The 46,624-nt window shown below is 59.0% G+C and carries 39 protein-coding genes and 5 pseudogenes (1 of these 44 cut by a window edge); 9 read left to right on the forward strand and 35 right to left on the reverse strand.

What is annotated here, in order from left to right; genetic code table 11:
• The 9 genes from ABIA90_RS23550 to ABIA90_RS23590 all read right to left on the reverse strand — a co-directional run.
• Positions 1 to 386 carry the start of a carbamoyltransferase family protein gene (locus ABIA90_RS23550; RefSeq protein ID WP_247457877.1) on the reverse strand. 1,621 nt of this gene lie to the left of the window's left edge, so only the first 386 of its 2,007 coding nucleotides appear in the window; its start codon is at positions 384 to 386; the stop codon falls past the left edge of the window.
• A gap of 198 nt (positions 387 to 584) precedes the next feature.
• A complete protein-coding gene (locus tag ABIA90_RS23555; protein WP_247457878.1) occupies positions 585 to 1,373 on the reverse strand; it encodes an ABC transporter permease in 789 nt (262 codons plus the stop codon).
• Between the two features lie 3 nt (positions 1,374 to 1,376).
• Complete coding sequence (gene nodI / locus ABIA90_RS23560; protein ID WP_247457879.1) at positions 1,377 to 2,291, reverse strand: nodulation factor ABC transporter ATP-binding protein NodI; 915 nt, start codon at positions 2,289 to 2,291, stop codon at positions 1,377 to 1,379.
• 4 nt (positions 2,292 to 2,295) lie between these two features.
• A complete protein-coding gene (nodU, locus tag ABIA90_RS23565) occupies positions 2,296 to 4,008 on the reverse strand; it encodes a nodulation protein NodU (protein ID WP_247457880.1) in 1,713 nt (570 codons plus the stop codon).
• Positions 4,009 to 4,020: 12 nt separating this feature from the next.
• A complete protein-coding gene (gene nodS, locus ABIA90_RS23570) occupies positions 4,021 to 4,650 on the reverse strand; it encodes a nodulation methyltransferase NodS (RefSeq protein ID WP_247457881.1) in 630 nt (209 codons plus the stop codon).
• A 24-nt stretch (positions 4,651 to 4,674) separates the two neighbouring features.
• On the reverse strand, positions 4,675 to 6,033 hold the full coding sequence (gene nodC / locus ABIA90_RS23575) for a chitooligosaccharide synthase NodC (RefSeq protein WP_247457882.1): 1,359 nt from the start codon (positions 6,031 to 6,033) through the stop codon (positions 4,675 to 4,677).
• A 14-nt stretch (positions 6,034 to 6,047) separates the two neighbouring features.
• Positions 6,048 to 6,707 (reverse strand): chitooligosaccharide deacetylase NodB, encoded by a 660-nt coding sequence (nodB, locus tag ABIA90_RS23580; protein WP_354116726.1) that lies wholly within the window; start codon positions 6,705 to 6,707, stop codon positions 6,048 to 6,050.
• Positions 6,704 to 7,336 carry a NodA family N-acyltransferase gene (locus ABIA90_RS23585; RefSeq protein WP_247457883.1) on the reverse strand — a complete coding sequence of 211 codons (633 nt, stop codon included), beginning with the start codon at positions 7,334 to 7,336 and terminating at the stop codon, positions 6,704 to 6,706. The genes nodB and ABIA90_RS23585 overlap by 4 nt, the downstream gene beginning before the upstream one ends.
• Positions 7,327 to 7,749 (reverse strand): response regulator transcription factor, encoded by a 423-nt coding sequence (locus ABIA90_RS23590; protein ID WP_354116730.1) that lies wholly within the window; start codon positions 7,747 to 7,749, stop codon positions 7,327 to 7,329. Before ABIA90_RS23590 ends, ABIA90_RS23585 begins: the two co-directional genes overlap by 10 nt.
• Before the next feature lie 443 nt (positions 7,750 to 8,192).
• Here ABIA90_RS23590 and ABIA90_RS23595 point away from each other — a divergent pair, with 443 nt between their 5' ends.
• From ABIA90_RS23595 to ABIA90_RS23620, 6 genes and pseudogenes are all read left to right on the forward strand, one after another.
• Positions 8,193 to 9,137 (forward strand): LysR family transcriptional regulator, encoded by a 945-nt coding sequence (locus ABIA90_RS23595; RefSeq protein ID WP_354119249.1) that lies wholly within the window; start codon positions 8,193 to 8,195, stop codon positions 9,135 to 9,137.
• 1,772 nt (positions 9,138 to 10,909) lie between these two features.
• Complete coding sequence (locus ABIA90_RS23600) at positions 10,910 to 11,629, forward strand: MerR family transcriptional regulator (protein WP_247457885.1); 720 nt, start codon at positions 10,910 to 10,912, stop codon at positions 11,627 to 11,629.
• Positions 11,630 to 12,798: 1,169 nt separating this feature from the next.
• Positions 12,799 to 14,082 carry an IS256 family transposase gene (locus tag ABIA90_RS23605; protein ID WP_247457886.1) on the forward strand — a complete coding sequence of 428 codons (1,284 nt, stop codon included), beginning with the start codon at positions 12,799 to 12,801 and terminating at the stop codon, positions 14,080 to 14,082.
• A gap of 292 nt (positions 14,083 to 14,374) precedes the next feature.
• Positions 14,375 to 15,452 (forward strand): annotated as a pseudogene (locus ABIA90_RS23610) (pyridoxal phosphate-dependent aminotransferase).
• Between the two features lie 632 nt (positions 15,453 to 16,084).
• A complete protein-coding gene (locus ABIA90_RS23615) occupies positions 16,085 to 16,354 on the forward strand; it encodes a hypothetical protein (RefSeq protein ID WP_354119248.1) in 270 nt (89 codons plus the stop codon).
• Positions 16,355 to 17,815: 1,461 nt separating this feature from the next.
• Entirely contained in the window at positions 17,816 to 18,553 is a 738-nt protein-coding gene (locus ABIA90_RS23620; RefSeq protein ID WP_247457888.1) for an outer membrane protein, read from the forward strand.
• Positions 18,554 to 19,040: 487 nt separating this feature from the next.
• On the opposite strand, the gene ABIA90_RS23625 is transcribed toward ABIA90_RS23620, so the two are convergent.
• The 4 genes from ABIA90_RS23625 to ABIA90_RS23640 form a co-directional block, all read right to left on the reverse strand.
• The gene (locus ABIA90_RS23625) at positions 19,041 to 19,541 is read right to left on the reverse strand and encodes a helix-turn-helix transcriptional regulator (RefSeq protein WP_247457889.1); all 501 of its coding nucleotides are present in this window, start codon (positions 19,539 to 19,541) and stop codon (positions 19,041 to 19,043) included.
• A gap of 1,237 nt (positions 19,542 to 20,778) precedes the next feature.
• Positions 20,779 to 21,932 (reverse strand): IS3 family transposase gene (locus tag ABIA90_RS23630; protein ID WP_247457890.1). Its coding sequence is split into 2 segments (ribosomal slippage): positions 20,779 to 21,683 and positions 21,683 to 21,932, totalling 1,155 coding nucleotides; the frame shifts between segments, so codons are not numbered across the junction.
• A 424-nt stretch (positions 21,933 to 22,356) separates the two neighbouring features.
• Positions 22,357 to 22,440: a hypothetical protein gene (locus ABIA90_RS23635; protein WP_247458304.1), complete on the reverse strand. Its 84-nt coding sequence runs from the start codon at positions 22,438 to 22,440 to the stop codon at positions 22,357 to 22,359.
• The gene (locus tag ABIA90_RS23640) at positions 22,416 to 22,604 is read right to left on the reverse strand and encodes a hypothetical protein (protein ID WP_247457891.1); all 189 of its coding nucleotides are present in this window, start codon (positions 22,602 to 22,604) and stop codon (positions 22,416 to 22,418) included. Before ABIA90_RS23640 ends, ABIA90_RS23635 begins: the two co-directional genes overlap by 25 nt.
• 1,177 nt (positions 22,605 to 23,781) lie before the next feature.
• Between ABIA90_RS23640 and ABIA90_RS23645 the strand changes: the two genes are divergently transcribed.
• Positions 23,782 to 24,498 carry a hypothetical protein gene (locus tag ABIA90_RS23645; protein ID WP_354119247.1) on the forward strand — a complete coding sequence of 239 codons (717 nt, stop codon included), beginning with the start codon at positions 23,782 to 23,784 and terminating at the stop codon, positions 24,496 to 24,498.
• Positions 24,432 to 24,611 (forward strand): hypothetical protein, encoded by a 180-nt coding sequence (locus ABIA90_RS45615; protein WP_502916638.1) that lies wholly within the window; start codon positions 24,432 to 24,434, stop codon positions 24,609 to 24,611. The genes ABIA90_RS23645 and ABIA90_RS45615 overlap by 67 nt, the downstream gene beginning before the upstream one ends.
• Here the strand turns inward: ABIA90_RS45615 and ABIA90_RS23650 are convergent.
• From ABIA90_RS23650 to nifH, 16 genes and pseudogenes are all read right to left on the reverse strand, one after another.
• On the reverse strand, positions 24,608 to 25,051 hold the full coding sequence (locus ABIA90_RS23650; RefSeq protein ID WP_354119246.1) for an IS66 family transposase: 444 nt from the start codon (positions 25,049 to 25,051) through the stop codon (positions 24,608 to 24,610). The two genes, ABIA90_RS45615 and ABIA90_RS23650, sit on opposite strands and share 4 nt — an antisense overlap.
• 69 nt (positions 25,052 to 25,120) lie before the next feature.
• Positions 25,121 to 25,474 (reverse strand): IS66 family insertion sequence element accessory protein TnpB, encoded by a 354-nt coding sequence (gene tnpB, locus ABIA90_RS23655; RefSeq protein WP_247457893.1) that lies wholly within the window; start codon positions 25,472 to 25,474, stop codon positions 25,121 to 25,123.
• Positions 25,471 to 25,863 carry a transposase gene (locus tag ABIA90_RS23660; RefSeq protein ID WP_256470585.1) on the reverse strand — a complete coding sequence of 131 codons (393 nt, stop codon included), beginning with the start codon at positions 25,861 to 25,863 and terminating at the stop codon, positions 25,471 to 25,473. Before ABIA90_RS23660 ends, tnpB begins: the two co-directional genes overlap by 4 nt.
• Positions 25,829 to 25,941, reverse strand: a pseudogene (locus ABIA90_RS23665) (P-type conjugative transfer ATPase TrbB); the annotation flags it as partial. The pseudogene ABIA90_RS23665 and the gene ABIA90_RS23660, both read right to left, overlap by 35 nt.
• A gap of 567 nt (positions 25,942 to 26,508) precedes the next feature.
• Positions 26,509 to 27,804: a C4-dicarboxylate transporter DctA gene (gene dctA, locus ABIA90_RS23670; RefSeq protein WP_247457894.1), complete on the reverse strand. Its 1,296-nt coding sequence runs from the start codon at positions 27,802 to 27,804 to the stop codon at positions 26,509 to 26,511.
• Positions 27,805 to 28,423: 619 nt separating this feature from the next.
• A complete protein-coding gene (locus tag ABIA90_RS23675) occupies positions 28,424 to 29,539 on the reverse strand; it encodes a TlpA family protein disulfide reductase (RefSeq protein ID WP_247457895.1) in 1,116 nt (371 codons plus the stop codon).
• Between the two features lie 340 nt (positions 29,540 to 29,879).
• Complete coding sequence (locus ABIA90_RS23680) at positions 29,880 to 30,326, reverse strand: hypothetical protein (RefSeq protein ID WP_354119245.1); 447 nt, start codon at positions 30,324 to 30,326, stop codon at positions 29,880 to 29,882.
• Between the two features lie 762 nt (positions 30,327 to 31,088).
• Positions 31,089 to 31,385 carry a ferredoxin family protein gene (locus ABIA90_RS23685; RefSeq protein WP_247457897.1) on the reverse strand — a complete coding sequence of 99 codons (297 nt, stop codon included), beginning with the start codon at positions 31,383 to 31,385 and terminating at the stop codon, positions 31,089 to 31,091.
• A gap of 41 nt (positions 31,386 to 31,426) precedes the next feature.
• Positions 31,427 to 32,734 (reverse strand): FAD-binding protein, encoded by a 1,308-nt coding sequence (locus tag ABIA90_RS23690; RefSeq protein ID WP_247457898.1) that lies wholly within the window; start codon positions 32,732 to 32,734, stop codon positions 31,427 to 31,429.
• A 12-nt stretch (positions 32,735 to 32,746) separates the two neighbouring features.
• Positions 32,747 to 33,862: an electron transfer flavoprotein subunit alpha/FixB family protein gene (locus ABIA90_RS23695; protein ID WP_502916602.1), complete on the reverse strand. Its 1,116-nt coding sequence runs from the start codon at positions 33,860 to 33,862 to the stop codon at positions 32,747 to 32,749.
• A gap of 1,174 nt (positions 33,863 to 35,036) precedes the next feature.
• Positions 35,037 to 35,369, reverse strand: a complete 333-nt coding sequence (gene nifW, locus ABIA90_RS23700) for a nitrogenase stabilizing/protective protein NifW (RefSeq protein WP_247457899.1) — start codon at positions 35,367 to 35,369, stop codon at positions 35,037 to 35,039.
• A gap of 13 nt (positions 35,370 to 35,382) precedes the next feature.
• Positions 35,383 to 36,289, reverse strand: a pseudogene (locus tag ABIA90_RS23705) (hydroxymethylglutaryl-CoA lyase-like TIM-barrel protein); the annotation flags it as partial.
• A 284-nt stretch (positions 36,290 to 36,573) separates the two neighbouring features.
• On the reverse strand, positions 36,574 to 36,750 hold the full coding sequence (locus tag ABIA90_RS23710; RefSeq protein ID WP_247458361.1) for a hypothetical protein: 177 nt from the start codon (positions 36,748 to 36,750) through the stop codon (positions 36,574 to 36,576).
• Between the two features lie 88 nt (positions 36,751 to 36,838).
• Positions 36,839 to 37,132: pseudogene (locus ABIA90_RS23715) on the reverse strand (hydroxymethylglutaryl-CoA lyase-like TIM-barrel protein); the annotation flags it as partial.
• 584 nt (positions 37,133 to 37,716) lie between these two features.
• Positions 37,717 to 38,445, reverse strand: coding sequence for a nitrogen fixation protein NifQ (locus tag ABIA90_RS23720; RefSeq protein WP_247457900.1), 729 nt, complete (start codon positions 38,443 to 38,445; stop codon positions 37,717 to 37,719).
• Between the two features lie 66 nt (positions 38,446 to 38,511).
• Positions 38,512 to 39,402: a nitrogenase iron protein gene (gene nifH, locus ABIA90_RS23725; RefSeq protein ID WP_247457901.1), complete on the reverse strand. Its 891-nt coding sequence runs from the start codon at positions 39,400 to 39,402 to the stop codon at positions 38,512 to 38,514.
• 454 nt (positions 39,403 to 39,856) lie between these two features.
• Here nifH and ABIA90_RS23730 point away from each other — a divergent pair.
• Positions 39,857 to 40,358, forward strand: a pseudogene (locus tag ABIA90_RS23730) (redoxin domain-containing protein).
• Between the two features lie 1,962 nt (positions 40,359 to 42,320).
• On the opposite strand, the gene ABIA90_RS23735 reads toward ABIA90_RS23730, so the two are convergent.
• The 6 genes from ABIA90_RS23735 to nifB all read right to left on the reverse strand — a co-directional run bounded on the left by ABIA90_RS23735 (position 42,321) and on the right by nifB (position 46,155).
• On the reverse strand, positions 42,321 to 42,680 hold the full coding sequence (locus ABIA90_RS23735; protein WP_247457902.1) for a DUF3024 domain-containing protein: 360 nt from the start codon (positions 42,678 to 42,680) through the stop codon (positions 42,321 to 42,323).
• Positions 42,681 to 42,691: 11 nt separating this feature from the next.
• The gene (locus ABIA90_RS23740; RefSeq protein ID WP_247457903.1) at positions 42,692 to 42,931 is read right to left on the reverse strand and encodes a nitrogen fixation protein NifZ; all 240 of its coding nucleotides are present in this window, start codon (positions 42,929 to 42,931) and stop codon (positions 42,692 to 42,694) included.
• Positions 42,928 to 43,248 (reverse strand): nitrogen fixation protein NifZ, encoded by a 321-nt coding sequence (locus ABIA90_RS23745; protein WP_247457904.1) that lies wholly within the window; start codon positions 43,246 to 43,248, stop codon positions 42,928 to 42,930. The genes ABIA90_RS23740 and ABIA90_RS23745 overlap by 4 nt, the downstream gene beginning before the upstream one ends.
• Positions 43,249 to 43,397: 149 nt before the next feature.
• Positions 43,398 to 44,444, reverse strand: a complete 1,047-nt coding sequence (locus ABIA90_RS23750) for a 4Fe4S-binding leucine-rich repeat protein (RefSeq protein WP_354122476.1) — start codon at positions 44,442 to 44,444, stop codon at positions 43,398 to 43,400.
• Positions 44,359 to 44,583: a 4Fe-4S binding protein gene (locus tag ABIA90_RS23755; RefSeq protein ID WP_247457905.1), complete on the reverse strand. Its 225-nt coding sequence runs from the start codon at positions 44,581 to 44,583 to the stop codon at positions 44,359 to 44,361. The genes ABIA90_RS23750 and ABIA90_RS23755 overlap by 86 nt, the downstream gene beginning before the upstream one ends.
• Positions 44,584 to 44,598: 15 nt before the next feature.
• The gene (gene nifB / locus ABIA90_RS23760; protein ID WP_354119545.1) at positions 44,599 to 46,155 is read right to left on the reverse strand and encodes a nitrogenase cofactor biosynthesis protein NifB; all 1,557 of its coding nucleotides are present in this window, start codon (positions 46,153 to 46,155) and stop codon (positions 44,599 to 44,601) included.
• Positions 46,156 to 46,624: the final 469 nt, after the last annotated feature.

The following is a 46,624-nucleotide window of genomic DNA, read 5'->3' on the forward strand; positions in this document are numbered from 1 at the left end:
GACACCCGGGAAGGATCCACTTGGGTACCGAACTCCGTGGCTAGAAGGTGCCGTAGCAGCAGATTCGCGTCTAGGGGAATTGAGATTTCCGGTTGTGAGATGAACAACCGTTCGAGCATTGCATTGCAATAGGCTTCAGTAGCGTAGAACGCAATACGATCGACGTCGCGAAGCTCCACACCCGCGGCTGCAAGACAGTATTCGATCGCACTGCTCGGGAGCTTGTTTGAATGTTTGATCCGGTTGAGGCGCTCCTCTTCCACGGCAGCGATCACGCGCCCGTCCTTGACAAGTACCGCGGCGCCGTCGTGCAGAAACGTGTCCGGTAGTCCAAGGGGGTTTTCATAGACCTTGTCGAGGCCGCCACTCAATCCTAGACACAGCATCTTGTTCTCCGTTAATCCTGAGAGGCCTGTCGGCCTATTTCGTATCGCTTGCTTTGGGAGTAGGCCGCACGTCCCCGCGGGGCCGATCAGGCATCGCTAGCTGACGAGACGCATTTAAGCGTCGCACGCGATTGGAAGTTCGCTACGCCCGATATCTCCTCTCGCACACGCGATGCTTCGCTTTAGGTCTTGTTCGTCTCACCGCATCAAGCGCTGCCGAAGCAGCACGGCCGAGACGAGGAAGGGAAATGCTGCGAAGATGCAAAGTGCGCCCACATGCAATCCGACGCTCTCGACCGGCCGACCGAGCATTGCTGGACGAATGAGATCGACCGAATGAGTCAGCGGCAATAAGGCCGCGATGCGTTGAAATGAACCGGGCAACTGGCTCATTGGGAAGATCGTCCCGCTCAAATACATCATGGGCGTGAGAATGAGCGACTGGTAGAAGATGAAGTAGTCGTGGCTCGGTGCAAGTGCTGAAACGACCATTGCAAGGCTCGCGAAAGTAACGCCAGTGAGGGCGATGGCTGGTAACGCATAGGGGATGGATGACCACTCTGCGTAACCCAGCGCGACGGCGACAATCGTGATCGCCGTCCCGGCGAGCAAGGCCTTGCTCGCTGCCCATGCCACTTCACCAAGAACAATGTCGCCGAGCGTAAGGGGCGTACAGAGCATTGCCTCCCACGTGCAATTTGTCTGCATGCGAGCGTAAGCCGCATAGATCGTTTCGAAGGTTGCGGAGACCATCGCGCTTGTGGCGACCATGCCAGCCGCCAGAAACGATATGTATGAGGTCCCCTCAACGCCACCTATGATCATTCCAAGGCCAAAACCGAGACCGAACAGAGAGCTCATCGGCTCGGCCAGATTCCCAAGAACCGATGCCAGAGCGACTTTCCGCCAGACCAGAAAATTGCGGCGCCATACCGCGATCCAGTTCCATGGATTAGCAGGGAGCGCCGGCGCAAAGCGTTGCCACATCGTTCAGTCCTTTATCTCTCGCCCGGTTAGCCGCAAGAAGACATCCTCCAGATTTGGAGGACGCTGCAGAAGGCGGAGATCCGTGCGGTTGGCAAGCCGGAGGCGCACCTGCTCTGGATCCGTGACATAGCAGAAGAGCGTCTCCCCGCTCACCTCAGCGCGCTGCACTTGGGGTCTGACCAGCGGCAGCAGTTCATGCGGATTACCGCCGTAAATCTCGATCACGTGGCAGCCGATCTGCTGCTCGATCAGCGCGTGAGGCGCACCTTCGGCGATCTTGCGGCCGTGCTCAAGCACGCACAGGCGGTCGCACAATCGCTCCGCCTCTTCCATGAAGTGGGTGGTGAGAAGGATCGTTTTGCCGCGCCCTAATAGCGAGCGCAAGCGTTCCCAGATCAGGTGACGGCCGTGCGGATCGAGGCCCGTCGTCGGCTCATCAAGCACCAGGAGCTGCGGGTCGTTAATGAGGGCCCGCGCCAGCGTCAGGCGTCGCTTCATGCCGCCGGACAGTTCGGCGACGCGGGCATCCGCCTTGTTCTCCAGGCGCGCGAATTCGAGTAGGGACGGCGTGACCGCTTTCACCTCAGCCGCGCTCATGGCGAAGTAGCGCCCGAAAACGAGCAAGTTTTCGCGCACCGTAAGCTGAAGATCAAGGTTATCGAACTGTGGGACAACCCCGATCCCCCGCCGCGCCAAGCGCGCCCGTGCCGGCACTGGCTCCCCGAGCACGCATATCTTACCTGCGTCGGGCGACGCAACACCCAGGATCAAACGCGCAAGCGTGCTTTTACCCGCGCCGTTTGGTCCCAGCAGACCGAAGCACTCTCCCGGCGCGACCGTAAACGAGAGAGCGTCCACGACGAGCCTGTCGTCGTAGAACTTGCTCACCTGGAAAAGGTCGACTGCCGCGGCTGACATTTGTTTACGCCATCGCGACGGACGTTGTTCGCGCCGCTTTCTCGCTCGCGCGCTTTTTTGTCCAAAGCAGGCCGTCACACCATACGTGATCGACGCGTCCCCACTGGCACGCGGCGGCAGCATCCGGGAAAAAGCCGCGTCCATGCAGATTGGCGCTGGTATTGCAAAGCAGCGGAATGGCTGTGAGCTTCTCGTACTCGACGAGAAGCTCGGCCACTTTATGCTGAGAGGTTCTGGAAACGGTCTGTAGACGAGCAGATCCATCGAGATGCACGACGGCGGGAATTTTCTCGCGCCATTCCGGTCGGGTCTGGTGATCGAACAGCATGTACGGATCGGGTATCCCAGGGCTAAAAATCTCCGCCGCACGATCCTCCAGGCATATCGGCGCTACCGGCCTGAAATGCTCACGAAGTTTGATGTCGTTGAGATGATCTTTCATTCCTTCCCAGCTTGCAGCCGCGAGAATGCTTCTGCCACCCAAGGCTCGTGGTCCGAGCTCGGCACGCCCGGCAAGGAAGATCACGGGCTTGTCGCAAGCGAGGATTGCCGCAAGTTCGCCCATAGTGCAGGGCGCGCCCTCCCATTCGGGCGGGACTTCGCTGGGACGAAGGGCCGGTCCACTGTAGACCGACCATTCCAGAGCTCTAAAGCCTTGCTGTGCCGCCAGTGCAGAGCAAGCAGCACCAATGGCTGAGCCGCTGTCGTTCGGAAAGGGCGGCACCCACACGATATCGAACAGGCCTGTCGCACGAAATGCACTATTCCACTTAATATTCAGGCCACAGCCGCCGGCTATGCAGAGGTTACGCGCCCCCGCAAGATCCGAATGCCGCTCCACAACATCAGCAATGGTGCGAACCAGCAGACGCTCTAGGAAGACGTGAAATGACGCAAGGACGTCTTCGGCTTGCTTTCCCTTCAATCGCACTGCGCACGCATCGAAGAAGTCGTGCAGAGCTTCAAGTGGCGATTGTGAGCTGTTGATCTCTTCAGGCTCAGGACAAGCGCCCTCAGCATCCGCGGCAAAGTGCGCCTCATAAAGTTCCTGAAACGTCTTAATACTGTCCTCGTCGGGGGATCCCAGGGCGATATAGGCCATCAGCTTGCCGGCAATACCGAGATCCCAGCTGGTCCGGTCTGCCCGCCTGTAAGGTCCAAAGTGATGTCCTGCCGTCGCATAGGCGTGACCTATCATCGGAAACAGGCACTCGATGAACCGGATGCCGTGAGGCTCGACATAGTAGAGGCGTGGAAACATGCAGCCGTCCCACACCAAGCAAAAAGCAGATTGTGCGGATTTGGCAAACGAGCTGGCGCAGTATGCGGATGCTACGTGCCCGGTGACATGGGGATAGCTTTGATAGGGATATAGCTTCCCGTCAAGCATGAGGCCGATGCGATCGCGGGACGTCAGGGGGCTATCGCCTTGCCGTTCGACATACGGCGCGCCCTTGAGCTTGATCGTCGTCGTCCCACTAAGGACTTCAAACTGGGACTCGAACTCTCCATCCCAGCCATCAATGACGAACTGATCAACATCGTTCGGATCCAGCCCGTGCTCCGCCAAGGCGCTAACAACCGCATCCAGGTTTTCAATGGTTTGATAACGCGGATTGTTGTTCAGCTTCTCCTGTTCGATACAAAACACCACCCGGCCGTCCTCGATCAGAGCGACTGCCCCGTCATGCGTCAACTTGATACCGCAGATACGCATAGTGGCTCCTTTTCAAGCTCGGCCGTTGGGAGGGATCGAAGTTCGCTCCGGATTGCGAAAGCGGACCAACAAGCAGTCTTCGTCAGTCGACTGCCCCTGGCACTGCACGCGTTCGACCTCAATGAGCGCTTCAGTCAAAATCGTGATGACTGTCTCGGCGCCAGCGACATGCCCCCATCGCCTGCAGGTCGCATCACGTGCAGATCCGAAGACCAGATGCCCACGTGGAGCAAGCATCTTCACCATCTTGTCGATTGCGGTACGCATCCGTGTCATGTCTTCGAGATAGTAGAGAACTTCGGCCACCACGATCAGATCGAACAGCTCTTCGGTCGAGAACTGCAGAATATCGGTCGCCGCCCAGCTGATATGTGACCACCTCTTGGTCCGCTGGACCGCTCGACCGATCGCTCGCGGCATAACATCGATGACTGTGAGCCGTTTGCAGTGAGGAGCAAGCTTGTCTGTGAATGCACCGGCCGCGCACCCGATCTCGAGGCCGGCTGAGACGGCGCCGTTCGACAGCGATAGCCGTAGCAACTGGGTGTGACGCTCACGTTCGAACGGATTGTCGTCAAGCCGCCACGGGTCATCGTTTGCCAGCTCCCGTTCCAGCGACTGATATGTCTTGTCCACGCTCACCACTGAATCCCCCTACAAAGCTGCTCAGTCAGTCTCGGCCACAATGCCACCAGGCGCGATCAGCTGCGAGGGAGCGCGCGAAAGACCTGCCCCGCGAATTGAGCCAGGCGTTTCCGATGCCGGGTTAAGGCTTGGTCCAGTTGTCGCGTCTGCGATCGAGACCTTCGATTCATCGACGTCTGACGATTTCGCTACTTTGCGCGAGAGCCAGTCGCTGTTGCTCAAGGTACAGAGCGCATAGGCTTTCATCGGGAGCAGGAGGAAGATGTTGATCGGTGTGTGCAGCGAGAAGCCGATAAATCGAAGCTCACGGGCACGAAGGGCCGCTACGCTGCATCGAATCATGGTCATCGCGCCGATGGTCAGACCGGTCCACCAGGGCACGGTGCCGGTGAGCGCGAGCTGAGCGAGCGCGGCAATCGTTGAGATGGCGAGCAGCAGCGGCCCGAGGTTCTGTCCGAGCACGTCGAGCGTAAGGTACCAGTCCAGGCTGGGCAACAGGTGCAAACCGAGCAGCGTGTCGCGGTAAGTGCTCCGCGCCCAGCGGAGCTGTTGCCGCAGATATGGCAAGAGCCTGTCCGGGACCACCGTGGCGGCGATGGCGTCCGGAACGTACTCGGTTCGAAACCCTGCCTTGAGCATGAGGATCGTCAGATGGCGGTCCTCACCGAAGTCGCTCGGCTTTCCCCGGAAGAACTGCGTCTCGTACTGGTCGAGCAGCAAGAGCAGCGCGGAGCGGCGGTACATGGCACACGGCCCGCAGCAGCACATGACGGCGCCAAAGCGCGTCTGCGCCGCGCGCTCTTCGTTGCAAGCCAACCAGTACTCCATGTCGATCAATCGGGTCAGCCAGCTGTCGCTCCGGTTGCTGGCCGTCAATTGCCCCATGGCCGCGCCGATGGCTGGATCCTGCATCTTGCCTACGAGCTTGCTGACCACGTCACTGGCGATTTCCGTGTCGGAATCGACGTTGAGCACGAGATCGCCGAACGACCGGCGTATCGCTGCGATCTGCGCCTTGCGCTTTCCAACGTTGCTTGGCAGCAGAATGACCGTGAACCTCGGGTCATACGCGTAGCTCCCATGGACCGGGGCCACTGCACCGACATTTGCAGAGCCGTCATCGACCACATAGACTTGCAATCGGCCTGGGTAATCCTGGCTTGCGAGAGATTTCAGGCAGGCCGCCAGCGTCCCCGGATCCTCGTTGAAGCAGGGCACGATGACATCCACGCTGGGCAGAGCTTCGGTGTCGACGAGGTCGTACGGCGGCAGTGAGGCGTCGGTTCGCAGCGCATAAAGCGCCTGCGCGCTCTTATGGACGCTGGAGAGCAACGCGTAGGAGGCAACAGCAGCGGTGCTGATGGTGGCAAGCAGGCTCATGGGAATTGATCTATTCAGTGAGTTTGAGGAAGCGACCGGATTGCAAATCCAAGGTCATGCAGTGCTGGAATAAGCTGGGCGAGCGCCGTCACAGTCTGGTCGCGCCGCCCAGAGTGAGGGGAGCGTTCCAACTCGTCGGGAGGGCACCCGTCGTGCAGGAGCACGATTGCCCCCGGCCGGACTGAGGCCAGCACCGCGGCAACAATCGCCTCGCCGCCAGGACGAGACCAGTCTTGCGGGTCCACTGACCAGTGCAGGGCTGCCAGTTCGGCCTTCGCCGACGCGGCGAGGGCCTCCTTGGTCCAACTCCCATACGGCGCACGCATGTGCCGCACAGAAGCTCGGGGGCAGGCCATCCCGATGACCTTGTTCGTCGTGAGGATCTCATATTCCACCTCATCCGGCATGCATTTGGATAAATCCGGGTGCGTCATTGTGTGGTTTGCGAGTTCGTGCCCTTCTGCAATGATGCGCTGGATCAGCTCCGGCTGGCCCGCTGCATATGCACCAATCACGCAGAAAGTGGCGGGGGCCCGATGCTGCGCCAGCACATCCAGGATAGCCGGCGTGCAATGCGGGTTGGGACCATCATCAAACGTCAGATAGACACAGCGCTCTCCGCCCAAGTCGGCGCAGTCGCTCCGCGCTTCAGTCTCGTTGGCTGCGGTGGTCACAGTTCTGGCCCGTTCCGTTCAATCATCTCACCGGCCGGCCATTCGCTCATTGGCCTCGCAATCGGCAGAACGAGGCCGACCACGTCCTCCACGCGCGTCGGAGGCACAGTGAGATAGATATCCGGACGAGCTGACCGGACACGGAGCCCTGGCAGAACAGTCGCCAATCCCTGTCGCCCGAGCAGCCTGGTAATATGTTTCTGCAGGGCGGATCGGACCGTGCCAAAGCCGAACGGCACCCCAAGGTCTCGCAACACGGGATACATCACGCGGATGGAGTGGCTGATGCCGAGCCCCTCGAGATCCGGGCGTACCCCGTACAATCCGAGTTCAGCCACAAGCAGGTCGACCTCACCCACTTTTATGAAGCGGCGCAGTGCGCCGATGTGAATCGCGATGCCACGATCATCGTAGCCGATCGCCCGAATCTCAGGCCTTGCGCCGGCCCAGCTTCGATGACCTTCAAAGGGTTTTGCATTGAATGCCCCGGTCGGACCATAGGTCTTCCGGAAGAAGTCGGACAATTCAATATGGTCAGCAAGTTGAAGCTCATTCTCCCAGCACAGCCTCCAACGAACTGGAGGGCGCGCCGAAACACCTCGTGTGGATCCGGGCGCGATCATGTCCATAGAGAGTAATTCCTGTTCATTATCTGGCTCCTGACGCAGGCCAACAGTTCGCTGCGCTCGAAAGGCTTGCTCAAGAACTGGAGTCCAGCTTGGAGGGGTCGACTCATATCGTCTTCGGAGTTGTCTGTGAGCACAACGGTGGGAATCACGCCTCCGGATCCAGCCAGATGATGGAAAAGCTCACAGCCACTCATCACGCTCGACTGCATGTCCGCGATCAAGCACGACGTGATCAAACGGCGGCCCGATTTCAAGAACTCGTCTGCGCTCTCGAAGGGTTCGGGTACGTAGCCCGCGGAAAACACCACATCTGTCAGAGCTTCACGCACTGACCGATTTGCATTCACAATGGATACGACGTCGAGCGTGTGCGCAACTCGCATCAGATTCGCCAAGGACGCCTTCGCTTGCATGTTCCGCACGATTTCTCCGCAGCAACGACGCAATCGGATGCGACCAAACCTCGTTTGGTACCCGCAACCGAAGGGGTCCAACTGGAGGGAAATATACGACCAGCTTGAGCCTTGGCTCAATTCTACGGCGGTACACGGCCGGTATAGAATGGGTTGGCGAAGCCATACGAAGGTTTGCTCGTCCTAAACGCCGACGCGCATTTGCGGATCCCCCACCGTGCTAGCTCGCCGAGATATGACTTGCGCAACACGCACGAAACTGCGACCGCACGCTCCAGATGTCTTGATCGATCCCTGGCGCTGGGCTGAGACGCGCTACGATATGTAACCATTCTGATAGATCTGACATCTCGCTAAACTATCCTTTGCTATTCTCATTCGGTACAAGTGGTAAAATCGATTGTATCGATAGAACACATTCATACCGTGGATCACTCAAGATTATGCGTTTCAAGGGACTCGATCTGAATCTCCTCGTCGCGTTCGACGCCCTGGTGACGCAAGGCAATCTCACTGCGGCGGCAAGAAGCATCAACCTCAGTCAACCTGCCATGAGTGCTGCCGTCGCGCGGCTTCGCACTTACTTTCGCGATGAGCTATTCACGATGAGGGGCCGGAAGCTTGTCCCAACACCGCGGGCTCAAGCGCTCGCTGCCCCGATTCGCGAGGCTCTCGCTCACATTCAGCTCTCGATCATTTCTCCGGACGGCTTCACTCCGTCTCAATCGAATCGGCGATTCAGGATTATCCTGTCCGACTTCATGACTGTCGTGTTTCTTCGACCTATCGTGGACCGCGTCGCGCGGGAAGCTCCGACAATCAATTTCGAGTTGCTGCCGCCGGTGGAGGAACCCGATGAACTTCTCCGGCGCGGTGAGGTCGATTTTCTCATGTATCCCGAGATGTTCATGTCGAGTGCGCATCCCAAGGCGGCTCTGTTCGAGGACACTTTCGCTTGCGTGGGCTGCCCGATGAACAAGCAGCTGGCGCCGCGACTTACGCTCGAGATGTACACGTCGATCGGGCACGTGGAAGCCCAGTTCGGGCGCACCCTGAGGCCCCTCTTCCAGGAATGGCTCTTGCTCGAGCATGGTTTCAAGATACGCACCGAGGTCGCGGTGCAGGGTTTTGGTATGATTCCGCCTATGTTATTGGGCACCAACCGTATAGCGAGCATGCCCTCAAGACTGGTCAGCCATTTCGCAAACACGATGCCCCTGCGGGTCATCGAACCTCCGCTGCGACTTCTCGCATTCACCGAGGCCGTCCAATGGCCGGCCATTCATAATACTGATCCTGCAAGCATTTGGATGCGCAACATGTTCTTGCAACAGGCATCCTTGATGGTCTCTCGGACCGAGACCAACCAACGTCACGGCCTATTCTAGGATTGTTCGGCCGAACCAGATCTACGCCAACCTCGAAGCTCCAGAGCTCGCTGGTGTTCGGCCTTTCGACCTTGGCCCGCTTGAGCGTAGTTTGATCGCGTCGACGGCGCCGTGGATCCCGCGCTGCGGTGACGATCGTGCCAGGAACAACCTGGATCCACTCGCCATGAGCTCGCGACATTGTCCCGCTGCGCGCGTGCTTGGAGGATGAGTTTTTATGATGAGAGGACGGCAACTGTGCCAATGTATGGCGCACGGAAGCGCTCGCCGCTCCCATTTGCCAAGCCCTGCTCCACCTGCAGCTCTTGATCATCTCGGGCGACATGATCAATCCAGCCACATCGGATCGTGGGACATCCTTTGGGATCTGGCGACAGTCGTGTTACTTTCGAAAGTGTCGTGGCGGGTGGCGCGCGGGATGCCGCCGCCGTCAGTTCCGAGTTACGGCCCCTTACCGCTGACCCGGAAGAGCTACTTCGGTGCGATAACATGATTTGCCTATCTTACCCCGAAGCATCTATGTCCAGCGCACGCACACCAAAGCGATCCTGTTCGAGAATGAAAGTGAGTGAGCTTCCGGACGAACAAGCCATTGCCCGCGACAGCTGGACGGCGCTGCGCAACACTGATCCAGCTCACGTGTGGATATGCGAGCTATTGCTGTAGGAGCTATGACACGTCCTTGTTTTCCCAAGGCGGTGGCTGCGCGGCGCCGGCGCTCGTTGACCCGTTTTGAACGCCTCCACGTTCAACGGATACTCGAGCGTCCTTCGAGGCTCGGTCCTCAATCGCGAGTAACGTTTCGCCAGCCGCGCAAAGTGCGCTTGCGTTGAGAAACATGCCGGGAATGGTTTTGCGGCGCGCCTTATCCGACGCCTTGCGTCGCAGACTTGCCCGTTGAAGAGCAGCCATCATCTTGGCGCATTCCCAAACCCGATGTTGCCACGCGCGAACAACTCCATCGCGCCCACAAAGCCATCTCAACAGGACTAGCAGCGTGTCGAAAACGGTGTTAGGCGCCGATCGGGCGGCCACGCCACGATGTGGTGGTAGGAATACTCTGCGTGATTGACCAATCAATTTGGCTCGACGATAGATCACAGCAAGGATTGCGACTGAAAGAGGCCATCTGATCAGATCAGTACTGTGTCCGGCCGCAATTCCTTAAACTGTGTCGCAAGAGCAAGCGGGGCTGCATGTACCTGCTTTCGCTTCGCGTGGCAATCAGATAGCAGATGGCCACTGCTGCGGCAGCGTCCAGCAAAAATTGCACGGTTTCGGTTAGGCAGCGTTGGACAAAAGGGAAGCAAACGCCGTGTTGCACAGCGGCACCACACGAACGCACCTGTCACATTCTTTCGACCAAGTCGCCGCTCCGTCTACTTTTTGCCCCACCACAGCCAAACGGCTTCGTCACGTGCAGCGAAGGTGCGGCAAATCAAAGGAGCTTACTGTTGGAGAAGCCAAGCGGAGTCTACGACCCCGAGGATCTCGCGAGCTTGGGAAACCTTTTTGATCGAGCAATCGCGTCTTTACCGACATGCATGCGAACCAGCGAGAATCGCGTGGCGATCGCCAGACTTGTGATGCAACGCGCAGCGAGGGACGAATTGGCGTCGCTGGCGCACTTGATGCTTGCGCTTGTCTCGGCTGGTTGATCAACAGCTTGCGCTCAGTGCTCCTGGGGTTCGCAGCAAGAGACCATCATCTAGATCATTGAAATAACTTGATTCTCACGTGACGTCAGGTTGTAGGCTTGCAAATTGAGGACCATGACAAACGCCACACCACGACGGCGCCGATGGCGCATTGGAGAACTTGCAGAGGCGACCGGCGTAACGGTACGCACTCTGCATCACTACGAACATACCGGGTTGTTGACGGCCGCCGAACGTACCGATGGCGGTCACCGCATGTACGATCGTGAAAGCCAACAACGCGTCTCTCAGATACGGGCGCTACGTGAGCTCGGCTTCTCGCTTCCTGAGATCCGCAAAGCCATCGAGGGACGGACGTCTCTCACGGACTTAGTGCGCAACCATCTGGAGCGAATTGAAGTTCAAGTCGCGCGGGCGACATTATTACGGGATCGATTGCGCAATATGACGACGCAAGGTGAGACCGAAGTTAGTGTCGACGAGCTGCCGGCCACGTTAGATGCAATGTCGCGGATTGAGGAGCGTACCCCCTCGACCATCTGCACGTGCGCCTCTAACGCCAGCCGCGAAGATCGGTGGCGGAAGATTCGGGACGAGCTACGAAGCTGCATGGTTCGGGGCGAGCCGCCATGCAGTGAGCGACCAAATGCGGTCGCGCGTCAGGCCCGTTCGCTGCTGACTGAGATCGCAGGAGTTGACTCGACTGTCTCGATGATACTGAAGGTGCTGACGCGATTGACCGAACCACACAATCTCGCCGGCTGGGATGCGAGCCTCATGCGATACCTGGATCTCGCCCTCGCCGCGCTGGAGAACCGGCTCGGAAAGAGTTGACGCGCCGGCTGCTCGGACTCGGTTGCTCGAATGTCTGTAACTGAATGAGCTGATGCTGATCCTTGTCTGACTGAGGATCGTTGGCCCGCAGCAATTCGCCTGCGAATGTGCATCGTCGGCACTCTTTGGGGACTTTCGCTCTGCCAAGCTCGACGAGCACGCTTCGAAGTACTTGATTCGTACGTAGCGTCAAATTGTACCTTCTAAAAGCATCGACGCAGCGGCGGGGCGAGCGACAGAGCGCCGGTTAGCCCAATGGAGACTCCAATGATCTGCATCACTTTCGGAAGTTCCCGGTGAGAGCGCTGGGCGAGAACAAGTCAGTGGATGAAGTCTTTGGCCATTGCCGGTGACTCCGCAAACGGCACGCTCTTTACCTTCATGCCGGAATCGACGAAGAATGCTGCAGGGGCAGCCGCTGTCGCCAAGCTCAAGGGTGCAAGCCAATCTGCCGCAGGTTGCACGCTACGCTTATGCCGTAGTTCAAGGATGGGCAAGCTCCGTCAGACGGGCGGGCACCTTCGATGCCAGGCGGGTCGCTGCGGCCGAACCTCGGGCTCAATCGAAAGGGCTATTGCCACGGTTCGATTCGACTCAAAGGGAGACAATGCCGCTCCTGGTCCATCGTTTACCACTGGCGCGACAATACCGTCGAAGCGGTCGCCCAGACCTGACCGCACGCACTAACATCGCACGGAGCGTTGAATGATGAACCATCGGCGGCCTGGCGATTACGCGCTGGTAACGTGCGTCGCAGTCGCCGCAGTCGCGGCATTTCTCGCCCTCGCGGCAATGCTATCACGGCTGTCGTGCACGCCCGAACGGCCGCCCGAAGAGTACGTTCCCATTCGTCTGGTACCACTGGAGTGAGCATCACTTCCACAATCGTAAGGCCGACGAACATCGGCGGCTTCTTCCACTTAGTGAAACTGACGCGCACCTCGCTCTCGGGAGTGAGCTGCCACGTCTTTAGAAGGAACGTAACTTTTGGCAAGATTTCTGTCTGCGGATTACGCGAGTTCAAGCCATTAGCAGCGCTGTTCGGCCGAGTGGACGTGGCGTTCCCTCCCCGAGCTATCGCCCAAAGTTGGTGACGGCGGGAATCGGAAAGGCGGCATATCGTGGGGGTGCTTGACGCCTCCACTTCTCCACCGAAGGAGCGATATGCCGTGTCCAACGATAACGTCATCCATCTGATTCAGCCAGGAATCTTCGACGATCAACTCACAGAAGTCTTGCGCAATGGAGCGCGTGCCCTGCTGGCCCAGGCGGTCGAGGCCGAGGTTGCAGACTTTCTCGGCCAGCATGCCGATTTGAAGACCCGGGACGGCCACCAGCGCGTCGTCCGCCACGGTCACCTGCCGGAGCGCGAGGTGATGACCGGCATCGGTCCGGTCGCCGTCCGCCAGCCGCGTGTACGCGATCGCGAAGCGGACGCCGCCGATCCTGGCCGCATCCGGTTCTCGCCGTCGATCCTGCCGCCCTACATGCGCCGGTCGAAGTCGATCGAGACGCTGCTGCCGATCCTTTACCTGAAGGGTATCTCGACCGGCGACTTCTCTGAGGCGCTGGCTGCGCTGCTCGGCAAGGATGCTGCCGGGTTGTCGGCATCCGCCATCGGTCGCCTGAAGGATGGCTGGCTCGACGAGCACGCCGCGTGGCAGAGGCGCGATCTGTCGGCGAAGCGCTACGTCTACATCTGGGCCGATGGCATCCATCTCCAAGCGCGCCTCGAAGACGAAAAGCAGTGCATCCTGGTGCTGATCGGCGCGACGCCGGAAGGCCGCAAGGAACTGGTCGGCTTCACCGATGGCGCCCGCGAGAGCGCGCAGGACTGGCGCGATCTGCTGCTTGACCTGAAGCGGCGCGGGCTCGACGTGGCGCCGCGGCTCGTCATCGCCGATGGCGCACTCGGGTTCTGGAAGGCCGCCGCCGAGGTCTGGCCGAAAACGCGCGAGCAGCGCTGCTGGGTGCACAAGACCGCCAACGTGCTCGCCAAGTTGCCGAAGAGCCAGCAGCCGAAGGCCAAACGCGCGTTGCAGGAGATCTGGATGGCCGAAACCAAGGCCGCCGCCGAACTGGCGTTCGACGCCTTCATCGAGAGCTACGCGCTGAAGTACGAGAAGGCCGCCGATTGCCTGAGCAAGGATCGAGACACGCTACTGGCGTTCTACGACTTCCCGGCCGAGCACTGGAAACACTTGCGGACGACCAACCCCATCGAAAGCACCTTCGCCACCGTTCGCCACCGCACCATCCGATCGAAGGGCTGCCTGTCCAACAAGACGGCACTCGCGATGGTCTTCAAACTGCTCGAGGCCGCGCAGAGAAGCTGGCGTCGTCTCGATGGCCACAACCAGTTGCCAAAACTCGTTGTCGGTGTGACATTCAATGATGGGATCGAGGTCATCGCCAAGCCGACCGACCGTCAGCCCATAACCGCCGCCGCCTGACCGGCTCCGGCCGTCACCAAAATTTGGCGATAGCTCTCCCTCCCCTCGTGAAACAGGTATTCGCTGGGATAACGCCGTGCGCCCGCCTGATCCGCGCTGATCGCTGCCGGACTCTGATCCGGTGCGGCGCTTAGATCTGAGCCCGCCTATGGCAGCCCACCCTCACATTGATGCACGCCTTGCGCTTTCCGGCTCCGAACACAGCGAGCGCATCACGTAGGCTCGATGAAGTCCGTCAGCTGCTCTCGTCGACAAAAGGGAGAACGTCAAATTGGATGCAAAACTGAAAACTATGCTTTCCTCGCTCTCGCCGGTGGCTCGCGAATTGGATGCTCTGCCGTCCGGGCGGCCCACCCCCGACAATACTTGCGTGAAACTAAATACGAATGAGAATCCATTTCCTTTGCCCGCCATCGTGATGCGAAGCGCAATTGCAGCTCTTGAGGTGCAATATCGCTATCCGGAAGACGACAATATCAGCTTGAGACAAGCGGCCGCAGCGGCCTACGGGATTGCCACTGATCGCGTGATGGCTGGCAATGGATCGTCTGAACTCCCCAGTCTCATTTACAGAGCCTTTCTTGCCCCGGGCGACGGCATCGCGATGATGTCGCCCGGCTTCTCGTTCAATCGCAAGCTTGCCATGCTGCAAGGGGCCCGGTTCATTGAAATTCCCTGGCCTGAACCCGACTGCTTGCCGATGGACGAGCTGCTTTTCGGTCCGCCTAAACATGCTAAGTTCATTCTGCTGGCCAATCCGAACAATCCGACCGGAACCTTTGTTCCGCTCGCTGAGATCGAGCGCCTCGTTATACGGTCTGACCGATTGATCGTTTTGGACGAAGCTTATGTCGATTTCGCACCTGAGAACGGCCTACGCCTCATTGAGCGCCATTCGAATCTTCTGGTCCTGCGCACGCTTTCCAAGAGTCATTCCGCCGCTGGGATTCGCGTCAGCTTCGGTTTCGGCCATCCCGAGCTGATTGGGCGGCTTCGCAACATCCAGAATGTTTTCAACATGAATGTGGTCGCTCATGCCGTAGGCATGAGCGACCTTGCGCATCGCGACGCCTACGAGGAGAACCATCGCCACGTCAGGTTTGAGCGTCAGCGCGTAGCGGCCGCCCTCTCAGAATTTGGGTTCTCCGTAACGCCTTCCCACGCGAACTTCCTCCTCGCCCGTGTGCCGGTAGGCCAGGGTGGCAGATGGTGGCAGGCGGTGTTGCAAGACCAGAGCGTCCTCGTTGCCTTCTTTACGGATGCCGGCCTGCAAAGAGTGCATTCGCGTTAGCATCGGTACGAAACGTCAGATGGATGCGTTCCTTGCGGCTGTCGGCAGCATTCTTAAGAAGGTGGGACGCCGTGGCTAGTGATTCCCTTCCACTCAGGTCCCTGCACATGGAAATGATCTGCGCGTTAAAGTTGCCGCTCTTCCTAAGCTCAACCCGACCGGCCAATGGAGAATCAAGAGATGATCGAGGTCGACGTGGCACGACCAACACACCATCGCCGCATCGGGAGGCTCGATGTCGATGCACCCAGGCAATCACAAAACGCGTGGGCGCCCCGAGCACCTGGATATCGGATGGCCCACATTTGCATAGCCGGGATCACTCAGTCGATTTGGCCTCGTCAACAGAGCGATCCGAGTGAGAAAGCGGAAGAGAACGGACGCCTGGCAGAAGCCCAACTCCGAGGCCGCTGCATGTATTGTGGCAAATGGAAAGCGGCGCATCCCCTCCATGTCAGTTTTGCACGTGAGCCACCGCACGCCATCGCGTTACGGCTTGGAGCAGAGGATAAATGCCTTGCTCGCAAATCGCACACTTGCGAGTTCCGCTGAGCATATCTTGAACGTCCGTCTCACGCCCGCTGGGGCGTAGCAGCCGACATTTATCCCAGTCATTCGCCTGTTCGGGGTCGCCTCGCGCGCCGGCCAAATGCGCACAGGTCTAATTTCGCTGGGATAGTCCCAGATACTGGTTTGAGAAGGAGATGACCAATGATGTCACCAAGACTGATGTCAGTCCTCGGGTCGATGGTAGCGGCCGAGCGTATGTTTTGGAAATTTCGAGAATTGATCGATGGCGATAGCGCGATCGCACCTGAAATTCGAGAGACGCTTCATGTAATGTTTGATGCAAAGCTTCTTTCCGCAAAAGATAAGATTATGAGCGACGCGCGCGCTGCGATCGACGCAACTCCTGATTTGCCGCAGGCGGTCCGAGATCGAGCATACAGGTCGCTCTCCTTTGCAATGAAAATGTCATGACCAACGAACCGCGCCGCCCTCAGGATCCTTTTAACGAAGTTGGTATCTGCAGCCCTCATCCCAAGATGCCTTGATGCATGACCCGCTCAAGCGATCGGCGCCTCACTGCCGCCGTACGAGCCGGCCGACAACGGTGCTTTGCCCAGCGTGGATGTCATCGTGCCCTGCTTCAACGAGGGACCCGCGTGCACTGGCGGCTTGCCTGAGGTCTCTCGCAAGCCAGGGCTTCCAGCAGTTCTGATCCGCCGCCGCTCCGAGTTCCCGCACGCCGTGGTTCCTAATGCGGCATTCGGCCTTGCTCAAGCAAGGCAATTGCCGATCTGCCACAAGAGGGCGAACGCCGAGCGCCGTCAGTTCGTCGAGCACAGAATCGGGAGGCGACGTGGAGGGCACGCGCGTGCTCGCGTGCAGTCAGTCCCAACAGCGCGGTGCAACGTGTGACTGCTGGCCGATTTCACCCGAGACACTGACGGTGAAGACTGCGAGCCGGCCGTTCACGGATGATGATCGAATCGGCGGCCGTGTATTCGCAACCGGCCCTGGACCTTTCAACGGACATTTGTGTGATCTTAGCATGCGCGGAAGCATTGCCGGACCGAATTCTAATCAGCGCAGGTGCACACCGCGGAGAAGACATGTCTGGCACGCGAGCCAGCGCTTGAACTGAATGCGACGGCGAGCACGATTGCGACAGCATCGACAAGAGCACCTTTCACTCTCCTGCGGCAGCTACGCCGCTTCCATGCCCGTGGCGACCTGCACTGGGCCAGAAGGAAGATCCAGAGCCACCGCACCACTTCGAATTTCATCTCGCGCAGGATCAGCGCCGCATTTGACCGTGACAAATGTTTCCTGGCCGAATCCAAATCCCTGAACTGAGAGGCTTCGAAGGTTAGGCGCCCTTCTAGAACTCGATCCGCGATAGTCAGTACAGCGGATGCATCATGAAACCTGACGAGCGCGTCGCCGAGGTACTTGAGAATAGCACGTGTTTTGATGATGAGGCATGGGAGTTGTGGGCGCAGTGCCTCTCACCCACTGAGCGGCTGGCGTATATTCGGAAGCATCGCTCTCAGTTCCCGTTCGCAGATTACGATGAAGTGATAGCTGTTGTACGAGGTCGGCCGGTTGCTCATCGGAGCTCCTTCAATGGCGTCACAGGATAAGAGCAAGGACCTGGCAAAGCGCTTTGCTCTTCTCGGTTGCGGTGTGGCTGGGCGCCATATGGCTTGCGGTGCGCTTCATCCGCTGAGATCAGCCGCCCGCTTTTCGCCCAGGCCTATGCAATCTGGTTCGCACGCGAAGGTGCATTGCGAGGCGTGATTCGCAACGCCGCAACCTGACGCAGGGTTCGGTTCAAGCATTCCTTTCGGCCCAAATGTTGCGATGCAGTTACAGCTATTCGTGCGGATGTTGTTAAGACGCGCGAGGCTCGGGGGCACTCAAGACATGAGAGTAGAAATGAAGAACTTGTTGCTTGCGACTGCAAGCATTGTGGCGCTCGGCGCGGTGGCGCCCGCATTCGGCGCGGATCTTGCTGCGCAGCCCGTCCAGCCTCTCTATGCCAAAGCCCCGCAGCCTGTTGCGGCTACGATCTACGAGTGGAGCGGCTACTACGTCGGTTTGAACGGCGGCTTGGGCTCAAGCTCGAATTGCTGGGACTTCAATGGCGGCACGCCTGAGGGCTGCCATGACGCGACCGGCGGTACCGTGGGTGGCCAGATCGGCTATCGAGGGCAGATCGGCCAGATCGTGCTTGGTGTTGAAGGCCAGGGGAACTGGGCTGATTTGAGCGGGTCGAATGACAGCGTCGCGTTTGCGGATAACAACCAGACCAAGATTGATGCGTTCGGCCTGGTAACGGGGCAGATAGGTTATGCCTTCGACAACGTACTGCTTTACGCCAAAGGCGGCGCCGCAGTGACGAGCAACACGTATCAGATTAGCTCGACCCTCACCGGCGCGCAGCTTGGGAGCAGCCAGCACGTTCTTCGGGGGGGCGCTTTGGGAGCCGGCATCGATTACGGCTTCGCACCGAGCTGGTCGGTCAGCCTCGAGTACGACCACCTATTCATGCAGCCCGCAACGGTGCACTTCCCCGCGCCCGCAGGCGGAATCGATCGCATCCGCCAGGATTTCGATCTTGTGACTGCACGGCTCAACTATAAGTTCGGCGGGCCCTTTCTTCTGAAATATTGATCAGCAGTACGAACGGCGGTATCGAAAGCCCCGGCCCAAGGCCGGGGCTTGCTTTTGCAAGGGCGGGCTTGCTCGATCAAGCAATACCGTTATCGCAGGCGACTAGGTGGTCGCAATCCAGGCCCAAAAACCGCTCCGATCTTGGTCGAGCGGCGGCATCCACAACGAAGCACGCTTGCGAAGATCACTGTCATCGCGCGCGCGTCATCGATGCGCCGAATAGTCTGCCGTCATGCCCAGTCCACGTCGGATTTAGGCGATCGTGCGAACTTCTCCCGCCTCGAAAACACGACCAACCCTCGGCGGGATGCGCATCTATGCCCCCCAAGACGATCGGGATGACAGGCTTGTCAGCTATTCGCCGCAACAGCATCTTCTCCACCTTGGGCTGAACGTGTCCTCGCTGATTTTGTCATGTTGCCACGCTGATCAGATCGCTCGCTCGTGACTTCGGCATAGGTCGGTACGGGCCAGCGGCGCCGAAACGTCAGATATGACCGAGGCGAATCGCCTTGGCAAGGCGATGGGTACGGCTGTTCGTCTCTAGCTTTCGCATCGCGTTCTTCAGGTGAAAGTTCACCGTATTCTCGCTGACTCTCAGGATGACTCCGATTTCCCAGGATGATTTCCCCTCTCCCACCCAGCGGAGGCAATCCTTTTCTCGTTCGGATAGGACCACTTGCATATGGCATTTGCCCTTCGATGACGGCGCGATTTCTGTGAATGCATGATGAAACTGCCAAGCCAATGCGTTGAAACGACTGAGGCGATACTGAGGGTCAACATCGTCGAACCTGGATGCAAAGGATACGAGGGATAGCTGTCCAAATGGTCCGAACAGTGGTACGGTTACGCCGCGCTTCAGACCGGCCTCTTTGGCCTCGTTCAACACACGCTTGGAAGTGCTCGACCGAACGCGACAGTCATACTTCTCGTCATGAGCTGCAATCGATTGGCTGAGATCGGATAGCTGCTCGATAGAGAACATTGTGCATGCGCTTCTTCGGGAGGAGGCGGACCTCAAGCATCCAGCAAATGTCGTACCAGCTGGCGCGCCAGGAGCGCTGCCGCAAAGCAGGAGTGCTGGAGAACTGGCCGCACCACGTTCACTGCTAGAATTCGGACATTCGTCGCAAGAGAGACAACCTTGTTGGGGCTAGCTGAAGAATATATGCTGCATCGACAAGTACGCGAACGATCGTTTACGCGTTGGCCAGCCTCCCGCCTCTGCTCCGGGGGTCAGCCGAGCTAGCGTAGACCCGGCGCCCGCGTCATCAAGCGAACGGCGAAAGCATTTGAAAGCTGTCATCGCAGCAGGTCATTCCGAGCGCAGGCGGCGGGTGCCTCCAAAGAGCAGTTCATCCCTACCCTATCACTGCAACTCGCCATAGAGTTTCAATCGCGCCCGTGGAATTTCGAGATCTATGCTGGGCTATCCCTGCGTCCCAGCACCGAAGCCTCCGCCAAGCGGCAGACCGCACTCAGAATCAAGCAGTCAACGCTCAGCCGCTGCCTACGCAATCTCGAACACAAGCTCGGCAGCACGCTCCTCCGAGCGCACCAACGGCGGCACGCGACCGACGATCCAATGTCAGGAATTCCTCGGTGCCGCCCGACGCATCGTAGCTGATAGTGAGGCAATGGCGGCACGCCTCAAGATTAGCTCGCGTGGCGAGAGCGGCGATTGGTCATTGGCATTCACACCTCCTCTCAACGGGCTACCCTCCTCGAGCAACGGAACCGCTTCCCCGACGTCGAAAGGCATCTGGTCGACGGATCGAGCGACCATCTAACTTTGACCTCGCCAGCTCCGCCATGACCTAGCCTTCCTGGCTGGGCCGACCCCAAGATGGAGTGACAGGTCTGGACTGCCCGCTTAAGTGAGACACGTTCGAGGATGATGTGTGGCAGCACAATCGCCCCTCTGCCGGCGCTCGTACTCGCATTGCCACGCGGTCTACAGTCCTGAGACCACGGCAGGCGACAGGTTGGGACTGTTTGCCCCGCAACGCCGCCACAGCGCCTCCCGGAGTGATGCCGGCCTGGATCGTCCGCCGGGCCATGACATGCCGGACGACACGGGCGCGAACGTCTCAAGTCCTTCAGCGTGGCAAGAAATGTCTCAACTTCGATCTCAATACCGTGTGCCAGAAGCTGCTGCGCACGACACGCACCCTAACATTATGAGTTCGAACTGAGCTGCTGCCGGTTTGATGGACACCCGGTTAAGCTAATCCCACCTTACGTTCGAACTCAACTGGGCTGACGCATCCGATCGTCGAATGACGCCGGATGCGGTTGTAGAACCGCTCGATGTAGTCGAACACATCCGCTCTGGCCTCGTTCCTGGTGCGATAGGTTTTGCGCTCGATGCGCTCGGTCTTCAACGACGAGAAGAAGCTTTCCATCGCCGCATTGTCCCAAACGTTGCCGGATCGGCTCATGCTGCAGACGATGCCGCTGTCGGCCATCAGGCGCTGGAACTGTTCGCTGGCGTATTGGCTGCCGCGATCGGAGTGATGCATCAGGGCGTCCGGCTTGCCGCGTCGCCAGACGGCCATCAGCAGGGCGTCTGCAACCAACTGGGCCGTCATACTGGCGCGCATCGACCAGCCGACCACCCGGCGCGAGAACAGATCAATCACGGCGGACACGTAGAGCCAGCCTTCAGCGGTCCAGATGTAGGTGAAGTCGGCGATCCACTTCTGGTTCGGCCGCTCGGCCGCAAACTGACGGTCCAGAAGGTTCGCCGGCACGTTCGCTACCTGGCGATCGCCTTCATCCTTGGGCAGACGCCGGCGCCGTGGCCTCGCCCGCAAGGCTTGCAGGCGCATCAGCCGCTCGATCCGGTGCAAACCGCATTCGACGCCGTCTGCCAAAAGGTCTCTCCAGACCCGCCGTGCGCCGTAGGTCCGGTCGCTGGCAACAAAGCTTGCCTTCACCTGCTGGCCGACTGCCTCGTCGCTCCGGGATCTGACGCTGGGGGACCGATTCAGCCAGGCATGGAAGCCCGACCGGGATACGCCCATTGCTTCGCATAGCCATGCCACCGGCCAGATGTTCCGGTGCTTCGCGATGAAGACGAACTTCATGTCGCTTCCTTCGCGAAGTAGGCAGCGGCCTTTTTTAGGATGTCCCGCTCCGCCTTCAACTTGGTGACCTCGCGCCGCAGCCGCTCGATCTCCAATTGCTCAGGCTTCATTTGCCCGTGGCCGGGGAAGGCCTGCACAGGGTCGGAGCCGAACTCCTTCACCCATTTGCGCAGCACGTTCTCATGAACGCCCAGGTCGCGGCCTGCTTGCGCCACCCACACCCCGCGTTCCCTGACAAGCCTGACCGCTTCGATCTTAAACTCTCGACTGAACTTCCGTCTCTGCATGACCTACCTCCGGCTCGATAAAACACCCAATCTCGGTGTCCATCAAACCGGCAGCAGCTCAAACATCGTGAGAGGCATTTCGTGCAGCTCCCCTTCCTACTCCAACGTGATGCGCAACTTCGGGAGGACTCCGCGACCTTAAGCCAAGCCGATGCAGCGTATCGAGGGCGTCCAGGACGCCACCTTCTTCCCGTCGCAGCCAGCATGGATTTGTCGCGTCTACAACAATGAGCCTGTCTTGGGAGGTTGCCCACGTTCGCTGCTGTCGCATCCAGTTGGACACTGGAGATGGCTGTCTTTTCCATCCGCACGCCACACGCGTCCTTCGGCCATACCGCACCGTTAGTCGGCTCATGGAGCAAGTGCCCGCACTCCTTCACTAAGCGCACAGCGCACTCCTCAAGCCCGCCTCAATGGGTTGCGGCTAAGCGCTAACGACAAAGCCCATCATCGGGAGCGATAAGAGGAATGCCGTCCAGAGTCCTATGCGCAGCGACTGCCGTAACAAACCCAGATGATCCGCCCCAAATTCTTGTGCGATAAAGGGCGCGACGGCCGCCAGCAGAGTGACCCAAAGCCGAGGCTGAAGACATAGACTCTGCCGGCCAACTCTGCCGCGGCGATCGCCTCAATCCCGATGCGTTCAACAAAACCATGATCGGTCGTCATCATCGCGGTTGCCCAACCTGAGTCAGAACCATCGGCCACGCAAGCTTCGCGGTCTAACAAATGAGGTAGGCACATCCCACGCGGCGTCCCGGCGACATCATGATCAGTAGACAATCTCGGCCGTAAGACGAGGCTCTTCGCCTCATCAGCTGCCGCACCAACCATCGAAAACCGTACGTGAAGTTATCGGACAGATCCTCCACGCATTCGCGCACAAAGACGTTCACTCTACGGGGACTTATACTGCTCATGTAGGGCCCTCGCTGAACCACCCACCAAGCCGATCGCGCGCGAGGAGCTCACCTATTGATTTATGGCATCTAGGCCAAGCAGCATAACGCCTCATCTTCGAGCGAATGCGAAACGCGGTTCTGGGTGGCGGTCCGCATCATCTTCTTCCTCCTCGTGCGACCGATGCTCGATTCTAGAGGCTGATGGCGAAGAGCCGACACAATTTGTTGGGCCGCTCTAGGTAAATTCTAGGGCGCGCGTGGTCAAGCAAGACCTAGTCACTGTGAGCAAAATGGCACGCCTATTGCTTTGAGGTAAACGAAAGAAGTGTAGCGAAGGCAGAGGGAGCCTTTCAATCACTTGCCGACAACTGTTTGGCGAGTGATTCGGATGAATGTGCGGCTTCAGGACAACTTTTTTGACAGGCAGATCACAGCAACTGCGCGGTCCCGGCGCTTTTCTCGGCCTGACATGGGGGAGAATCGAGTTGCTTGTCTACCAACGTGAGCTAAATGTGGCAACGACTGGGGGTTTTGCGGCTGGCGCGGGGATGCCACTCGCCAAGTCAATCCGTTGCCGATGCTTACCGGAGGCAGCGTCCACTCTGGTAAAATCGGTAGGGACCGGACTCGAATTTATGCGTGATATGCCAGTATTCCACCGCAGCGCGCTAACGAGTATGGAGCTACCTGATGGTCGCGCCCTTCGAAGCTATGACACACAAACTAGATGAGGGCCGCAGACCATCGGTCGTCTTTGTTGGCAGGAATAGCCGTGGCAACTGGGTCGCCCGCGAGCAGAGCCGGTATTTTTGGAGGCCTCTTCCTCACCCGCGCCCAAGCGCTCAAATACGCCTTGGCGGAAAATAACCATCATCCAGAAGCCATTGTCGAGATTTCAATCGAAATGGATCTGGATATCCCCGGAGAGCGGACGGAGGCGGTTTCATATGCCCCCCCAATTGGTCGCGATTCGAGATTGTCTTCCCAGTAGACGGAGATCGTCAACAGGGATCACCTCACGTAAATTGCATATTGCGAACAGGCTGACAGTGTCTCGTGTCTTCACGCGCCGTCGCCCCTACCGCAAGAACGATCAGGCCTTTGTCGAGAAGAAAGATGCCGCCGTCCGTCGCCTGATGGGCTACGGCCGCTTCGATGGCGTCGAGACGGCGCGCCCGATGGGCCGCCTCTATGCGGCGGCACGGCTCTACGTCAACTTCTTCCAGCCGTCGTTCAAGCTGAAGGAGAAGCGCCGCGGTGGGGCTAAAGTGATCAAACGCTATCATCTCCCATCAGCGCCCTATGAGCGTGCAGTGGCGCATCCCAAGGTGACCGCGGCCGTGAAGAAGCGGCTGCGTGATCAGTATCGCTCGCTCGATCCAGTCGCGCTGTTGGCCGAGATTCGAGCGACCCAGGACGAACTCGGCAATGACGTCGATCATCGTGCCGGACAGGCGCGCGGCCTGCAACCCCCAGCACGAGCACCGCGCCCGCGACCGCAGCCACTTTTGCGAAGACGCTCGGCAAGACGACGACGTCCGGCGAGTCGCGTGCCACGCACCGGCGCACCCGTCGGCCCTATAAAACCAGGGTTCGCATGCCCTCCAAGCTCGACCCGCATATTGCTGCGATCGAGGGCTGGCTCGCGACGCAACCGCAGCTAACTGCACTCGCCATCGTCGGCCGGCTCAGCGAGAAACACCCCGAGGAGTTCGGGACGAAACAGCATTCGATCGTGCAGCGTCTGCTGAGGGCGCTTAGACGGAAGACGGCCTAGCAGTTGGTCGCGGAGGAGCGGCTCGGCCAGACCGCCACGATGGCGCCGCAACCGCACGGACAGAGCCTGCTCGCAGGCTCGATGATCCGTTCCACCCGAGGCAGATGGGCAGGCAAGCAGCCGCGATTGCGATGAGAACCTTGATCCGGCGCGCTCCGCGATCGGCCCTGGATCACAGCCTCGGCTCTCTCCTGCGCCGCGTCCAGGATGCCTTGCGCGATCTCCACGTCTTCCAGCGGCAACTGATACTGATTTGGCCGCAGCTTCTCGGACTTCGCGCCGAATTTCTCGCGTCGCAATTCCCCGAGAATGACCTCCAGCCGACGTCGCGCTTCCTCCGATGCCGCCAGTGCCTCCTGATGCTCGCTCAAGGCTGAGTGCGTTTGCGCCAAAATCGCCTTCAGGCGTTCGTTCTCCGCGCGCAGCGCCGCAATGCTCATGCGCCATTTCGAGCACATCACCACTGCGCGTGCCACGTTCAAAATAGCTCCCGAGTCAATCTGCCGCAGTTATCCGGCCGCCTGCGGACGCCGCGCTTCTTGCGGGCGCACCAACCTCCAATCCAGCCCTTTGAACAGGGCTGCGAACCTCGCTGGCGATATGCGCATCACGCCGTCTGCGATCGTTGGCCAAACGAACCTGCAGCCTTCGAGGCGCTTATGAACTAACACGAGGCCCGTTCGATCCCAGACCACAATCTTGATCCGGTCCGCTCGTTTCGATCGGAACACGAAGGCTGCGCCGCTGAACGGGTCGAGGCGAAGCATCTCCTGCACCTTTGCCGCAAGTCCATCGTGGCCACAGCGGAAGTCGATCGGCCGCGTCGCGATGTAAATCTTCAGATCGGCACCGGCTGCGATCATCGTGACGCTCGCATTGCGCGGATCACCCGCGGTGCGAGGCGTCGCAGCCGACATTCGCGCCGCTGGTCGTGGAAAGCGCCTTGGAGGAGGGTCACGTTCCGGCGATAGCGCTTGAGATCGCGATCGGCGATGTGGTGCTGCGGACCGACACAGCCATAGATGGCGAGCAGCTGTCCCGCCGCTCCGTGCTTGCGCGCCACCTCGGACACCTGGGCACCGGGTGGCAGACTCTCGGCGACGATCCGAGCTCTCTCAGCCTCCGAACGCACGCGGCGTCCCGACGGTCCTTCAAGGACCTCCAGCCGGCTCACCGGCCTTACCGATGAGCCGTCCAAATGGACGTCCTTTTTGCTGTCCAATCGACAGTCGGTCGATCCACAGCCGGCCATCCGGATTGAGCATCACCTCGACGATTGCCGGATCTTCTAAATACCCTGCGATGGCGGGCCCGAACGCGTACGCAGCATACGCGCTCCGCGCAAGTTCGCCTCTGAATCAGAATGGATCGCAACGATTTGCCCCAAGCTGCTGAGGCCGCTTCGGTGCCCTCATCTGAAGGCAAATAAAAGATAGATCGCGTGTCACCGCAACAGAGGGAATATGCCGTTCGTAGTGTAGCGTAGAGAAAGGAAAATGTGAAAAGAGCGCCGGCTTGACGCGCCGACCCCTCGAGGGCGAGGCGAGAAATCAGTAATGAGCAATGGTCTGGAGCTTACTATTTTTACGCCCCTCCCGGTCGCGGTGTTTACTCGGGCTCCATTGCTTCTCCTGAACCACTGTCGCTCCCTCGCGTGGGCACGATTGAGGTCCCACTTTTTGAGGAAGCTCAAACCGGGGCTAATGAACCACATCAGCCGGCGGGCTGCCGCAGGCACCAATGCCGACACTGGTCGGGTGCACTACCGTGAGCCTAGTGACCCTGCACCATTCCCCCTGGGATCAGGGGGCCCAGTACTGCACGACGATTGCCAACGCAGAATGCAGGCATTCAAAGGTGATTTCTAGTCCGCAATGGCCGAGCTAAAATCGCAGATCTACTTGAGCTGCGCGTGTAGCGAGACATGGTCGAGTTCACCTTCCCACCACGACACAAATACCGCGGCAATACCGTTCCCGATGATGTTGGTAAGCGCGCGCACCTCGCTCATGAACTTGTCGATCGAGAATACGATGGCAATGCCCGGGACGAGGTCAGGACTGACCACGGTCAAGGTTGCGGCCAGGGTGACGAACCCAGCACCGGTAACACCACTTGCGCCCTTCGAGGTGAGCATCGCCACAACGAGTATCGTGAGCTGCTGGCTGAAGTCGAGATCGACCCCGAGCGCCTGCGCGATGAACAAGGTCGCCAACGTCATGTAAATGTTGGTCCCATCCAAATTGAAAGAGTATCCTGTCGGCACCACCAGGCCCACGACCGGCTTGGAACAGCCCAGCCGTTCGAGTTTTTCCATCAACTGCGGCAGCGCGCTTTCGGATGACGACGTTCCGAGCACGATCAACAGCTCATCCTTGATGTAGATGATGAACTTTAGAATAGAAAAACCGACCAAGCGCGCGACCAGGCCGAGCCCAATGATCACGAAGAGCCCGGCTGTCACATAGAACAGCGCAACCAAGCCGATGAGTTTACCGAGCGCGGACGGTCCGAATTCGCCGATAGTGTAGGCCATGGCGCCGAACGCCCCGATTGGCGCTGCCTTCATTACGATCCTAATGACACCAAACACCGCGTGTGCAGCATCGTCGACCAGGCTGCGCATCCGCTCACCCCGCTCGCCAAGCGCCATCAGCGAGAATCCGAATAGGATGGCAAACAGCAGCACCTGAAGCACGTCGCCTTGGGCCAGAGCGCCAACTACGCTATCCGGAATAATATTGAGGAGGAAATCGACGGCCTTCTGCCCTTCCGCTCTTTTGACGTAGTTGGCTACCGCCGCGGCATCAACCCTGGGAGCGAGCCCATGGCCTACCTGAACGAGATTGCCCATCACGAGACCCAAGATCAGCGCGAAGCTTGACACGATCTCGAAGTAAAGCAGCGCCTTGACGCCGACACGGCCGACCTTTCGTGCATCCTGCACATGCGCAATTCCGGACACAACAGTGCAGAAGATGATCGGCGCGATCACCATTTTGATCAGCTTGATGAATCCGTCACCAAGCGCCTTGACCCAGCTGCTCGTCCCCACAGCAGGCCACAGCCAGCCAACGAGAACGCCAATCAGGATCGCGATGACTACCTGGATATAAAGAACATTGTACCAGCGGCCAGATGGCTGGAGCAGGGCGGCGGCTTTGACAGAGCGGCGCTGACGGTGATTGTACATCACGCTCGACCCGGCGCCGTGGTACCAAAGAGTGGTGACAATGAAGGCTCGGCCCCGCTCAGTGTGCCCTTAGCGCGGCGCGCACAGGGCACTGACCGCTTTAAACAGCCCGGTCCGTTCCCGCGGTTTGCCGCCTCTCCCGATTCGGCTTGCCACCAACGCGAAACGAAGTTCTGAATCTCGCCTGAAACCAGCGGTAAAAGCTTGAGAAAGCTTGCTTGAGAGTTGGAATGCATCAGCGTCACCATTTCTATCTTTTTACTCCAAGAACCCACCAGCACCTTATAAGGCGCCACAACTCTAGCACCGAGCACCACTCTTCACCTGAACAGGCATTCTCGGCGCTATCGCGCCGGAGCGCGACGTACCTTTAAGAAACATTCACCCTAAAGAACTTGTGGTGGTGCAGCTCGCCTGCGTTCACCCGATTACTCGTCCTATCCTCACTTCAGGTGAATGCCCCGCTATCCTTAAAGACATCGACTTGGATCGCAAAAGCACAACGGCCGAGAAGACATGACAATCAAAATTGCTCACGCTGCCCTTGGCGATCTCGGTTGCGGCTTTTCAGACGCTGTGTTTTTTCCGTTTCGAACAACACTCCTCCTGAAAGAGCTTCTTACTCCTGTAGCTCGCCAAAGCCTTGAGTGAGCAGCTGCACCAGCTTCCGCTTGGTTAGATCTGGCATAGGCGCTGCATCCAGCCATTTCAGCGCCACCTCGACCAATTCGATCGCCCGATCCCTTTTACCGGTCTCGCAATAGTACTGAGCGACCGCCCCGTACGAGAGGAACTTCGCGTTCTCACTGCCTTGGGGCGGATTCGCCGCCAGGATGTGTTCGGAGAGGTCCTTGCCCATGGCAAAGCGCTCGGCATGTGGAAAACCCGAGTAGTCTTTCGCAGGGTCGAAGAGTTGGCGGATGGCCACGCGCATCCGATGCACGCATTTCTGCTCGATCGCATCGCGAACCAATTGGCGCAATACGACCAGGCCGGCGCGCATGTCGCGTATCTTGTGAAGCAACAATTCCGCATGAAGCTCATGGAGGCCGACATGGTCCGGCATCGCGGCGAGTGCCTCTTCAACTACTGAAAGAGCTGCCGCCCAATCCTCAGTATTCAGGGCGGCCCGAAGCCTGGCAAAGATCGGCTCCATCAGCTCTCGTTCGCGCTTTTCGCGTCGAGCTCTGTTTATCCTCTCCGCATCTAGGGCTTTGGCTTCGTCGCTCACTGCCCAGGAGCTGTTCAGAATTTTCGGCAGCACGTTCTCGAGTTCCGTCGGATGGCCGATAAAGGCCAAGCGGCCCTCACGATCGACCACGAATGACGAGGGAATGCCGAAAGAAACGCTGGGATCCATCCAAAGCTTGTTCATTTCGCCGGCGTAGTCGAATGCGATCGGGAAGTTCAGATTTGGCAAGTTCTTCGTCAACCAATCGTCCAAGCTGGCTCGCGCTTCATCTGCCGACGACGCTTGTTCCTCAGCCGCGATGCCTACCACCTCAACTCCGTTACTCCTGTATTTGCGTTGCAGGGTCACCAAACCCGGCATCGAGGCGATACATGGTGGACACCACGTCGCCCAAAAGTCGATGATGTATACCTTCCCAGGTTCGAACTTTGTAACGGGCTGGCCACGTAGCCAGTCCTCAACTTTGATGGAGGGAGCCGGCGAACCGACTGTCAGCACATTCTCCTCACCGACTTGACTTGCGCTCTCAGTCAGACTGGTCATTGCTCAAACTCCCTTTACCTGGCTCTGCGGAGAACAACAGCAAGCCGCATGCCAGCCAGCACTCATTGATAATGCGCATTTTCCTATCATTCCTGTCGAACCTGCGACGCATGTTGCATATCCGACCAGCTGTTTGGAGCTTCTCAGCCAATCTGTCGGCCGCCGTGCGGACGTTCTTGACGCCTGTAGGCCGAGAGCCGGAGGTCAGGCGGAAGGCCGAGTTCACCACTCCACATCTTGAACGGTTTCCAGGATGACCATTTCGGCGCTCCGGATCACGACGTGAACTGACCTGCTTTGGCCCGTCGAGTTGCGCTTGACGGCGATCTCACTCTCCAATTCAACTCTTTGAGCCAAGGGCCAATGAACCAGACCGGGGCGACCAGCTGCAGCACAACTTGATACCGAACGCCGTCTGATGCGCGCGATTGAGGGGTAGTGTCCGTCCTTTGCCGGCCATTGCTCGAGAATTAACCCCGTCCCGTACTCGACGAGGAAAGCCGACCCGAAATGCAGAACATTGAGCACACCGTTTCTTGCGCGCGATCATTCGGGCGGAAAGTAATCTCTGATGATCGCATAGCTGAGGACGATTGGCTGATCCGACCACCGTCACAACGATCCACGGCAGCGACAGGAATGGCCGATACAATATCAGCGCGAGTCCGGCTGCAATGAACAGAGCAGCTATGATTGCGAGCAGCTTTTGCATGTTCTTGCCAAGCCGGCGCAGCGAATCGGCGAGCGCGCCGAGCAGCAATGCGGCAACGCTTAGGGCGATCGCCATGACGAGACTGCAGGGCCCACGCGACCCGCTACATGTTGAAGAGATCGGCGCAATGTCCAGAGCCGCCCATCCGCATAGACGATCTTCAGGCTGACTGTCCCTGGGGCTCTTCGCAGTTGCCTCTTGCTGTGGAACCACAACTAGATCGAAGCGCCCGGGAAGGCACTGGATGCGGCAAGCACCTGAAATAGACCGCGCGAGCCTATCCATTTAAGCAATGCCTCGGCTGGTGCGGTTGCCGTTACCGCGCCCAGTGCACCCAGCATGATCATATAGCCGTGATGAGCGCCACGCGCTCTCTCGGAAACCAGAGCACGAGGTCGCCGACGGACGAGCGACTTCGCGGACCGTGCGTGCACCCTTACTTGAAATCGAGAAAGTTACCGATCCAAAGAAGAGGCGCAGGTGCAATCTAAATGGCGCCTTCGCGCCGCCACATCGCGAAGGACCCCCGCGCACGCACCGGCCTTATTTCTGTGGGGTGATGGGCCTCATATGAGGCGCACCAGCTCGTGCGCGCGTGACCGAATACACCTGCGCCTCACCGATTTCCGGCATGCATCACCAGCGTGCGATATGACTAACAACCGTTCGCCTGCCGCGCGTTGAGCGCGGCTCGCGGCCGTTGAAACGTATCTGCTTGCCTTGTGCGACCACTCGCTTGTCGGGAGGCCTCAGGGAGACTGCCGGCCGCACTGGCAGGCGGCGTGATCCCGTTGTTTCGCGAGAACGACGCAACCTGCCAATGCCCTGCGCGAGCCTTCAACCAAATTTGAATAGCACACCGTAACCGCCGCGTGGGTAGCTCCACTCGATATCACCTCCTTCTTCGCAGATCACCCTGCACGTGCCGCACTCCATACACCCGTCGACCGTCACCTCAACATGACCTTTATCGCTGAGCTCGTAGCACCGTGCAGGGCATGCCTTCAGCATCGATAAGAGCCGCGAAGATGGTGTGCTGTGCGGCCGGACCTTGATATGGGCGCGGCCGGAATCCACGAGATAGCGGTTGTAGAATAGTTTGTCCTCGACACGTCGGGAGGGCTCGCTCGACATTCTTTCTGGCTCCGTCGTTGGTCGTAGTCTTTGGTTTGTGATCACCGCCAGGCCCGGGCAATGCGCAGGGCATCGCTGAACAGTCCACTCCACGATCGCGCCTTGATGAACGAGCTCAGTATGAGCTTCTCTTTCTCAAGCTTTGGTGTGCCGTCCACGCGCACGTAATCCTGCATCGCCTTGGAGAAGAGCTGCGGATATGTGAGAAAGAGGTTCTGCGAGTGGGTATGCATCAGTGCCGGCATATCCTTGTACTTCTTCAGGTCCTTAATCACGAAGGAATCATTCAGTAGTTTTTTGTAAAGCGAGAGATTTTTGGCCGTCATCGGATCATTTCGCGATTTGACAAGGCAGATCGCTTCCGCGGCGATACGGCCTGACGTCATCGCCAGATTGGACCCCTCCCGATGGATGGCGTTGTTGAGCTGGGCGGCGTCTCCGACAACGACCCAGCCCTCACCACAAAGCTGCGGGATGGCCTTGTATCCACCTTCGGGGATCAAATGCGCGGAATATTCCTTTACTTCCGAACCCTCGATCAACGGCGCGACGGACGGGTGACGCTTGAAGCTCTCGAGCAGGCCGTAAGGCGTCTCGCCGGTACGCTGGAAGTCGGCAACAAGACAGCCGATGCCGAGCGAGATGCATTCCTTGTTGGAATAGATGAAGCCCATACCGGTCATGCCGCGGGAAATGGTTCCGGCGGCTTCGATGACGAGCCCCTCGTCGCCTTTGAGATTGAAGCGAGCATCGATTGTCTCACGCGACAGGAAATGCATCTCCTTGACCGCGAGCGCGAGCTTGTCCGGTTTCGGCCGCCCTCTTAAGCCCGCACCCGTCCCGAGCACTCCGTTTACCCCCTCGGCCAGCACGACGACATCTGCATGGATTTCACCCCCATCTCGGTCAGTGCGCACCCCGACGACCCTCCCATGGGAATCCTGGAGGAGCTCGGTCACTGTGGTCTCGCACAGCACCGTAGCGCCGGCCTCGCGGACCTTCTGCGAGAACCATTTATCGAACTGCGCGCGGATGATGGTGTAGCGGTTCGGCTTCTCCTCGTTGAAATCATCGGAGCGATAGTGAATCCCCGTATGCGAACGCTCGTCCACGATCCAGAAGCGTTGCTCGACGAGATGCCGCTCAAGCGGCGCATCTTCTCGGAAATTTGGGATTAGCTTCTCCAGCATATCGGCATAGAGGATGGCGCCTTGCACGTTCTTCGACCCCGAATACTCGCCGCGCTCCAGCTGCAGCACTTTCAGGCCCCGCTCGGCCATGGTAAGCGCTGCCGCATTCCCGCCCATGCCTGCACCGACGACGATCGCGTCGAATCTTTCCTCGATCATGAACAAGCTCCCCTAGCCAGCGATGCGGTCGTGCGAGTGCGGCGACAGCTGCGCGCGGAATGCAGAGGTCAATGCGGGCAACAGTCGAATAGCGTCGGCGACGATGCCGATATGGGCGAAGTCGAAGATCGGAGCGTTCTTGTCCGTGTTGATCGCAACGATGAGGTCGCCCCCCTCCACGCCAACGCGATGCTGGATCGCGCCGGAAATACCTGCCGCGATATAGAGCTTTGGCCGAATGGTTTTCCCGGTCTGGCCGATTTGTCGGTCCGAGGTGACCCAGCCCTTCTGGACCAGCGGCCGCGAGCAGCCATATTCGGCGCCAAGCACGTCCGCGAGCTGCTGTACCAGTTGGAAGTTCTCAGGCGATCCCAGACCGAGCCCTCCAGCGACGACCACGTCGGCATAGGCAAGGTTGGACTTTGTAGAATCGCGGTCCGGGAGGAACGACAGCACTTTTGTGACGATATCTTCTTCTGCAAGCCCGAGCGGATGCGAGATGACACGCCAGACGGCGCCGGTCACGCGCTTCGGCATCGGCATCACGCGCGGACGGACGGTTGCCATCTGTGGACGATAGTTCAGTGTGTAGATCGTGCACAATAGTGAGCCGCCAAACGTCGGCCGGGTCGCTGCAAGCGAGCCGTCGGCATCGACATCGAGCTCGGTGCAGTCGGCAGTTAGGCCGGTGAGCAGTGTGGTGGCCACTGAGCCGGCGAGATCGCGGCCCAGTGTAGTTGCCCCTAGCAGTAGGATTTCCGGCTTGTACGTACTGACCAGCTCTGACAGGGCCTTGGTGTAGGATTCATTGCGATAATCGGCCAAGAGATCATCCGCGACGATATAGGCGACGTCGGCGCCGTAGCAGAAGGATTCGGCGATCGCCTGCTGCGTTGTCTCACCCACCGGGCCGATGACAACCGCGGCGAGGTCAACGTTGAGCTTGTCGGCGAGCCGGCGGCCGGCACCCATCAGCTCCCAGGAGACGGGGTGCACTATCCCGCGTTCCTGCTCGATGAAGACCCAGACGTGCCTATGCGCCTTGAATCGTTCGGGCAACTCCCTCTTGGTCGCCGCGCGACCACCACCCGCGGCCGGAGCGGCGCTTTTGGGCGCGGTGCTCATCATCTGTACTCCCATCCGTGTTCAGTAGCGGCTCGCCAGCGAAGGGTGCTCCGCCTGTTTGAATTCGCGCGTGAAGATTGCTTCAGTTAAGAGTTCGGCCGCGTGCCCGCCGCCATTTTTCAACACCGCCTGGCAGCAGCGCGGGGCCGAGGCACCCATTGCTGGACCTTTGTCGACGAGCCCCGAAGCACGCGCTTCGGGTTCTTGCCGGGTTCGGCATTCTGGGGCCACCATTTGGCAATGGTACTAGTGAGGCACGCAACCGCGCGGTAGTCACTCGATCCGATCGATTGGTCCCCCTCATCTTCGAGATGCAACCAAGTTGGAACAGATCGAGGACCTGCCAGGGGTGCGGCTGGTGCCATTGTCGGCTGCGAGCTTGCCGGTGAAAACGCGATCCATTACTCCGAATGCCCTCGCAATATTTCCGATTGCAGCGACACGTCCGCAACTCTTGGCGAAGGCACGAGGGTTGGCGGTGAAGCCGCCCATCAACGGCACCGTGAGACCGGCGCTGGAGAGCAAGGGCTCCCCCCCGCGAAACCTCGGCCATTGATCGGCCAATGGGAGTGATTTCGTCGACGAATCTTTGGCGCGGATCAAGCGCAGCTTTCAATTCAGCCAGGCCGGAATATGCAAACGTCACTTTGGCGTCGCGACGCATCATGATGCCGACACGCAGCGCGCGCGAAACTGCGCGGCGTCCAAAATAAACTCGATGCGGACCAAGATGTGCATTCGCTTCCCCACACTAGCTGAGCATATCTCAGCAATTGTCGTACCAATTGCGCAGACGATAAAAATTGACCGCCAATACAGACTCTTACTGAAGGAAATCGGATTGGCAGCCTCTCACGAGGATCGGAACATTCGATAGCCGCGCTGCACCCGTGTCCGGAATGCGACAGACGACATTCATCCGAATCTTGCTGCGCTTTCCTCGTCAAATATGCGCTCCCCGGCTGCCGGCGTACCATTGCAGGAGCTAGGTGCACCATGAGCACCAGCTTGAATCGATGGAAATATCAGGGCTGAGCCGTGATTACCTTCAGGAGCCGAGTGTCCAAGCTGCGGATCCGCGAGGCCGTAACTGCAACTTTCATTTGAATTCGACGCCCTGGGAGGGTGGCCGGTTCTCTGAACCTTCACGCTCCAGAGCACGAGATACAAACTCAATTCACTCGAAGGAACTGAGCTGCACCAATGCTGGCTGCTTGTTCGATTGTGGTGCGGCCGCATTTTTCAAGACTTTGAACACGCGCTGTTCGATCGGGGAGGACGTGACGAAATCGGCATAGGCGCGCTCAAGCGTGGCCTTGCAACGCGAGGCGATGTCAGGATCGGATGCACCGGTAAACTCCTCGCCGGCGAGATATTCACCCATGCGACGCAGAATATGAAGCCGCGCCACGTCGATGATTTTCGCATCGTACTCGACGCCGAGCACTGCAAAAAACTCCTCTGCCGCGGAGGCCTTGTTCAATTGCGAAAGGATCCCGTCCATCGTCATTCTCAACCTCCATCTAGATCCGCGAACAGAAACCGTCCTGGCTGAATGTTCCAACCTGATCGCGCGAAGCGCATGGCTGACCACCTGGTCGCCCTCGGTTGAAGAGCGAGCTCTCGCGAATGTCGCGCCAGATCGCCACCACCGTTTCCTGGGAAACCGGGCCTTTGTGCTCGACGGCATGCTTACGGACGCGCGCGAGAATGGTCCCGGCTTGGTCGGCAGTGACCGAAAGCTGCAATGCTCGCCGATCACAATGCGGTGGGAGCGGCCGAGCAACCCCGGGTCCAACGCTTGGTAGGCGGGCCGGTCTTTTAAGAGCCCATCGAGGTCAAGACATGCCCGCCGACGAGCGCTTGTTGAGCGGAATGGTGGGCACGCTGCGGCTGCACCGGCGGCCGCGACTTTTTCCAGTTCGGAGAGCAGCACGCCGGTATCACGGCCGTAGATCTGGCTGAGTGCGACGGCAACTTCCTCCAGCGGCCCATTGCCGGCTCGCTCTCCCAATCCAATGACCGTCAGAGGGGCGTGCGTCGCACCGGCCTTGATCGCCGCCAGCGTATCAGCCGTCGCCGGGGCAAGATCGTCTTGGCCGTGGAATTCGAACTCGAGATCGGTGCTGGCGCGCAGTGCGGCCATGAGCGTTAAGGATGCGTCAGGATTGAGCAGGCTCAGCGTATCTGAGAGACGAAAGCGCCGCGCGCTGGCCGCCTTGGCGCTTGCGATCAGCTCGATCAGGAAGTTGAGATCGGCACGCGAGGAGTCTTCGCCACCCAGCGCTACATCCAGTCCCTTGTCGCGAGCGTGGGCCACGACGCGCTTCATCCGCTCCAGTGCGGCCAAACGGCCGCCACCGAGTTTCGCGCAATCTGCACGTCGGACGAGGGAATCGATAGGATTACCATCGAAATACCGGCCACGATGATGCAAACGGCAGCATCGCGCCAAACTCAAACGTTCGCGTATGAGTGAGGCGTAGCTCCGCTTCAGCAGATTGCCAGCAGGAATAGCGCTGCGGTTTGTCGTCCAATGATGGATTGGATTGAGAGATCAGGTTTTTCGCGTAGTTGGAGGCGGTATGTGCGCGACGTGTGCACCGGGAGCCACGCGGACGAACGCGTCCGCGCCCAGGCGTCGCGTGGCTAGGCAAGGTCAGTTCGTTTGAAGAGAAAGCCTAGCGCAACGAGAGCCGCGCCATGTCCCCGCATCACAGTTGCTGCCGCGGATAGCAGCGCACGCGCTCCGGGTATGTGGCGACGTTGGTGATCCGCAGGGCTTGGGGTATGTCCTCGCTCCATAGCGGTGTGTTCATGTTGGCGCCGCCGGCGTTGTTCGGGCTTCGCGTGGCGTTGCCGGCGAGGTTCTGCGCCGTGACGCGGTTCACTTGCGAATGTCCGCCATAGTTCCGGTTCGCCGGATGACCGTCGACGCCGAGCAGGTAGCCATTGACCCGCGCCGCGGACGAGCGGTCCTATCTCCGCATCGACGTCCGCGGGTTTTATCCGGCACCAGCCGATGATCCTGGCCCCAAGGCCCGCTTCGGCGACCGCTCGGATCGCGGCAATCTCTTCCTGACCCATCGCCGGCGTGCCGGCCTCGATCTCCGTGACTCCGGCCGCGGCCAGCGCACGCGCGATCGAGACCTTGTCCGGTGCCGTGAAGGCCACGCCGGGTGTCTGTTCGCCGTCGCGCAGCGTGGTGTCATTAAGGACTATGGACCTCGACCGATCTTTGTCGGGCCCGGTGATTGCGGCAGCGAACGCCATCAGCGGCTCCGTATGTTTATTCCGTAAGCTGTTCAGCAATTGCTGTGCCAACCCGCTCGAATTCCCGAGAACCTGTGAATGACGTCGAATTTCAGATTAGTCGGGTGTGTCGCAAATCCGACAGGGTGGAAACGGCGGAGCGCCAGGTTCGGGGCGCTTGCGACCGAGCTGAAGGCAAGCGCCGAGCTTAGAAGCATGTTAGCCGGGCAACGGTTCGGGCCTGACCTCAAGCTGCAGCAGTTCGGGGAAGGCGCGTGCATTCCGGCGCTTATCGAAGAAGATTCTTGAGCCATCGGGTCGTCCAACCACAAGTCGGCGTTCGTAAAAAGTTCAGCGGGGCGCGATGGAGAGGGCGGATGTTGGCCTCGATCGCGCGTCAACATAGAACATCTTGGCGTAAATGTGACGGTCGCATCCGCCAGTTATCAAGCCCGATATCGGCGCCGCCGCGTCCTGCTTAGGCCGCCTGCGCGAAGTTGTTTAGCCGGTGTCTTTTCAAACCCTCACTCTGGTCATGTGACAGTTGGCCGAAAGCTGTCCGATACACCGGGGCTCGCGCCGAGGAGCGGGCATCCATTGTGAGCTCAGCCATGCGAACTTGGGATGGCATGGACGGGGTCATCGAGACGACGCAGATGATCCCGCCGGCGTCCGGCCATCCGGCTCTCCCCGCTCTCCTCGCCGAAGCAAAGATCAAAATCATTGCATTCCGTGCAGACCGGCGCGGTACACATCACCAGACCGTCATCTTCGCATAGCGTGCGATAGAAGAAGCGCTTCCAGCGCATGTTCTTGGTGTTGCGAGCCGCCAGCGGCCCGAAATGGCGCATCAGGAGGCGGGACAATTCGTCCCGCTCCCGCAGACCGAGATCTTCCCACAGGTGATTAGGCTCCATGGCGCGCCGCGCGATCATCGTCGCGAGCCAGCCGCCGACCTCGCCATGGGTGGAACGTTGCGCTAGCAGGAGGTCTCGCACCATAATCGTCTCGTCAGGAGCCGGTAACGCGGACTGTTCGCGCCAGGTACAACTCCTGACCGGCGTGGATGGAAAGTACTGCACCAAGAGCGCATCGAGCTCCTGGTTAGTCAAGCCAGCCCGTTCGGGCAGTTGGCCGCCATCCATAGCGGATGCGGCGAGAACGCAAGCGAGCACATGGCGATCGAAATCCTCATCGTCGCTGATGTCGACTTCTGTTGGATGGCGCCCGGTCAGAAGCCCGTAGAGCTCACTTGCATCGCGCGGCTCGCGGACGTGAGCTGCTGATACAGGAGATGACATCGTATTGGCCAATTCGCTTTGTGTGCCAATCATGAAGGTCCCCCAGCTTCTGAGTGGACGATGTCGGCCTTCCCCGGTCGAGAAGGCCGACAACATGAACTATGCCGAAGCAGCGGCGAGCTCGGCGGCGGTCTTGCCGACCAGGCTCTCGTCGACAGGCTTGATGATGCCGTGCTCCATGAGCATATCCTCGAGCTCTTCCATGCTGATTGGCGTCGGGATGGCGCCTTGTCCCGCATTATTGTGGATCTTGCTCGCGAGATTGCGATAGTGATCCGCCTGCTTGGACTCTGGCGCGTATTCCAGCACAGTCATGCGGCGCAGCTCCGCGTGCTGCACGACGTTGTCGCGTGGCACGAAGTAGATCAGCCGGCTGCCGAGCTTCTTGGCAAGAGCATCTGCCAGCTCCAGCTCCTTGTCGGTCTGGCGCTCGTTGCAGATCAGGCCGCCGAGGCGCACGCCGCCGGAATTCGCATACTTCAGAATACCCTTCGAGATGTTGTTGGCGGCATACATCGCCATCATCTCGCCGGACATCACGATGTAGATTTCCTGTGCCTTATTTTCACGGATAGGCATCGCGAAGCCGCCGCAGACGACGTCGCCCAGCACGTCGTAAGAGACGTAGTCGATGTCCTCATAGGCGCCATTCTCCTCCAGAAAGTTGATCGATGTGATCACGCCTCTTCCGGCGCACCCGACCCCCGGCTCTGGACCGCCGGACTCGACGCATCGAATGTCCTTGTAGCCGAGCTTGATGACGTCCTCGATTTCGAGGTCCTCAACGCTGCCGGCATCCGCCGCCAAGCTCAGAATGGTGTCCTGCGCTTTGGCGTGCAGGATGAGGCGGGTCGAGTCCGCTTTGGGATCACAGCCGACGATGAGAATCCTTTGGCCCAGCTCAGCAAGAGCCGCCAGCGTATTTTGCGACGTTGTCGATTTACCGATGCCACCCTTGCCATAAAACGCGATTTGTCTCAGCGAAGACATGTTGCTCTCCATCAACCGATTGCCAATTTTGCGCGCCGAACGCGCGAGGCTGTTTCTCTCTCAGAAACGTGGGCACACGGGTTTCGGGAAGGAGGCCATCGCTCGCCATCGGCGTCGGCGTGCCCTCAGCCCTCACTCCTTGTTGCTGCATCCAGGTAGCAACTGGCGTGCCATTCGTTCGCACGCGCGTTAAGCATCTGACTAGGCTTGACTAATAGCGCAGCGTCCGAGACCGGAAGCTGTGGCGGACCCGACAGAGGCAAGGGCTCTGACAGAAACCCGACAAAGCCTGGCGCGTGGATTCGTGCAGATGGGGTTCGAGGACACCGCCATCATCAAAGGCGAATGTTCCACGACCGGCATGATGGGTACTTGCCGTCAGATGGGTGGCATATCGCTTGCTTTGCCAATCGCGGAACGCTGTTTCCGTGTGACGCGATGTTGTGAGGACAATATGCCTGGAATTGGAAGTAAGTTGCCGCCGTTCGACATCACAGGCGTGAAGCCCGGCTTTCACCTGCCAGAGGAGAACGGGCAGAGCGCCTTCGAGACGCTGACTGACAGGAGTTTCCCGGAAAATGGAAAGTCATCTACTTTTTCCCGAAGGATTTCACATTCGTCTGCCCAACCGAAATCGGTGAGTTTGCTCGCCTGTCCAAGCATTTCGCCGATCGCGATGCAATCGTGCTTGGTGGCTCGACCGATAACGAGCTTTGCAAGCTCGCCTGGCGGCGTGAGCACAAGGATCTGCACCGTCTATCGATCTGGCAGTTTGCCGACACCAAGGGCGCACTGGTCGATGGCCTTGGAGTGCGATCGCGTGATGGCATCGCGCATCGCTACACGTTCATCGTCGATCCTGAGAACACGATCCAGCATGTCTATGCGACAAGCCTCATGTCGGCCGCAGCCCGACGGACACGTTACGCGTTCTGGATGCGATACAGACTGATTAGCTCTGCCCTTGCAACCGCGAAATCGGCGGCGACACGCTTAAAATTGCCTGAGGCAACATATCGAAAGTGCAGCAAGGAGCAGCTCCCGAATTCGAAGGACGTCAGATTCAATCGTTTTTGGATACAGACGATCTTACCGCAAATGCGCGCCTGCTGCTAGCGAGTACGGCACGCAATTCAATTCTCATTGCCGCCATGCCGTCTGCCGCGGCCGCCGCGCTGTCCGCGCGCGGCAGTCGCTGCGGCGAAATCGACAGTCTCGATGATGACGATGAACAAGGTTCACCACCGCTCTTGCTCACCTCATAACAAATCCCGCATACAAGAGGATGCCGGCGCGTCTCCGCATGAACATACAAAATACTTGTACGCTTCTGCGCCTACTCGACGCACATCTCCTGCCGGTTCCTTTATATTGTCGCCGTAGGCCGGACCGCGGCTATTCCCTTCTTTCTGCGCCTTGCCGGCACGTCGCAGCCCGTATTTGGGCTCGGCAGATCTATATTCAGCGATGTAAGCCGCACTATGTGACGAACGAGCCGGGCTTATCAGTCCCTGATTAAAACCATGACACTCGACGAGTTTTAGGCCAAGTGAGCCGGTCTATCAGGAAATCGGTCAGCTCGTTCATCGCGCGAGCTGACCCTCGGGCGCAGAACCTGAAACGATCGGATGGCCCGGCGGTCGTAAGCCGCCTGGCCGTCTCGATCACCACGCCGGTCAATTTCCGAACCTTGACGCGTATCTCAGCGCTGGTGACCCAAGCCAATCCCCAAGGTATGTGCTTTCTGTCTTAGAGAGCCCTCGGATCGCTTCATAAGCTTTGAAACCCTAGCTACAGGGGTGCGGGCCTTTGAGTGCGCTTTGAGCAGCTTGACGTCATCCTTACTATACTCTTTGCGCTTGGTGCTTTTTGCCACGTGTTCTCCGATTCCGCTTTGCACATTTGCCTGTAGCGTCTTGTTTTGGCGAAGACGCAACTGCTTTCCACTACCATATCAATGGTCATCGACAACTATTCAAGCGGATTTTTCTCTTGTAGATAAGAACCGGGACTACACGCGAATTTGTCCGCTGTCCTCTCGATCTATATCCGCGTGACAAACCTGATTCTCGACGTGCACGTCAGCGCCTTCAACATGGAAGCAAGCCATAGAGAAGGGACACTCGATGCGTCTTCGTAAAACAATCCCTTCTTGCTTGAACGCGCCGACTTCACTCACCAGTTTCGTAGTATGATATTTCCAAGCCCCAATACTATTGATGGAGTAGAGCGGATTGGCCGGGACAGTCGCACTGCCTCACTTGCGCGCGCATCATCAACCGGCCTTCACAGCGAGTGCACGGCGGCGGACTTAATGACGAGTACTCACAAAGGCAAATCTTGCGAAGCCTGAGCGTTACTCCTCGTCAGCAGATCGAGCACGGCTCGCTGATCCAATTTAATCTACCGCAGTATCCTTGGTTTAATAAGCCACGTTGACGTTCCCAGGCCATTCCGTCCTCAGCGAACAGTTCTGCGAGACCATCGCCGGTCCCCCGTCTCATGGACCCGATGAACGAGTGAGCGATCTGCTCGTGATATTTCCCGGGCCGGGCACTACGGCATGGCAAGCAAGCCGCGGGCCTAGCCGTCCTGTGTGAGCTTGGCACCGGCAGGCGATTGCTTGATCGACTTGCCAGAGCGCTTGGCCAGCACAATGCCGGCGCGCTGCGGCTCATTCGTGAGCTGTAACAGTGACCTCCACCGTCGAGCAGATGCAGGTCGAACTTCCAACCCGGCGGAACGGATTCTGCGTCATGTCGGACGACTCGCAACAAATCCAGGCAAGATGTGGAACTTTCTGCCGGAGCGTCAGGCAGGGCTCAGAGGCTGTATCAATAGCGGCGAGCGTCTACTCGATCTCCGTCAAGGCGCCTTCGAGCACCATCTCCACATCTATTGCCAGAACATCTCCACATCTATTGCCAGAACAAACGTTCAGGGTCGGCGTTCAGAACCGCTGTCGCCAGGCCAAGCCGTTGATGGGTTGAATGCCACTCCCAAACGCCCGTGCGGTGATCTTTGCGGAGCAGCTGCCATGCCGCCCCAGTCCTATCGTGGTGCAGCAGCGCGACGTCGACGAGGCCGCCCTCCGCATTGATATTGCCTGAGCAGCACGGGCTCTCGACCAGATAGCCGCCAGCAACCGCTGTCACCTTTGGCGAGACATATCGGTAGTGCTCGCGCTTCTTCAGCGCGCGCACGATCCGCCACCGGTCGAGCTCGTTGGGATGCGCAGGAAATCCGGAATGATGTCGCCTGATGATTGCGGCGCTCATTGCGCGATATCCTAGACTGCAGAGATTTCTGCCTCGAGGCAGCCAACCACCAACTGCTTGCCGAAGTCGACCATATAAATGGGTAGGTTCGCTTCCGTATGGCGACCGACCTGGACGATCTCACCAATGTACCCGACGCTGACCAGACACTCTTCCGCCGACGCGTCGGGAAAGGAACCGTCGTTGAGCAGATCGATTGCGGCCTTGACACGTTGGCCTGACCGGCATTTTGGCAATCTTGGTTCGATCATCGGGGTGCCGCTCCTGGCAAGAACGGCTCCTCGCCTTCGCGGTTTCGCGTGACTAGATCGAGTTCCTTGCATTTCATGCCGACGCGATTGCCGGAGTTGAGGAATTCGACTCCATAGATATAAAATTGTTGCAGGAATGTGCCGATCGAGATGACATAGCCAAGCTCGCCTTTCTTGACCAGAACCTCACCGATCTCCTTGCCCACATAGGTGCCGTCGTTGCGGATAGTGCGGTTGGCCCGCACGTTGTCACCATAATCAAAGAATGGGGCGTCCGTCAGCTCGACGATGTCACTATCACGGGCGATGTTGCTCATGCTGCCGTCCCTGTTCCATAGTTCAACTGTACCGCGCCCGGCCTTACGGACCGCCCTATCATGATGCTCGATCAACCCCCGCCATTCCCGCACGGCGGCGCTTGCGATCACGGATCGCATGAGCCTGTCGGGATCCCGGTGCAGCAACATCAACGCCCGCAACCTAAACTCCAGATGCTCCAGATAACTATCGTGAGCCCATGGTTGATGTTGAAGAAGCCACCGACGCGGCACGCGCGTCTGTCATCGAGGGAGGCGTGCTTGAGCCGGCGGCGAGCCGCGTGCTCCAGCGCGGGATGCGCACAGCCGACAGAGTCGACCTGATTACCCCGGCAACCCAGGGCATTGTGGACGTCATCACTCACGGTCCCGCCCATACGCTCGAGCGTGCCCAACAACACCTTGGTGCCAGCCTTGTCCGCGGGACAAAGCCCCAGCTGTCTCCCGACAGCTGCCGTCCATCCCGAGTTGCCCGAGACGCATCTGCAAGTCGGCAATATGCGTTGAGCGAGAACAGGAAGACCCACACGAGGTGCTCTCATAACAGCCGAACTCCGGCTTGGTGGCGCCGACCGCACCGGTGGCAGGAAATTCGATTCCGCATCACGTGATCGGGTGCGAACGCCTTGGCATGGCGCAGGTGTACTTTCTGCACCTTCATCGAGGTGAAACCCTGCCGCCCTGGGATGATGCTCGGCCGGCTCGACACCGTGCGACCAAGACAGGACTCGGTGAGGAGGCCCTCGTTTTCTCTCGGACGACCGACTGAAGAAGGCCTCGGGCATGAATGTCGACTGATCAATGATGGCCGCAGGTGACTGGATTGATATCGCGGAAGACGGGTCCTGCGCTCTTCGTGGGCCCATAGGCGAAATCGATCCTCGACGCTCAAGACAGCGGCCTTTGGGCCGACAAGAATAGCTCGACGCGCTCCCACCGACGTGCGCGTCGCCAGAATATGGTTTGGCAACTGGCGAAAAGGTTGGCGACCAGGGCGAGCCGTCCACCCGGTCTGAGAAGGCGAAAGCCGCGGCCGGCGCCTCGTCAAGGCGGGCATCATCCGCCCGAGTTTCTGAACCGTTAGTGTCGTAGTGACATCCATCGTGGCCCTCAAGCAGGCTCCTGGTGACGCGGCAGCGCCGTGTCGAGCACGCATGTGTTGTCAACCGGGCAAACCGCCACGCATTGCGGCTCATCAAAGTAGGCGGCGCACTCGGTGCATTTCTCAGGATCGATCAGGAAAACGCCGGCTCGTTCGGAAATAGCGAGATTCGGGCATTGCGTTTCGCACGCCGAACAGCCCGTGCATTGCGAGGCGATGATCTTGAACGGCATTGTCTGACCCCATCCTCAGGCGGCGGAAATCAGCGTATTGTGGCGGGCCGCCGCATCGACCCGCTCAACGTGCTTGATCTTCCCCTCATTGACTTTATCGAGATAGAGTTTGAACCAGGCGATCGCCGAGCCATCGATGAACTCGCCGGCATACTGATCGACCGGCTCGATTCCGGCCTTGATCAATTCGGCCTTCGGGCAGCCGCCGATCTTTGACACGAACACGGCATGGCAATCGTTGATGGCGCCGATGGCGACTTCGAGCTTGCTGTCCTCGCCATGGCCGCCCTGGCAATAGGGATGAATAGGACGATGGCCAACGAATTTTGCGCCTGAAGTCGAGAGCTCGTAGATCTGGAACTCCTTGGCATGACCGAAGTGCTGGTTGATCAATCCCGAGCCCTTGGTTGCAACCGCCACCAGCACCTTGATTTCGCTGGACGCGCTGGCGAGCTCCGCAAGCTGCTCCTGCTTGGCCGCAAGCCTTGCAATGCGCGCCTTCTCGACTTTGGCCTGATACTCCTTTCGGGCCTGTTCATCATATTTGAAGTCCATGGCCATGATCTGTTCAATGGTGAATTCGCCGCCGCGGTCCTCCCCGAGCAGTCCGACGGCGTCGGCGCGGCACTGGCGACAGTGACGCATCATGTTCATCTCGCTTTCGCAGCTATCCTGCAATGCTGTCACTTCCTGTGCCGTCGGGGCGCGTTGCCCGCTGCGACCGAACACGGTGCCGTGCTCGGGTGACGAAATCAGCGGCATCACGTTATGCAGGAAGGCGCCGCGGGACTTCACGGCTTTGTTAACCTCAACCAGATGCTGATCGTTAATCCCGGGAATCATCACCGAGTTGACTTTGCACAGGATGCCGCGCGCGGTGAGCATCTCCAGGCCCTGGAGCTGCCGATTGCTGAGGATGCTTGCAGCTTCAATGCCGGTGTAGCGCTTGTGGCGGTAAAAGATCCAGGGATAGATCTTTGCGCCAATATCGGGATCGATCATGTTGATCGTGATCGTCACGTGATCGACCTTAAGTCTTGCAATCGTGTCGACATGATCAGCTAGTGCCAGACCGTTCGTCGAGAGGCACAGCTTGATGTCTGGCGCGAATTTATTGACGAGCTCGAACGTCTTGAATGTCTTGTCCGAATTCGCCAAGGGGTCGCCAGGGCCAGCAACGCCGACCACGCTCATCTGAGGGATGGCGGAAGCGACCGCCAGCACCTTCTTGGCGGCCTGCTCCGGCGTCAACTTCTCGCTGACAACGCCGGGGCGCGATTCGTTGGCGCAATCGTACTTACGATTGCAGTAATTGCACTGGATATTGCAGGCCGGTGCGACCGCGACATGGATCCGGGCATAATGGTGGTGCGCCTCCTCGCTGTAGCAGGGATGGTTCTTCACCTTTTCCCAGACCTCCTTCCGCACATTGCCGATGCCGGCCTGAGATCCGCACCTGCCCTTGCCGCTGCCATCGACCGTACCGCAGCTGTTGTGCTTAGTCATGACTTGCATGGTCTCGCTGATCTCGCCGCCGCCACAGGATACCTGGTGTTGCGCTGAAGTACTCATTCTTCCAATTCTCTTCGCAAGCCGAATCCTTCCAGCAAGCATCCCCAGAGTCGTTTCTGAAAAGCCAAGAGCAACTGGCGTGCCATACCTGCCACAAACGTATTTTGTGGTTCGCTTCAAGCAGTTAGGTACCGCCTGCTCGAATGTCAGTTTTATCAACTCATGTTGGAAAGCTGACAGAATTGCGATCACAAGAGCGCCGGCAGCGCTATTGTGACGGCGGGTACGCGGGTTCATCTATGCCCTTGGGCAAAGAGCATGGCGGCTGGTCGTTGAAAGTTGATCTTGTCGCCGAAATGTGACGCGTATGCAAAGCACAATCCGCCAAAGACGTTCGGGAGCTTTGAAGGACAACTTGAACCGGCGATCCTTCTTAGCATTACAGTTGTCTTTTTGATTTGACATGAGCGCGTTGAGCGGCAGCCTGATGAGCTCTGCGCCAGAAAGACCATGCGATGATGCGTGCGGG

Source organism: Bradyrhizobium sp. LA6.8 (genome assembly GCF_040547935.1).
In the GTDB taxonomy this organism is placed as follows: Bacteria; Pseudomonadota; Alphaproteobacteria; order Rhizobiales; family Xanthobacteraceae; genus Bradyrhizobium; species Bradyrhizobium barranii.

Excerpts from the sequence above, each read along its gene's own strand:
- nifB (WP_354119545.1), bottom strand. The coding sequence starts at position 46,155 with ATGAGTACTTCAGCGCAACACCAGGTATCCTGTGGCGGCGGCGAGATC.
- ABIA90_RS23625 (WP_247457889.1), bottom strand. The coding sequence starts at position 19,541 with ATGTTCTCTATCGAGCAGCTATCCGATCTCAGCCAATCGATTGCAGCT.
- ABIA90_RS23590 (WP_354116730.1), bottom strand. The coding sequence starts at position 7,749 with ATGCAAGCGAAGGCGTCCTTGGCGAATCTGATGCGAGTTGCGCACACG.
- ABIA90_RS23740 (WP_247457903.1), bottom strand. The coding sequence starts at position 42,931 with ATGATCGAACCAAGATTGCCAAAATGCCGGTCAGGCCAACGTGTCAAG.
- tnpB (WP_247457893.1), bottom strand. The coding sequence starts at position 25,474 with ATGATCGCAGCCGGTGCCGATCTGAAGATTTACATCGCGACGCGGCCG.
- ABIA90_RS23695 (WP_502916602.1), bottom strand. The coding sequence starts at position 33,862 with ATGATGAGCACCGCGCCCAAAAGCGCCGCTCCGGCCGCGGGTGGTGGT.
- ABIA90_RS23555 (WP_247457878.1), bottom strand. The coding sequence starts at position 1,373 with ATGTGGCAACGCTTTGCGCCGGCGCTCCCTGCTAATCCATGGAACTGG.
- ABIA90_RS23595 (WP_354119249.1), top strand. The coding sequence starts at position 8,193 with ATGCGTTTCAAGGGACTCGATCTGAATCTCCTCGTCGCGTTCGACGCC.
- ABIA90_RS23600 (WP_247457885.1), top strand. The coding sequence starts at position 10,910 with ATGACAAACGCCACACCACGACGGCGCCGATGGCGCATTGGAGAACTT.
- ABIA90_RS23585 (WP_247457883.1), bottom strand. The coding sequence starts at position 7,336 with ATGGACATGATCGCGCCCGGATCCACACGAGGTGTTTCGGCGCGCCCT.
- ABIA90_RS23675 (WP_247457895.1), bottom strand. The coding sequence starts at position 29,539 with ATGACCAGTCTGACTGAGAGCGCAAGTCAAGTCGGTGAGGAGAATGTG.
- ABIA90_RS23650 (WP_354119246.1), bottom strand. The coding sequence starts at position 25,051 with ATGAGCATTGCGGCGCTGCGCGCGGAGAACGAACGCCTGAAGGCGATT.
- ABIA90_RS23645 (WP_354119247.1), top strand. The coding sequence starts at position 23,782 with ATGCCCCCCCAATTGGTCGCGATTCGAGATTGTCTTCCCAGTAGACGG.
- nodI (WP_247457879.1), bottom strand. The coding sequence starts at position 2,291 with ATGTCAGCCGCGGCAGTCGACCTTTTCCAGGTGAGCAAGTTCTACGAC.
- ABIA90_RS45615 (WP_502916638.1), top strand. The coding sequence starts at position 24,432 with ATGCCCTCCAAGCTCGACCCGCATATTGCTGCGATCGAGGGCTGGCTC.
- ABIA90_RS23735 (WP_247457902.1), bottom strand. The coding sequence starts at position 42,680 with ATGAGCGCCGCAATCATCAGGCGACATCATTCCGGATTTCCTGCGCAT.
- ABIA90_RS23690 (WP_247457898.1), bottom strand. The coding sequence starts at position 32,734 with ATGATCGAGGAAAGATTCGACGCGATCGTCGTCGGTGCAGGCATGGGC.
- ABIA90_RS23640 (WP_247457891.1), bottom strand. The coding sequence starts at position 22,604 with ATGATGACGACCGATCATGGTTTTGTTGAACGCATCGGGATTGAGGCG.
- ABIA90_RS23755 (WP_247457905.1), bottom strand. The coding sequence starts at position 44,583 with ATGCCGTTCAAGATCATCGCCTCGCAATGCACGGGCTGTTCGGCGTGC.
- ABIA90_RS23620 (WP_247457888.1), top strand. The coding sequence starts at position 17,816 with ATGAAGAACTTGTTGCTTGCGACTGCAAGCATTGTGGCGCTCGGCGCG.
- ABIA90_RS23680 (WP_354119245.1), bottom strand. The coding sequence starts at position 30,326 with ATGGCGATCGCCCTAAGCGTTGCCGCATTGCTGCTCGGCGCGCTCGCC.
- ABIA90_RS23750 (WP_354122476.1), bottom strand. The coding sequence starts at position 44,444 with ATGAGCCGCAATGCGTGGCGGTTTGCCCGGTTGACAACACATGCGTGC.
- ABIA90_RS23685 (WP_247457897.1), bottom strand. The coding sequence starts at position 31,385 with ATGTCGAGCGAGCCCTCCCGACGTGTCGAGGACAAACTATTCTACAAC.
- ABIA90_RS23745 (WP_247457904.1), bottom strand. The coding sequence starts at position 43,248 with ATGAGCAACATCGCCCGTGATAGTGACATCGTCGAGCTGACGGACGCC.
- ABIA90_RS23720 (WP_247457900.1), bottom strand. The coding sequence starts at position 38,445 with ATGATTGGCACACAAAGCGAATTGGCCAATACGATGTCATCTCCTGTA.
- nifW (WP_247457899.1), bottom strand. The coding sequence starts at position 35,369 with ATGACGATGGACGGGATCCTTTCGCAATTGAACAAGGCCTCCGCGGCA.
- nifH (WP_247457901.1), bottom strand. The coding sequence starts at position 39,402 with ATGTCTTCGCTGAGACAAATCGCGTTTTATGGCAAGGGTGGCATCGGT.
- ABIA90_RS23660 (WP_256470585.1), bottom strand. The coding sequence starts at position 25,863 with ATGGCCGGCTGTGGATCGACCGACTGTCGATTGGACAGCAAAAAGGAC.
- nodC (WP_247457882.1), bottom strand. The coding sequence starts at position 6,033 with ATGAGCCTGCTTGCCACCATCAGCACCGCTGCTGTTGCCTCCTACGCG.
- nodU (WP_247457880.1), bottom strand. The coding sequence starts at position 4,008 with ATGCGTATCTGCGGTATCAAGTTGACGCATGACGGGGCAGTCGCTCTG.
- ABIA90_RS23615 (WP_354119248.1), top strand. The coding sequence starts at position 16,085 with ATGATGTCACCAAGACTGATGTCAGTCCTCGGGTCGATGGTAGCGGCC.
- dctA (WP_247457894.1), bottom strand. The coding sequence starts at position 27,804 with ATGTACAATCACCGTCAGCGCCGCTCTGTCAAAGCCGCCGCCCTGCTC.